Source organism: Mesorhizobium robiniae, assembly GCF_040545535.1.
GTDB classification, from domain to species: Bacteria; Pseudomonadota; Alphaproteobacteria; order Rhizobiales; family Rhizobiaceae; genus Mesorhizobium; species Mesorhizobium robiniae.
Window position 1 is genome coordinate 56069 of record NZ_JBEPMC010000011.1, and the last position, 57539, is coordinate 113607.

The window sequence follows — 57539 nt, forward strand, 5'->3', positions numbered from 1 at the left end:
TTCGACCAATGTCGACTACGTCCTGAAGAACCTAGGCGTGCGTTACCTCGTCGTAGTCGGCATCATGACCGACCAGTGCGTCGACATGACGGTGCGCGACGGCGCCGACCGTGGTTATCTCGTCACCTGCGTGTCGGACGCCTGCGCCGCGGCGACGCAGGAACGCCATGACATCGCGCTCAAGGCGTTCGGCGGATACTGCTGGGTCACAGACACGGACGAGGTCGTCGCCCGCTTCGAAGCCTTGGGAAAAGCTGCATGACTTCGACAGTCGAACCGCTCGTTGCCGTCGTCACCACCGATCTGTCCGCGATCACGCGCGGCCGCTCGGTCGTCGAAAGCAAGCTGCAGAAGATCGCCGCCACCGGCGTCGGCTGGCTGCAGGCCAATCTGTCGCTGACGCCGTTCAATTCCATCGTCGATCCCAACCCCTGGGGTTCGTCCGGCGATGTGCGGCTGGTGCCTGACCTCAACGCCCGTTTTCGGACGGTGTTGACCGGATCGGCGACGCCGTTCGACATGGTCGCCGGCAACATCGTCGAACTCGACGGCAGCCCGTGGGTCGGTTGCACGCGAACCATGCTCAGGGATGCGCTGGCGGAGTTGAAGGCGGCAACCGGACTTTCCGTCATCGCTACCTTCGAACATGAATTTCATATCGAGGGCGACTTTGTGCCGGGGCATTCGCTGTCGTTCCAGGCGCTGCGGCGGACCGATCCCTTCGCGCCCAATCTGATGGCGGCGCTGGAGGAAGCCGGCGTCGCGCCAGAAGTGGTGATCGCCGAGTTCGGCAACGAGCAGTTCGAGGTGACGCACGAGCCGGCCGATGCGCTCGCGGCGGCCGACCGCGCCGTCGCCATCCGCGAAATCACCCGCGAAGTCGCGCGCAATGCCGGCTGGCGCGCCAGCTTCACGCCGAAAGCCGCTCCCGACGCCGTCGGCAACGGCCTTCACATCCATTTCAGCTTCATCGATGCGGCCGGCAAGCCGGCGACCTACGATCCAGCACGACCGGGCGGTCTTTCCAGCCAGGCCGGCGCCTTCTGTGCCGGAGTGCTGCGCCATCTGCCTGGTATCACCGCCATGACGGCGGCGAGCGTGTCGTCCTATTACCGGCTGAAGCCGCATAGCTGGAGTTCTTCCTACACCTGGCTTGCCGATCGCGACCGCGAGGCGTCCTTGCGCATCTGCCCGACGGTCACGATCGGCGGGCGCGACCCGGCACGGCAATACAACATCGAATACCGGGCAGCCGACGCTACCGGCAATCCCTATCTGTCACTGGCGGCGATCATTCTGGCCGGCCTGGAAGGGCTGAAGGCCAAGCTGCCGACGCCGCCGCTGGTCACCGGCGACCCGACGCTGATGAGCGAGGCGGAGCGCAAGAAGCTCGGACTCGTACGCCTGCCTGAAACCCTCCCGGCGGCGCTCGACGCGCTCGCCGCCGACAGCACCGTTACCGGATGGTTCGCACCGGTGTTCGTCGAGACCTTTCTCGGGCTCAAGCGGCATGAGACCGAGCGCCTTGCCGGTCTCGATCCGGTGGCTGTCTGCGACCTCTACCGGACGCTTTATTGATGGCTACCCAGCCTGCACATGCCAACCAGCCTCGAAAAGAGTGGCCGGCCGCCGTCGACGTGCTCAACGAGAATGGCCGCTCCGATATCGTGCTGTTGTGCGAGCATGCGTCCAATCACATTCCGGCGGAGTATGGACAGCTGGGGCTCGATATCGGCCATCTGCAACGTCACATCGCCTGGGATATCGGCGCCGCCGAAGTGACGCGCCGTCTGTCGGTGCTGCTCGATGCGCCGGCCTTCCTCAGCGGCTATTCGCGGCTGCTGATCGACCTTAACCGGCCGCTGGGCACCAATGGCAGCATCCCGGTGCTCTCCGAAGACACCGATATTCCCGGCAATATCGGGCTCGATCCGTCCGAGCGGGCACGCCGCGCCGAAATCATGTTCGCGCCTTTCCATGATCGGGTGGCCGCCCATCTCGACCTTCGGGCGAAGGACGGCAGGCCGACGCGGATCGCGACGATCCACAGCTTCACGCCGGTCTTCCTCGGGGTTCCCAGGCCCTGGCATGCCGGCGTGCTTTACGATCGCGCCGGCGATTTCGGTGAAACCATACTCACCGGCCTGCGCAACGACACAGCTCTCAACGTCGCGGCGAATGTGCCTTACGTGATCAGCCGCGATGCCGACTACGCCGTGCCCATCCATGGCGACGATCGCGGCATTGCCGCCGTCCTCATCGAGATCCGGCAGGATCTGTTGGCGAGCCGCGCCGGCATCGAGGCATGGGCGAACCGCCTGGCCGCCGCCTTGCCCATGCAGAGGGAGAAGGCGTCATGAGCAATCTCAGCCTGCGCGAGCGCGACGCGGCAACCATCGCCCAAATCGGCAAGCTGCGTTTCTCGCCGCTGAGCGTCGTCGGCGGCCAAGGTAACCGGCTGATCGAGGAAGGCGGCCGCTCGCTGCTCGACCTGTCCGGGTCGGCCGGTCCGGCCATTCTCGGCTACGGCCACCCGGCGATCGTCGAGGCGGTCGAAGCCTCGATCCGCGACATGGCCGGCGCCAGTCTCTTGCTCTATCCGAACGAGCCGGCCGTGTCGTTGGCCGAGCGCTTGCTGGCGATCACGCCCGGCAATGGCGAGCGCCGCGTCTGGTTCGGCCATTCCGGCTCGGACGCCAATGACTGCGCCGTGCGCGTGCTGCAGGCCGCAACCGGCCGCTCCCGCTTCATCTCCTTCATCGGCTCCTATCACGGCAACCTCTCCGGCTCGATGGGCATCAGCGGCCATACCGCCATGACCCACACGCTGCCGCGGCCAGGAGTGCTGTTGCTCCCCTACCCCGATCCCTACCGGCCGCAATTCAGCGCCGAGGAGGTTCTGGCCCTCCTCGATTATCAGTTCGAGACCACCTGCCCGCCGCATCAGGTCGCGGCCGTGTTCATCGAGCCGCTGATGTCGGATGGCGGGCTGATCGTGCCGCCGCCCGGCTTCCTCAACGCGCTTGAAGAGCGCTGCCGCAGGCATGGCATCAGGATCGTCGTAGACGAAGTCAAGGTCGGGTTGGCCCGCACCGGCTTGATGCATTGCTTCCAGCATGAGGGCCTGACGCCTGATCTCGTCGTGTTCGGCAAGGGCATCGGCGGCGGCCTGCCGCTGTCGGCCGTCATCGGCCCAAAGGAGATCATGGATCACGCACCGGCCTTCGCGCTGCAGACCACAGCCGGCAACCCGGTGGCGACATCAGCTGGCAATGCGGTGCTTAAAACGATCGAACGCGAGGAGTTGGTCGAGCGTTCGGCGCGCGTCGGCGCGCTGTTCTCGGACACGCTCAAAACGCTCGCCGCAAAACACGAGATCATCGGCGACGTGCGCGGGCGCGGCCTTGCCGTCGGCGTCGACCTGGTCAAGGACCGCAAAACGCGCGAGCCCGTCACGGCGACGACGACGGCCAAGATCATCTATAGCGGCTACGAACTGGGCGCGGCCTTCACCTATGTCGGATTGAAGGCCAATGTGCTCGAATTCATGCCGCCGCTGACGCTGACTGAAGATGAGGTTGCCGAGGGTGTGGCGATCGTCGACCAGGCGATCGCCGATGTCAGCGCCGGCAAGGTCTCAGACACCGATGTCGCGTCCTTCATGATGTGGTAGCGGGGGCCGGATGGCGGGCGGCGCGCCCGCCATCGGGAAAAAGCTACCCTACCCAGTTCTCATAATCGGACACCAAGAGGTGCAGCGGCGCGACGTCTTCCTCGATGTCGGCGAAGCGCCCGATCGGTTCGCGAAAGACATTGTCGGTCAGATCATCATTGACGGTCGACACCTCGCCGATCAGCACATCCTTGCCCTCGGCCCAGAAGGCGTGCCAGACGCCGGGCAGCAGCGTGACGCTCTGGCCTGGGTCGAGCTTCAACAGCCCGCCCGCCGGCAGCCTGTGTATGGTCCCGTCGACAGGCACCGATACCTCGGCCTTGGGATCGATGCCGCCATCGCGATCGTGCATGAACAGTTCCAGCACCAGCTTGCCGCCACCACGGTTGATGATGTCTTCGGCCTTGATGTTGTGGCGGTGCATCGGCGACAGCTGATCCTTGCGCGAGATCATGATTTTTTCGGCATAGAGCATGCCCATGCCCTTCTTCATGTCCTCGTAGCGGCCATTGCGAACGGTGAACAGGAAGAGGCCGAGATCGTTGAATTTGCCCTGGCCGTAATCGGTGATGTCCCAGCCAAGCCGGGAGGAGAAGATGGCCGACGAATCCTGCCGGTGCGCCTTCATCTCTTCCGGCGACCAATAGGCGAAGGGCGGCATGATGTAGCCGAACGAGCGGATAAAGGCGTCGGCATCGCGGATGATGTCGTTGACTGTGGAACGTTTCATGGTCGTGATCCTCCTTCAGGCGGCGCCTACAGCGCATAACCGAACACCGCTCCGGTGTCGACGTAAAGCGCATGCTGGCCTCATGACATCCGGGCCGATCAAGGCCATAAGTCCAGGCAAATTCCCAAGGTGACAATTCATGCGCAGCATAGACGACCTCGATACGCCGGCAATCCTGATCGACGCCGCCCGCGCCGAAGCCAACATCGCGCGGGCGCAGGCCCATGCTGACCGCAATGGGCTGAAGCTCAGGCCGCACATCAAGACCCACAAATTGCCTTACTGGGCTAAGAAGCAGGTCGCTGCGGGCGCCGTTGGAATCACCTGCCAGAAGATCGGTGAGGCCGAGGTGATGGCCGATGCCGGCCTCACCGACATTTTTCTCCCTTACAACATTCTGGGCAAGGCCAAGCTGGAGCGCCTCAAGGCGCTGCACAGCCGCGTGACGCTGTCGGTGACATCAGACAGCATGGAAACGCTTGCGGGTCTCGCCGCCACCTTCACCGATCCAGGCCAGCCGCTACAGGTGCTGGTGGAATGCGATACCGGCATGGGCCGCTGCGGCGTGCAGTCGGCCAGCGAGGCGGTCGCATTGGCCAGAAAGATCGACAAGGCCAAGGGGCTCGCCTTCGGCGGGCTGATGACCTATCCGGCGGCAGGCCGCGCTGCCGAAGCCGAGACGTGGCTCGCCGAGGCGCGCCAGGCGCTCGCCGCATCAGGCCTTGCCTGCGAACGCATCTCCAGCGGCGGCACGCCTGACATGTGGCGCTCGGGTGAGGACAGCGTCGTCACCGAATACCGGCCGGGCACGTACATCTATCTCGATCGCTACCAGGTCGCCAAAGGCGTCGGAAGCCTCGACGATTGCGCGCTGACGGTGCTGTCGACGGTGGTCAGCCATCCGACACAGGAGCGCGCCATCCTCGACGCCGGCAGCAAGGCCTTGTCCAGCGACACGCTTGGGCTTGCCGATTTCGGCGAATTGCTGGGTATTCCCGGCGCCAGGGTGACCGGCCTCAGCGAAGAGCATGGCACTGTCACACTTTCAGGCGAAACAAAACTGCGCATCGGCGAGCGCGTGCGCGTTGTGCCAGACCATTGCTGCGTCGTCACCAACCTGTTCGACGAGGTGCATCTGATCGAAGGCGAAAAAGTGCTGGAGACGCTGCCGGTGGCAGCACGCGGCCGCATGGGGTAGCGCTTCAATTCTTGAACGCTGGCGGCAATGAGCTCGACGGAATTCAGTTAGCCTGTCTCGCCGCGACACGGCGCATGGAGATGACGCGACGACGCAGGATTTCCGTGCGCATCGCCATCAGATGCAGCGCGAAGAACAGCACGGTGAAGCCGAGAGCCATTACCAGCAACGGCCGCAACAGGCTGGGATCGATGGTCGGCCCGCCGAGCCGGAACACCGAAGCCGGCTGGTGCAGCGTGTTCCACCAGTCGACCGAGAATTTGATGATCGGGATGTTGATGAAACCGACCAGGGTGATTATCGCGGCGGCCCAGGCGGCTCGCGCCGCATCGTCGAGTGCCCGCGTCAGTGCGATGATGCCGAGATACATCAGAAACAGCACGAAGACCGAGGTCAGCCGCGCGTCCCACACCCACCAGGTGCCCCACATCGGCTTGCCCCAGATCGAACCGGTGATCAGCGCGAGTGCCGTGAAGACGGCGCCGATGGGTGCCGCCGATTTCAGCGCGACGTCGGCCAGCGGATGGCGCCAGACCAGCGTGCCCAACGCGGAAACCGCCATCAGCGTGAAACACATCATGGCCAGCCAGGCGAAGGGCACATGGATGTACATGATGCGCACGGTCACGCCCTGCTGGAAATCCTCCGGCGCAGTGAAGCTCATATAGAGGCCGGCGGCCAGGAGCAGTGTGGCGACGGTCGCCAGCCACGGCACCAGCCTGTCAGCCAGCCCGACAAACCGCGTCGGGTTGGCGAAATCCATCCAGCCGCTGAGGCGTGAAGTCAGGTCACTCATGCGGCTTTACATAAACCGGCGACGCGTTTGGGGCAATCGAGTGGTGGTGTCGCAGGCGAGGCTTTCCCTTCTCCTCACGGGAGAAGGGAAAGAACTCAGGCGGCCTCGCCCGTGATGGTGCGGCTGAGGCGGCGGACTTCCTCGTCGTTCAGCAGGCCGCCGGCGCGCAACAGGCTGGCGAAGCGGCCATTGCGCATCGACAGTTCGGCGAAGCCACCCATTTCGACCACCCTGCCCTTGTCCATGAACACGACCAGATCGGCATCGCGAACCGTGGTCAGGCGGTGGGCGATGATGAAGGTGGTGCGGCCGCGCCGCAATTCGTCGATCGCTTCCTTAACGCGGTCTTCCGTCTCGACATCGAGCGCGCTGGTCGCTTCGTCGAGCACCAGGATGGGAGCGTCCTTGAGTACGGCGCGCGCGATCGCGATACGCTGGCGCTCGCCGCCCGAAAGCTGTCCGCCGCGTTCGCCGACGACCGTGTCGTAGCCGTTGCTCTTCGACAGGATGAAATCCTGCGCGGCCGCGGCATTGGCGGCGGCGTGGACCTCATCATAGGTCGCCTCGGCGCGCCCGACACGGATATTGTCCTCGATCGAGCGGTTGAGCAGGCCCGCGTCCTGGAACACGGTGGCGATCGAATGGCGCAGCGACTTGCGGGTCACCGTGCGGGTATCGATCCCGTCGATCAGGATCCTGCCGCTGGATGGCGCAAAGACGCGCTGCAAAAGATTGATGAGTGTGGTCTTGCCTGCGCCCGTCGGACCGACGATGGCCACCGTCTGGCCGGCATGGACCTCGAACGACACGTCGTGCACGCCCTGGCCCGAATTGGCGAATTCGAAGCTGACGTTCTCAAAACGCACATGACCGGTGACATTGCCGAGGTCACGCAACCCATCCGGCTCGGCGGCGTCGGCCGCGGAGTCCTCAAGGCGATAGAATTCCTCGAGCTTGGCCCTGGCTTCCGAGATCTGGTTGGCAAAGGCCGACATCTGGTCGAGCCGGGCGATCAGCAGCGTGGCAAAGCCGGTAAAGGCGATGACGTCACCGATACGCAATTGGCCATGCATGACCAGATAGGAGCCGATCAACAACACGATCATCATCGAGATGGTCGAGGACAGGCGGTGCAGGGCGTTGGCCAATGCCCACCAATCGAGCACCGGATACTGGGCATCAAGCAGATTCTTGACATAGCGCTTTAAGGCGTCGGTCTCATGGCCGATGCGATTGTAGCTCTGCAGCACGGCGACATTGCTGACCGAGTCACTCACATGCGCGAACACCTTGTGGAAGTGCCGCTCGACGGATGCTTGGCCTTCCCTGGTACGACGCATCACCAGCCGCCCGATTCCGACGTACAGCGCGCCGAGCGCAAGCAGGACCATCGACATGCGAACATCCATGCTGAGCGCCGTCGGCACCAGCAGAACCAGCGCGACGACAGTGGACAGATGCTGCCTCATGAACTCGAGCCAGAGGCTGAACAAGGTCTCGACCGCGCGCAGAAGCGTATGCAGCGAATTGGAGGTGCCGCGCTGATGATGCCAAGCAAGCGGCATGGTGATCACGCGCTCGAACGACTGGCACAGGACCTCGCTGCGGCGTGCATGGGCAAAGCGGTCGGCGCCGCGTGCCACCAGAACAAAGGCGACGACGTTGAAGACGCCGATACCGGCCCACACGGCGAGCGTCGAAAAGACCGAGCCGCCGTCCGAAATAGCATCGATCACCCGTCCGAACATGATCGGCTCAAGGATGGCGATAATGGCAAGCGCGACATTCGCCCCGCAGATAAACGCCACGCGTTTCCTGTCGGCAGCGAGATAACCGAGCGCTCTCCAGTAGATTTGCAGAAGGGACACTTCAGCTACTCCGGCAAATTGTTATTGTGCACTGCATCATTTTCTGACTCGTACCTGTTGACGTGTCGCGAAACAATGCTCGTTTACCCCTTCAGTTCCCAATTCGCGAACAAAAGATGGCGACGCTGCGAAATCTGTCGTGATCACCTAACGGTTTGAGAAAAAAGGTAAAATGTCAGCGTTGCGGCAAAATCATGGCAGGCTCCAAGCACTGCCGCAATTTTAATCAGCAAATGGTTAGGTACGAGTTTCTACAGCCTGCATCGGCTTTTCGGAAAGCTGATGCGCGGTAGATTTGCTGGAACATCCTTAAACAACGCGCGTCCCTAAGGCGTGTAAAGACGCTCAAAATCCTTGAAACTAAGCCGGTATCCTGACGACCACCTCAGCCTTGTCGCCGGCTTTCGGTTCGAAAGACGACGCCTTGGTCTTTTTACCATCCACCTCAAGCCAGATGGTTTTGACCTTGGCGTCACGGACAATGCGAACCCTGAGTTCGGCCCCCAGCACCTTGAGCGTCGCCGCATAGCCGTCCCAATGGCTGGGGAGTTTCGGCTTGAACTGGATGCGCTGTCCCCTGCGCTCGATGCCGAGAATGCCTTCGACCGCCGCGCGATAAAGCCAGCCGGCCGATCCGGTATACCAGGTCCAGCCGCCGCGGCCGCCCTTGCCTTGTCCGGCGTAGACGTCGGCCGCAACGACATAAGGCTCGACGCGGTAGTGCTCGGCAGCCGCCTCATCGAGCGCATGATTGACCGGATTGAGCATCGAGAAACAGCGGTATGCGTCGTCGGTGCGCCCCATTTCGGCGAGCGCAATGACGAACCATGTCGCTGCGTGGGTGTACTGGCCGCCGTTTTCACGAACACCCGGCGGGTAGCTCTTGATGTAGCCCGGGTTCTGTTCCGTCTTGGAGAAGGGCGGGGTGAAAAGCTTGACGATCTTGAGCTCGTCGTCGACGAGCATTTTCATCGCCTGCTGCATCGCTGTCGTCGACCGGGCCGGATCGCCCTCCCCTGACAGCACGCTCCACGACTGGGCAATCGAGTCGATCTTGCACTCCTGCGAAGCACGCGACCCCAGCGGCGTGCCGTCGTCGAAGCTGCCGCGACGGTACCATTCACCATCCCAGGCCGTGCTTTCCAACGCCCGCTTCAGCACGTCGGCGTGTTTGGTCCAGGCTTGCGCGCGTTTGGCGTCGCCTTCCGCCTTGGCGATAGGTGCAAAGTCGCCCAGTGTCTTCAGCAGGAACCATCCCAGCCAGACGCTCTCGCCCTTGCCGTGCTCGCCGACACGGTTCATGCCGTCGTTCCAGTCGCCACCAAGGATCAGCGGCAGCCCGGCGGGGCTGCTGCGCTCGATGGCAAGGTCGAGTGCGCGCGCGCAGTGATCGTAGAGTGAAGCGGTCTTCTTCGATATCTCCGGGGTGAAGAAGGCGTCGTGCTCGCCTTCCTCCAGCGGCGGCCCGTCGATAAAGGGCAGTTGTTCCCTGAGGATCGCGGTGTCGCCGGTCACCAGCAAGTAGCGTGCCGTGGCGTGGGCGAGCCAGACCACGTCGTCGGAAATCATGGTGCGGACACCTGCGTCGGTGCGCGGCAGCCACCAGTGCTGCACGTCGCCTTCGGGGAATTGCCGCCGCGCCGCGTTGAGTATCTGGTCGCGCGCCAGTTTCGGATCATGGACCAGCAGGGCCAGCGTGTCCTGCAACTGATCGCGGAAGCCAAAGGCGCCGCTCGCCTGGTAAAAGGCGGAGCGGGCGCGGATGCGGCACGCGAGGCTCTGATAGGGCAGCCAGTGATTGACCAGGGCGTCGAGCGCCTTGTCCGGCGTCTCGACCTGGATCGTGTCGAGAAACCCGCGCCACGTGCGCTCGTTGTCGGCCAGCCGCTGATCGAAATCCTTGCTGCGATGCTGCTGCACCAGGGCGCTGGCTTCCTCGGCAGAGGCTGCATCGCCGAGCAGCCAGAGCAGCGTCACGTCGCCGCCGGCAGGGATGTCGATGTCGCGAGCGATTGCAGCACAAGGATCGTCGCCGGCCTCAACGCGGCCCGACAGGCTGGCGCCGCTGAGCACGGCATGCGGAAGTTCGCTGGTGCCGTGCCGGCCGATGAACTCGCCGCGGTCGGCCGTCACCGAATCCGCCGCGCTATCGGCAGCCAGGAAGGCGACCCGCTCGCTGAAGTCGAGCCCATAGGGATTTTGCGCCAGCAATGCACCCGTCGCGGCATCCCTGGACGGAACGATGGTCGCCGCGGTGCGCGAACGGTGGCTACCAAGAACCCACTCCGCATAGGCATAGACGCGCAGGCGCGCCGGCACCGAACCCGAGTTCTGGATACGCAATCGGGAGATTTTCACCGGATCGACAGGATCCACCACATGGGTAAGATCCATCGATAGCGGCCCGCGCTTCGAACGGAAGGTCGAGAAACCCTGCCCGTGCCATGTTTCATAGGTCATGGCTGGATCGCGCACCACGGCGGCCAGCGGCGAGAAGGCGCGGCCGCTGGCGTGATCGTAGATATAAATGCCCTCGCCGGGCCGGTTGGTGACCGGGTCGTTCGCCCACGGCGTCAGTTGATAGTCACGGCTGTTTCGGCTCCAGGTGAAGGCAGCGCCTTCAGCCGAAACGTGGAAACCGAACGACGCATTGGAGACGACGTTGATCCAGGGTTGCGGCGTCGTGCGCCGCCCGGCAAGACGCACGACATAGTGGCGTCCATCGCCGTCGAAGCCGCCAAAACCGTTCCACTGGTTGAGCCCGCTGCCGTCGGCACTGGCTTCGATCGAGGCTTGGGCAACCCACGCCTGTGGCTCCGGCGGAGACGGTTCACGAAGCGCTGGTGCAGCCGCCGGCTGCAAGGCGTCTCGCGCTTGCAGCGCCGCGGCCTCGGCGCGCTCGATCTGATCGAAGATGGTGCCGTTGCGCGTGTGCAGGACGACGCGGGCAACGGCGAGCAGCGTCTTGTAGGTCGTCTCGTCCATCAGGTCGCGGCGGACCGCGAAGATGTGCTGGCGGGGTCCGAGCTCCTTGCCGCGCAGGCGGCTGTTCTCGCACAGTGTCTCGACCGCCCGTTGCAGGTCCTGCACGTAGGATGAAGCCTGCTCGTTGACGACGACGAAGTCGATCATCATGCCGCGGGCGCGCATATATTCCTGGAAGCGGAGCGCCTGGGCGACGATTTCAAGGTCGGCGACGTCGCCGATCCTGACCAGGAAAATCGGAAAGTCGCCGGATATGCTGGTCGGCCACAGGCCCGACTGCTTACCGAGCCCGGAAGCGATCGATTCGGCCGGGAGGCGCAGGAACGGATCAGGATAGATCAGGTAGCGCGCCAGATTCTGCACATTGGCGGCATCGGCAAGGCTGAGGCCGAGATGACGGGTCTGCACCTGCGAGCGGGTCCAGGCGAGCATCGCCTGGCGAGCGAAGGCTTCCGGATGATCAAGCCGCGCAATGGCTTCTTCCAGCTCGGCGCGGTTGGCCCCGACAGCCGTCCAGAAGGTCAGCGATATCTTCTTGTTGGCCGGCACGCGCACCCGCCGGCGCAGTGCGGCGACCGGATCCAGCGTGAAGCCGGAATGGCCGCCGAGCTTGGCGCCGGGATTGAAGGCGGCGGCGTCGGCAATGGTGCGGCCGCGGCCGATGAAGGCACGCCGGTCGGTTTCGGCCTCGGCATCGCGCGTCGAGCCAGACGGGTCGGTGACGAAATGCACCAGGGTGATATCGGGCTCATCCGTTTCCCGCTTGCGTCTTGTGGCGAAGATCGCCGCATTATTCGCAGCGATTTCGGTTTCCACGAACATTTTCGAGAAGGCCGGATGCGCATTGTCGGACGCCTCGGAACCCAGCACCAGTTCGGCAAAGGAGGTTACCTCGATATGCCGGTCGACCGGGCCGTCATTATAGAGCGTCACCCGTCGGCCTTCGCCGTTTCCTTCGGAGATGACTATGCATTCGACTTCCGAACGCAGTGATCCTACCGATTTGACGAAGCTCGCCTTGTCATCGGAAAATAGCGTTTGCACCTGTTCGTCGGTGGCACGCTTCGGCTCTGATGTGGCCGACCACCAGTCGCCGGTGCCGGCGTCGCGCAGGAAGATATAGGAGCCAAGCCGATCCTCGGTCGGATCCGGCTGCCAGCGCGTGACGGCAAGCTCGCCCCAGCGGCTATAGCCGGAGCCGGTCGCAGTGACCATGACCGAGTAGCGGCCATTGGACATGACACTGGTCGAACGCAGCGCCTTGAGCGGGTTAAGCACGATGCGCGTATCCGGGCTCTCGATTTCCGTTTCGTCCTTCGACCGTTCGTCGGCCTCGGTCCTGACGGTAGCGGTCGGGATGTCGCGCGGCGCCCTTTCCTGCAGCAGCAATTCGGCCGATTCGATCACCGGATCGCTATGGAAGCGGTCGCGCAGGCGCCCTTCGAAGATGGCGTCGGCGACGGCGGCGATCGACATGCCGGAATGGTGGGCCATGTAGTTCAGCACGACGACATGGTCGGTGCCCTCCGGCACCCGCTGCGGGGTGAAATCGACCGCATCGTAGAAGCCGTGCCGGCCAAGGGCGCCGATCTGCCTCAGCCTGGCCAGGTTCTGCACCGATTCACGCGGGGTGAACTGCGCCGCCAGCACGGTCGCATAAGGCGCAATCACCGTGTTCTGGCCAAGGCCTCGCTTCAGGCCGAGCCCGGGCACGCCGAAATTGGTGTACTGGTAAGTCAGTTCGCGGTCGCGGGCATTATAGGCCGCTTCCGAAATCCCCCAGGGCACGTTCTTCGAGCGGCCGTACTGGATCTGGCGCTTGATGATGAGCTTGCTGGTCTGGTTGAGGATCGAGCCTTGCGGCTCCTTCATCACCAGCGGCGGCATCAGGTACTCGAACATCGAGCCGGACCAGGACATCAGCGCGCCCTTGAATCCGATCTCGACGATCGGCCGGCCGAGGTGGAACCAGTGCTCCGTCGGCAGATCGCCCTTGGCGATGGCGAACAGGCTGGTCAGCCGCGCCTCGGAAGCCAAGAGGTCGTAGCAGCTTTCGTCGAGCTGATGCTCCTCGACCCGGTAGCCGATCGACAGCAGCTTGCGCTCCTGCCGCATAAGGAAGGAAAAATCCATCTCGAAGGCGAAGCGGCGCGAGCGCTCGCGTAACGAAAGAAGCTTGGCCCGCAACGCTTCGACGGCATTGTCGTCGCTATGCGCATCATGGACATGCGCCTCGCAGGTGGCCTCCAGTCTCGCCGCCCAGTCGGCGATGATGTCGCTCTGTGTCGATGCGGCCTCGGTATGGATGGCGATGGCGAGTTTGCGAATCTCGCCTGCCAGAACGGCGAGATTGATGGTTCGGATCGACGCCATCTCGGGCTGTGCCTTGATCGATTCGACCGCTCGCCGCATGCCGTCAAGGCGATCAGCGAGCCGCTGGCGCAACGGCCGCAACTGGCGGCGGTCGTCAGGCAGTTCCGCCAGGCTTTCGTCGAGGATCGTCACCGTATCGAGGATACCTTCGAAGTCGCCTTGAAGGTGGACTGCAGGCGCTTCCGCCCATTCGGCGCAGGCTGCCGCCACCGCCACCAGATGGCCGGCGAGATTGCCGCTGTCGACGGCGGAAATGTAGAGCGGATAGAGCGGCTTCAGCGTCGTCGTGTCGTACCAGTTGAAGAGATGGCCCCGCTCGCGCGGCATGCTCTCGATGGTCGACATCGTGGCGTCGATGCGGGTGGCGGCGTCGGACAGGCTTATCCAGCCGAAATCGCGCGCCGAAACCACGGACAGGAGATAGACGCCGATATTGGTCGGCGAGGTGCGGGGCGCCACGACAGGCGCCGGACTTTCCTGGAAATTGTCGGGCGGCAGATTGTGGTGCTCGGCCGTCACGAAGGTCTCGAAATAATGCCATGTGCGCCGGGCGACCGTTCGCAAGGCATGAATGTCGGCCGCCGATATGCGCAAACGGTCCTCGGTTTCGGCCGAGCGGCTGATCCAGAAGGCGAAGGCCGGCGAGCCGATCCAGAACAGCGCGAAGAAGAAAGCGACGAAAGCTCCGGTGGAATCGGCCAGAACCGGGATTGCAAGACCGACTACACCGACAATCACCGCGCCATACATCATGCCGTAATAGGAGCCGAGATCGTTATCGCCGTTCTTGTGCGCCTGCGAGGCAGTGCGCCATTCGAGCAGGTTCTGCCGGCTGACGAACAGGCGGTAGAGCGTGCGGATGATAGCGTCGCCCATCATCCAGGCAAGATGCGCCATCAGCACGATCTTCAGAGCCACCAGGGCGGTGCCGAAGACAACGTCGCGCCCCAGTGCCGAGAAATGGCCGCGCGGCGTCTGGTCGCCGCTTTTCGGCAAGATGGCGTGAACGATGTCGAACGTCGGCGCCATGAACAGTGTGAGGATCAGCAGCGCCTGCCATTGCGCCGCCTGCGTGAAAGGCAGCAGCGTCCAGCCAGCGATCGCCGCCATCACCCAGAAGATCGGCGTCAGCGAGCGGCGCAGATTGTCGACCATCTTCCAGCGCGACAGCGCCGGCACGCCGGAGCGCGGATCGAGAAGGAAGCCCAGAAGCTGCCAGTCGCCGCGTGCCCAGCGATGATGGCGCGACGCGTCGACCGAATAGCGGGTCGGGTAGTCCTCGACCAATTCGACGTCCGTGACCAGCGCCGCGCGTGCCAAGGCGCCTTCGAGCAGATCGTGGCTAAGGATCGTGTTTTCTTCGATGCGGCCCTTCAGCGCCGCTTCGAAGGCGTCGACATGATAGAGGCCCTTGCCGGTGAAGGAGCCGTCGCCGAAGACGTCCTGGTAAATATCCGAGACGGCAAAGACGTAAGGGTCGAGGCCGCGATTGGCGGAAAAGACCCGCTGGAAGAAGGATGCGTCGTCGCCGCTGGTCAGTGAGGCGGTGATGCGCGGCTGCAGGATGGTGTAGCCGGCGGTGACGACGCGCTTTGCCGTATCGAAATGCGGGCGGTTGAGCGGATGACAAAGTTTGCCGGCCAAACTGGCGACGGCATCGCGCGTGGTGCGCGTATCGGCGTCCAGCGTCATCACATGGACGACGTTTTCCGGCAATGGCACGTCCAGCGGCAAAAAGGTGGTGTCGCTGTCGCCACGCAGCAGAAGGTTCAGTTCGTGCAGCTTGCCGCGCTTGCGTTCCCAGCCCATCCAGGCGCCTTGGGATTCATTGTAGAGCCGCCGGCGATGCAGGACATAGAAACGCGGCGCGCCTTCGCTGGGATAGCGGGCGTTCAGCCGCGCGATCTCGTCGCGAGCATATTGGAGGATCTCAATATCCGCCGCGTCGATTTCGGTTTTCGAGTCCGGCCAGTCCGAAAGCAGGGCGAAATGGATTTCGTCCGCCGTGTTGGCCAAGTGGTGCACTTCGATATTGCGGATGTTTTCCTCGACGTCGTCGCGCGAGCCGATCAGCGACGGCACAACCACCAGCGTGCGGGCCTCTGGCGGCATGCCGCGTCTGTAGTCGTAGCCGACGAGGCGCGTCGGCTTCAGGAACAACGACACGACGGTGTTGAAGAAGGCAAGCGCGCCTTCGCTGGCCGGCACGGCAAATAGCGCCAACATCAAGACGATCGACGGCACGGACAGGCCGAGATTGGCAAGGGCATTGCCGGAGAGGACCAGAAGCAGGACCGTCAGCGCGAACACCGGCACGACAATGCCTAGCCATCCGGTCTTGCGGAACGCCCGCTTGGTCGCGACGCTGACGGTCGGCCGATAACCGATCGCCTTTTCCAGTTCCAGCCGGCGCGGGCCGACCAGGAAGAACCCGACGTCGGTGTGAGCGGTCGGACCGGCATCGGCGGTATCGGCAACAGCGGCATGGCCGGCGAGTTCGATAGCCTTTTCGGCGACGCGGAATTCGGAACGATCGGAGCGGCGCGCCAATTCCTCGATCGCAGTCCGGTACTGGTCGCGCGAGAAGAAATCGAGCGCGGCGAAATCGGTGCGCTCGCGCAGCAAGGTGTCGATGCGGCTGACGCCTTCGAACCAGACGGTCCAGTCGATATCGTTGATGAGTCTGAGGCCGCGGATGATGTTGCCGGTGGTTACATTGCCTCCGGACAGCGTGCGGTGCTCGCTAATGATGATTTCCTCGGCATCGGAGCCGGACTTTTCAAGCTCGCCCTCCAGCCATTCCAGCGCCCTGCCGGCATTCTGCGATCCGTCGCGCAGGCGGTAGAGCAATTGGGTGGCAAAAGTGGTGTCCTGTGCATGGGGGACATAGTGCGACAGGATCGCCTGACGGTCGGCGCTGTCGTCGATCGCCAGCACGCGGTCGGCAACCTCGTTGGCAATCTGGCGCATCTGCCGGGTGCGATTGACCCGGACCGCGATCCGGCGAAGGTTTTCGATCAGAACGAAGCGCAGCAGCGACGGCAGCGCCCAAAGCTCGCCGATCTTCAGTGGCTCGACGGATTGAAAGCCTTCGACGATCGCCTTGAACATGGTGGCGGAGACGGAACTGTCCGAATGCGCGACATAGGTCCAGGCCAGCGCAAGCGCGCGCGGCACGCTGGCGCCGTCGGACAGCTTCAGGGTCGGCAACTGCCGATAGAAACGGCGCGGCAGGTCGCGCTTGACCTGGAAGATGGTTTCCTCGACCAAATAGTTGTTGTCGAGCAGCCATTGCGCCGCCGGCGTGATCGTCTCGCCCTTCGCCTGCGCGGCATTGGTCGAGCGATAGACTTCCAGGATCTTGGCGGCGCTGTCGCGGATGCGTGGCTGGAAATCGAAAGGCTCCAGGCCGAACAGATCCTTGACGTCCCCCTTGGCGAGACTTGTGCCCAGCGTGCGCAGGCGCTCTTCCGGCAGGAAATTGGAGCGTATCGGCTCTTCCGTGATGGTCGGGAAGCTCGCGCTCGTCTTTTCCATTTGGGTAGGGCTTGTCTGTATATTCATTGAAAATTCCGCATGGGGGGACGCATAGCGGCGTCACCGCCACGGCAATGTCCCTAAAACCGATTCAAATGCAATTGGTTGCATCGAAACACGGGCCGAAAGTTTGTTTTCGCACCACAACTTTCAGACGATCACCCCCTCGTTCCCGTCGGGACTCGATCGACGGAAGGATTCGGGCTTTTTCGTGATGTGGGCTTGAGCTTACGGCATATTTCGCCGGTGCTGCGATCATGTTTCGAAACAGGCGTTAATCGTTTGCAGCAACCCGTTCGATCCTGATCACGAACAGCGTTGCCTTTCGGGCAGGCTCCAGGCGCCATTTCACCGCGTCCGGCCCGAGCAATAATGTGTCGCGCGGCCCGATGCGGACAGATGCCGCGCCGGCCACTGTGATCTCGCCGTCAAAACACAGGATGAGGGTCGCGTCGGCCACTGAATGGACGTCGATCGGAGCTGAGATCACGACGCGCTCGACAGCGTGGGCCATCCGTCCACGCCGCGTCATGACGTTGAGATCGGTGATCGGACCGGCGATCAGCGCCGCTTGCGTCGGCACGTCGGCCGGAAAGGAAAGCGGGGCGGAAGCCCTGGTCATCGCAGCAGCCGGGCGGCCGGCGATATCGAGGATAATCCCCTCGCCTTCCAGCACGGCCAAGGTTCGGTCCACTCCGGAAAACCCGGAGAACGGCCCGCCACTTTCGACGCGCGCCATGGAGACGCGCCAGTCGAAATGGTCGAGCGCGGCACCCGCGGGCGAGACGGCGATCTCCGTCGTCATCCCGCCGCCGTTCTTCCACGGCATAGACCGGTATTCGGCTGCCCGGAGGATATGCAAGGCGCGGCTCAGCCGAGAATGCCCGGCAGGTTGAGCTGGTGCTCTCTGGCGCAGTCGATGGCGACATCGTAACCGGCATCGGCGTGGCGCATGACGCCGGTCGCCGGATCGTTCCACAGCACCCGCTCCAGGCGTTTGGCCGCTTTTGATGTGCCGTCCGCGACGATGACCATGCCGGCATGTTGCGAGAAGCCCATGCCGACGCCGCCGCCATGATGCAGCGAGACCCAGGTTGCGCCGGAGGCGGTGTTGAGCAGCGCATTAAGCAGCGGCCAGTCGGAGACGGCGTCCGAGCCATCCTTCATCGATTCCGTCTCGCGGTTCGGCGAAGCGACAGAGCCGGAATCGAGATGATCGCGGCCGATGACCACCGGCGCCTTGAGCTCGCCCTTAGCCACCATCTCATTGAAGGCGAGGCCGAGCCGGTGGCGGTCGCCGAGACCGACCCAGCAGATGCGCGCCGGCAGACCCTGGAAGGCGATGCGTTCGCGCGCCATGTCGAGCCAGTTGTGCAGGTGGGTGTTGCCGGGCGTCAGTTCGCGCACCTTGGCGTCGGTCTTGTAGATGTCCTCGGGGTCGCCGGAGAGGGCTGCCCAACGAAACGGGCCGATGCCGCGGCAAAACAGCGGTCGGATATAGGCCGGCACGAAACCCGGAAAGGCAAAGGCGTTCTCGAACCCTTCCTCCTTCGCTACCTGGCGGATATTGTTGCCGTAGTCGAGCGTCGGAACGCCGGCGTTCCAGAACGCCACCATGGCCTCGACATGTTCGCGCATCGATGCCCGCGCCGCCTTCTCGACCGCCTTCGGGTCGCTGGTGCGCTTCTCCAGCCATTCGGCGAGCGACCAGCCCTTGGGCAGATAGCCGTTGAGCGGATCATGCGCCGACGTCTGGTCGGTGACCATGTCGGGGCGCACGCCGCGCCGCACCAGTTCCGGGACGATGTCGGCGGTGTTGCCGACCAGGCCGACCGATTTCGCCTCGCCGGCCCTGGTCCAGCGCTCGATCTTTTCCAGCGCCTCGTCGAGCGTGTCGGCGCGCTCGTCGACATAGCGGGTGCGCAGCCGGAAATCGATGCGGTCGGGATCGCACTCGATCGCCAGACAGCAGGCACCAGCCATGACCGCGGCCAGCGGTTGGGCGCCGCCCATGCCGCCGAGGCCGCCGGTCAGGATCCATTTGCCTCTGAGATTGCCACCATAATGCTGGCGGCCGGCCTCGACGAAGGTCTCGTAGGTGCCCTGCACGATGCCTTGCGTGCCGATGTAGATCCACGAGCCGGCCGTCATCTGGCCGTACATCATCAGGCCCTTCTTATCGAGCTCGTTGAATTTCTCCCATGTCGCCCAGTGCGGCACCAGGTTGGAATTGGCGATCAGCACGCGCGGCGCATCGGTGTGCGTGCGAAACACGCCGACCGGCTTGCCGGACTGCACCAACAGCGTCTCGTCATCTCCAAGCGTCTTCAGCGAGGCGACGATGCGATCAAAGTCGTTCCAGGTGCGTGCCGCTCGACCGATGCCGCCATAGACGACCAGCTCATTTGGGTTTTCGGCGACATCGGGATCGAGGTTGTTCATCAGCATGCGCAACGGCGCTTCCGTCAGCCATGAGCGGGCGTTGAGCTCGCTGCCGCGCGGGCTGCGGACTTCGCGGATGTTGTGGCGAGGATCGGTCATGGCGTCAGTCCCTTTCGAATGAGCTGTGCGGAGGTGCGTCAGCGCCCGGCCCAGGCAATCGCGCCTTCCAGAATCCGCTTCAGCGTGGCGCGGATCGGCGCGGCGAATGCGGGGTCGTAAGGCACCGGCCAATTGTCGGGCGTCCCCTTGCCCTCGGGCTCACGCATATAGCCGCGGTTGGAGAGTTCCATCTGTAGCGCATGGACATTGTTTTGCGGCTGGCCGAAATTGCGCGTAATCCAGCCGCCCTTGAAGCGGCCATTCACAACGTATGTCTCGCCGGTTTCGGCGAGGATCTGACCGACCATCGCCTGCAAGGCCGGGTCGGCGCTCTTGCCGTCATTGGTGCCGAGATTGAACACCGGCAGCGTGCCATCGAACAGGCGCGGCAGCACCGAGCGGATCGAATGGCAGTCATAAAGGACGACCTTATCGTGCAAGGCGCGCAGTCTGTCGATCTCGGCCTGCAGGGCCGCATGATAAGGCATGAAGTATTTTTCGCGACGTTCGTCGACTTCCGACGGTCGGGGCTCTTCGCCCTTGCGGTAGAGCGGATCGCCATCGAAGGTCTCGGTCGGGCACAGGCCGGTGGTCGTCTGACCGGGATAGAGCGAGGCGCCGGACGGGTCGCGATTGACGTCGATGACGGTGCGCGAGATGGCGGTGTGGACGATGGTCGCGCCAAGGCCTTCGGCAAAGTCATAAAGCTTGTCGATCCACCAGTCGCAGTCGCGCTGGCCGAGCCAGGGCGAAACCAGCCGGTCGTCAAGGCCGGCGAGATCGATGCCGGTATGCGGGATCGAAACCAGCAGGGGTGCCGGGCCGCGGCTGACCGTGAGCCAGCTGTCCATCATGCTGCTCCAGAAATTGCCGGCAGCACCACCGCGCCTGCCGCCTTCACCGCCGCGCCGCTGCGCACCATGGCGATGGCCTTTTCCATGTCGGGATGGAAATGCCGGTCATTGTCAAGATGCGGCACCTCAGCCCTGACAAGCCTGCGCACTGCCTCGAGTGCTGCGCTCGACGCCAGCGGTGCATGGAAATCGCAACCTTGCGCGGCGGCCAGCAATTCTATGCCGATGACGGCCGTCGCATTCTCGACCATGCCGATCAGCCGGCGCGCGCCGTGCGCTGCCATCGAGACGTGGTCTTCCTGGTTGGCCGAGGTCGGGATCGAATCGACGCTGGCCGGATAGGCCTTCTGCTTGTTTTCCGAGACGAGTGCCGCCGCCGTCACCTGCGGGATCATGAAGCCGGAATTCAGGCCGGGCTTCGGCGTCAGGAAGGCCGGCATGCCCGACAGCGCCGGGTCGACCAGCATGGCGATGCGCCTTTCCGACAGCGAGCCGATCTCGCAGACGGCGAGCGCGATCATGTCGGCGGCGAAGGCCACCGGCTCGGCGTGGAAATTGCCGCCGGAAAGTGCGGTGTCGTCCTCGGCGAAGATCAGCGGATTGTCGGTGACGCCGTTAGCCTCGGTACCCAGCGTCTCGGCGGCCTGGCGCAGCACGCTAAGCGCCGCGCCCATCACCTGCGGTTGACACCGCAGGCAATATGGGTCCTGTACGCGTTCGTCGCCGACCCGGTGCGATTCACGAATGGCGCTGCCGGCCATCAAATTGCGCAACGCCTCTGCCGTCTCGATCTGGCCGCGATGCTTCCTCAAGAGATGGATGCGTGGATCGAATGGCGCGTCGGAGCCTTTCGCGGCATCGGTCGACAGCGCGCCGGCAACCAGCGCCGATTGATAGAGAACTTCGGCATCGAAAAGGGCGGCCAGCGCATAGGCAGTCGAGAACTGCGTGCCGTTGAGCAGCGCCAAGCCTTCCTTGGCGCCGAGCGTCACCGGCTCCAATCCGTGCGAGACGAAAGCGACCTTGGCCGGGAAGCGGCCATGCGGGGTGAAACACTCGCCAACGCCGATCATGACAGCCGTCATGTGCGACAGCGGCGCGAGGTCACCTGAGGCGCCGACCGAGCCTTGCGCCGGCACCACCGGAATGACGTCATTGGCGAGCATCGCCTCCAGCAATTCGATAGTCTGCGGCCGCACGCCGGAGGCGCCCTGCGCCAGGCTGGCCAGCTTCAGCGCCATCATCAGCCGGACGATCGCAACCGGCATCGGTTCGCCGACGCCGGCGGCATGTGACAGCACGATGTTGCGTTGAAGGGTCTCGAGGTCGGCGGCGGGAATGCGGACGCTGGCCAATTTGCCGAAGCCGGTGTTGATGCCATAGACCGGCTCGCCCTTGGCAACGATGCGCGCCACCGCCTCGGCGCTGGCCTTGATCTTGGGACGGCAGGCAGCGTCCAGCTTCGGCACAACGCCGCGATAGATTTCGCGCCAGTCGGCCAGCGTCGCATTTCCAGGCTTCAGCACGAGTTCGGTCATTGTCCCCTCCAGATGCGGGCATGCAGCGGGTTGAAGCCCATGCGGTAGACGAGCTCGGCCGGACGCTCGACGTTCCAGATCGCCAGGTCGGCGGATTTGCCAGCCTCCAGCGTGCCGGTCTGTCCGAGCAGCCCAAGCGCACGGGCCGCCTCGCGGGTCACGCCGGCCAGGCATTCGTCGACCGTCAGGCCAAATAAGGTCGCAGCCATGTTCATGGTCAGCAGCAGCGAGGTCAGCGGCGAGGTGCCGGGATTGTTGTCGGTGGCGACCGCCATCCTGACGCCATGCTGGCGGAACAGGCCGATCGGCGGTTTCTTGGTCTCACGAATGAAATAATAGGCACCGGGCAGGATCGTCGCCACGGTGCCAGCCGCGGCCATTGCCGCCGCACCGGCCTCGTCGGTATATTCGAGATGGTCTGCCGACAGCGCGCCATAGCGCGCGGCGAGTTCGGCGCCGTGCAGATTGGACAATTGATCGGCGTGGAGCTTGACCGGCAGGCCTGCTGCTTTCGCCGCATCGAACACCCGAGAAATCTGCTCGGGCGAAAAGGCGATGCCTTCGCAGAACCCATCGACGGCATCGGCCAAACCCTCGGCGGCGACCGCCGGAAGAATTTCGTTTGCGACCAGATCGACAAAAGCGTCCTTGTCGCCTTTCGCCTCGGGCGGCAGCGCGTGGGCGCCGAGGAAACTCGTGCTGACCGTCACCGGGCGCTCGTCGCCAAGCCGCCGCGCCGCGCGCAAAGATTTCTTCTCGTTTTCAAGGTTGAGACCGTAACCCGACTTGATCTCGACCGTGGTGACGCCTTCGGCGATCAGCGCATCGAGGCGCGGCAGCGACTGGGCGACCAGTTCGTGCTCGCTGGCAGCGCGCAGCGCCTTGACGGACGAGACGATACCGCCGCCGGCCTTGGCGACCTCTTCATAGGTGGCGCCGGCCAGCCGCATCTCGAATTCATTGGCGCGGTTGCCGGCATGGACCAGATGAGTGTGGCAGTCGATCAGGCCCGGTGTGATCCAGCGGCCTTCGCAATCGACAATCTCGGCGCCTTGTAAAAGCGCAGCCGGCATGTCGGCTTCCGGGCCGGCATAGACGATCACGCCATTGCGTGCGGCGATCGCGCCGTGTTCGACGATGCCCAGCCCGGCAGCACGTTCAGCCATGGTCGCTAGGCGCGCATTGCGCCAAAGGCGAACCTCCCCTGCCCGATCTTTGCTCTCTCCAGCCATCATCTTTTCCGTTTCAATCGGTGGCGATTATGTATATACATATTGAAACGCACTGCAAGTGGTATCATTGCACGGGACATAGGGAATCGGAGAGAAAAACGTGACGGCGATCTTTGCGGAACAGGCGCTTCTGCCCGACGGTTGGCATTCCAATGCCCGGATCGTCGTCAGTGATGGCCGTATCACCACGATCGAGCCGAACGCGTCTTCCCAGCCCGGCGACGAACGCCATGCCATTCTGCTGCCAGGCATGCCGAACCTGCACAGCCACGCGTTCCAGCGCGGCATGGCGGGCCTTGCCGAGCAGCGCGGCCCTTCAGCCGACAGTTTCTGGAGCTGGCGCGAGGTGATGTATCGTTTCGCACTGTCGATGACACCGGATCAGGTCGAGGCGGTCGCAGCCCAGCTCTATGTCGAGATGCTGGAGGCCGGATTTTCGCGCGTCGGCGAGTTTCACTACCTCCACCACGATCGCGATGGCCAACCCTATGCCAATATCGCCGAGATGGCGGAGCGCATCACTGCCGCCGCTGCCGACACCGGCATCGGACTGACGCTGCTGCCGGTCTTCTATGCGCATTCCTCCTTCGGCGGCGCTGCGCCGAACGAAGGCCAGCGGCGATTTATCAACGATGTGAATCGGTTCTCGCAGCTCGTTGAGAAATGCCAGGAATGCGTTCGCACCTTGAATCAAGGCGTCGTCGGCGTCGCCCCACACAGTCTGCGCGCCGTGACACCGGAGGAACTGGAGGATATCGCGGCAATGGTGCCGGGCGGACCGATCCACATCCATATTGCCGAGCAAGTGAAGGAAGTCGAGGACTGCCTTGCCTGGTCCGGGGCACGGCCGGTCGAATGGCTGCTCGCCAATGCCAAGGTCGATGAGCGCTGGTGCCTGATCCATGCCACCCACATGACCGATGCGGAAACGATTGGCATGGCGAAAAGCAGAGCAATCGCCGGCCTCTGCCCGATCACCGAGGCCAATCTCGGCGATGGCACCTTTGCCGCGCCCCTGTTCACGCACCATGGCGGCCGCTTCGGCGTCGGCTCCGATTCCAATGTGCTGATCGGCCTGCCCGACGAATTGCGGCAGCTCGAATATTCGCAGCGCCTCGCTCATCGCGCCCGCAATGTGCTTGCGGTCGCCGGCGGCTCGACCGGCCGCGCGCTGTTCGATGCAGCGCTCGACGGCGGCAGTGCCGCCCTTGGCGCGGGCCCCTCACAGATCACCAATGGTGCCTCAGCCGATTTCGTCTCGCTCGATGGCGCCCACCCTTCGCTGGCCGGCAAGACGGGCGATGCGGTGCTCGACGCCTGGATCTTCGCCAACGGCACCAAGGTCGATTGCGTCTGGGTGCATGGCAAGAAACTGGTCATCGGCGGCAGGCATGCAAGGCGCGATGCCATTGCCGAGCGTTTTCGCAAGGTGATGACGGCGCTTTCGGCATGAGCACAATCGAGACAATGGACGTCGGCGAGCCCCTCTCGCTGCACCAGCGCATCCTGTCCGACATCAGCGAGCGGATCCTGTCCGGCGCCTGGGCGCCCGGGCATCGCATCCCGTTCGAGCACGAGCTGACGGCCGAGTACAAATGTTCGCGCATGACGGTCAACAAGGCGCTGTCGCAGCTTGCCAAGGCCGGGCTGATCGAGCGCCGTCGCCGCTCCGGCAGCTTCGTCCGGCGGCCGCAGTCGCAAGCCGCGGTGCTGGAAATCCACGATATCAGGATCGAGGTCGAGGCGCTCGGTCTGCCCTATCGCTACGAGCGTGTGGCGCGACATAAAAGGCGCAGCAGCGCGGAGGACCGCGAGTTGCTGGAGCTCGCTGCCGCCGGACCAGTGCTGGCGCTGGAATGCCAGCATTTCGCCGGCAAGCGGCCGTTCGCCCACGAACAGCGGCTGATCAACCTGGCCGCCGTGGCCGAGGCCGCCGACGAGGAATTTCGTGCTATCGCGCCCGGGCCGTGGCTGATTGCCCGCGTGCCGTGGAGTGCCGCCGAGCACCGCATTCGCGCTGTCGCCGCCGACAGACACATTGCGACGGCACTCGATATCGAGGCCGGCGCACCGTGTTTGGTGGTCGAGCGGCGGACATGGAGCGCCGAGCACCCGGTCACCCATGTCCGTTTCACCTACCCGGCGGACAGCCACATGCTGGTGGCAAGGTTTACGCCTTCGCAGGGGTGATTACCCTCCCCCTCGAGGGGAGGGTCGCGGAGCAAATGCCGCATGGCGGCATTTTGTGACGCGGGGTGGGGTCGGTGCAACCCCACCGACCCCACCCCGTCTCGCAATCTCCGCTTCGCTCCGACTACTCGCCGACCCTCCCCTCAAGGGGGAGGGTAAAGCCCCGCTTCTCAGATGGCAGCGGTAACGATGATCTCGACCAGATATTCCGGTCCGGCAAGCTTGGCCTCGCCGGTGGCGCGGGCCGGGGTGTGGCCCTGCGGCGCCCACTTGTCCCATTCCGCGTTCATCTCGGCAAAGGTGCTCATGTCGGCCAGCCAGATGATCGCCTGCAGGATCTTGGTCTTGTCGGTGCCGGCCTTGGCCAGCAATTCGTCGATGGCCGCCAGAATGTCCCGTGTCTGGGCGCCGACGTTTCCGCCCGGCTGACCGACCTGACCGGCCAGATAGACGGTGTTGCCGTGGATGACGATCTGGCTCATGCGCGGGCCGACATCGATGCGACGAATGCTCATTGGACGTTCCTTCCTTTGTGGTTCGCGCTTCTTTAGAGTCGCGGTTCGCCGGGGGCAAGGTTGCACGAGCGAATCCTCTTGAGCCAACCGCCAAAGAGCACAGGGCAAATCTCCTCGGTCGCCGTAATTCCGCCCGATTGGCTTGTTGACTAATGTAATAACATCACATATCCAATCGCCGCCGACGTACCAGTCGTGCCGCCACGGATCGTATATGACCAAAACCTGCCTGACCTTCCGCGATCTGACGCTGGGCTACAACAGCCATCCGGCGATCCATCATCTCGACGGCACGATCCGCCGGGGATCGCTGACTGCCGTCGTCGGCGCCAATGGCTCGGGCAAGTCGACCCTGATGAAGGGTATCGTCGGCGTGTTGAAGCCGATGGCCGGCAAGGTTGTCCGCGCGCCCGGCGTGCGCGCCGCCTATCTGCCGCAGCAGTCGGAGCTCGACCGCTCCTTTCCGGCCAGGGTTGTCAATCTGGTTTCGCTCGGGCTGTGGCCACGGCGCGGGCTGCTCGGCCGCTACACCAAGGAAGATCGCGATTCGGTCAGCCAGGCGCTGTTGGCCGTCGGCCTCGGCGGCTTCGAGAAGCGCCCGATCGACACGCTGTCGGGCGGCCAGCTGCAGCGCACGCTGTTTGCCCGCGTTCTGTTGCAGGATGCCGACCTGATCCTGCTCGACGAGCCGTTCAACGCCGTCGACACCAAGACGGTCGGCGACCTGATCGCACTGATCAAGCGCTGGCATGGCGAGGAACGCACGATCATGGTGGTCGTGCACGATCTGGAGCTGGTGCGCCAGAATTTCCCCGAAACGCTGTTGCTGGCGCGCCAGCCAATCGCCTGGGGCGAGACCAAGGAAACGCTGCGGCCGGAAAACCTGTTGCGCGCGCGCCGCTTCCACGAAGCCTGGGAGGAGAACGCGCCCTGGTGCGAGCCCGTCAATCATGAGCACGGTGATCACGCTCACGACCCTGGGCACCACCATCATCACGGTTCTGGGCCGAGGGCGGCATGATGGAGACGCTCTACGGTCTTCTCATCGCTCCGTTCGCCGATTTCGCCTTCATGCAGCGGGCGCTTGCCGGGTCGCTGATGCTCTCGCTGGGCGCCTGCCCCGTCGGCGTCTTCCTGATGCTGCGGCGCATGAGCCTTTCCGGCGACGCCATGGCCCACGCCATCCTGCCGGGTGCTGCCGCCGGCTTCCTGTTCTATGGGCTGGAGATCCTGCCGATGACCATCGGCGGGTTGATTGCCGGCATCATCGTGGCGCTTGGCGCCGGTGCCGTCTCGCGTTTCACCATTCAGCGCGAGGACGCCTCGATGGCGGCCTTCTACCTGATTTCGCTGGCCATCGGCGTGCTGATGGTGTCGATCCGCGGCTCTAGCGTCGATCTCATGCATGTGCTGTTCGGCACCGTACTGGCACTCAATAACGAGGCGCTGACGCTGATCGGCGGCATCGTCCTGGTCACGCTGGTCAGCCTCGCCGTCTTCTGGCGGGCGCTGGTCGCCGAATGTCTCGACCCGCTGTTCCTGCGTTCGGTCAGCCGGCTGGGCAGCCCGGTGCATTTCATCTTCCTCGGCCTCGTCGTGCTCAACCTTGTCGGCGGCTTCCAGGCGCTCGGCACCTTACTGTCGGTCGGCTTGATGATGCTGCCGGCCGCCGCCGCCCGCTTCTGGACCATGCGCGTCGAGCCGATGTGCGTGCTGGCGGTGCTGATCGGCTTTGCCTCCTGCGTCGCGGGGCTGCTTCTGTCCTATCATGTTTCGCTGCCTTCCGGCCCGGCCATCATCCTGTCGGCGGGCGTCGTCTATTTTGCTTCGATCTTGTTCGGCACGCGCGGCATCCTGCGCGCCCGTATTATCCATCACCGCCACAGAACCGCCTGATGCCAAAAAGGAGACTTGTCCATGCTGAAGTCGATCCGCGCCGCCTTGGCAACGAGCGTTATAACATTAACTGCCTTTAGCGCGTCGTCGGCCTTCGCGGAGCCGTTGAAAGTGGTCGCCAGCTTCACGATCATTGCCGATTTCGCCAAAAATGTCGGCGGCGACCGCATCAATCTGACCACTATCGTCGGGCCGGATGGCGATGCCCATGTCTACGAGCCGAGCCCAGCGGACGCGGTGGCAATGGCGGGTGCGGATGTGGTGCTGGTCAACGGCCTGCATTTTGAAGGCTTTCTGCAGCGCCTGGTCGACGCCAGCGCCACCAAGGCGACAATCGCCGTTCTGACCAAGGACGTTACGCCGATCAACTTCAAACCCGAATTCGCCGACGCCGATGCCGCCGAAGGCGAAGACACCGATCCACATGCCTTCCAGTCGATCGCCAATGCCAAGATCTATGTGAAGAACATCGCCGACGCCTTCTGCACCGCCGACGCTGCGGGTTGCGACAGCTACAAGGCCAATGCCACGGCCTACACGGCGAAGCTCGATGCGGTCGAAGGCGAAGTGAAGGCGGCGATCCAGTCGATACCGGAAGAGAAACGCGTCGTCATCACCTCGCATGATGCCTTCGGCTATTTCGAAAAGGCCTATGGCCTCACCTTCCTTGCCCCCGAAGGGGTGTCGACCGAGTCGGAGCCGTCCGCTGCCGACGTCGCCAAGCTGGTCAGCCAGGTCCAGCAGGACAAGGCGGCGGCAGTCTTCATCGAGAACATCACCAACGCGCGGCTGATCGAGCAGATCGCCAGCGAGACCGGCATCAAGGTGGGCGGCACGCTCTATTCTGACGCGCTGTCGCAGCCCGACGGCCCGGCCTCGACCTATATCGACCTGATGCACAACAACATCGCCCAGATCAAAGGCGCGATCCTCGGAAGTTGAGTCGACGCGTCCATTCGACTGGGGCATTGTCGCCCCGGTTGGATTTTCCGGCTCGCAATAGCTATTTGGCAGAGAATTCCCCCGATGCGGATTGCCGGCTTCGTCGGGGAGTGGCAAGACTGCCGCCAACAAGATTGCGAGGACAAGACCATGGAATATCGTGAGATCAGCGAGGACTATTCGGTCTCGGGCCAGATCCAGCCCGCCGACGTCGCTGCCATCAAGGCCGCCGGCTTCAAGAGCGTCATCTGCAACAGGCCGGATGACGAGCAGCCCGGCCAGCCTTCGGCCGACACGGTCAAAGCGGCGGTTGAAGCCGCCGGGCTCGCCTTCCGTTACATCCCGGTCGTCAGCGGCCAGATCACCGCCGAGAATGTCGAGGACCAGGCCGAGGCGCTCGACGAACTCGAAGGCCCGATCTTCGCCTATTGCCGTTCCGGCGCCCGCTGCACCAATCTTTATGGACTGATCCAGCAGCAGAAGGGGTGAGAGGCGTTCCGATGGTTAGTGACGCCGCCGCCTGGCTATGACCCGCTGCAGGCAGAAGAAAGCGACAAACAAAGCGACATATAGCGCGAGATCGACGAGCGGAATCGTAGCAACCAAAAGTACGATGAAGCCCGCGAGACAAATCGGAAAGCCGATACCGCACCACCAGCGCGCCCTGGGATGAGTGAGTTTGACCCAGCCATAGGGCCACGAAGGCCAAGGATTGATGATGCGCAGCTCCCAGGCCTTCGGTTCATGCGCGACGTGGATCAGGCTACCAATCGTGAACGGCACAAGCCCCACTAGAAACAGGACGATGCCGGCGAGCTGAAAATTCGACATGGTTCACACTCAAATCGGCAGCGCGCCGGTTTCCTTCAGCGTTTCGAGCACGATCGCCGTCTTCACATGCTGCACGGATTCGTGCGGCAGCAGCACGCCGTTGACGAATTCCGACAGCGATTTCAGGTCGGGCGTCACCACTTTCAGGATGTAGTCCATCTCGCCGGTCAGCGCATGCGCCTCCTGCACTTCCGGTAGCCGAGCCACCAATTCGCCGAAGCGCTGCGCATTGTCGCGGTTGTGGGTGGCAAGCGTCACCGAGATGACGTTGACCAGCGAGAAGCCGAGCTTGTCGCGGTCGAGTACCGCCCTGTAGCCTCTGATATAGCCGTCCTCCTCCAGCCTCTGGCGGCGGCGCGAACATTGCGACGCCGACAGGTTCACCCGTTCCGATAGATCGTTGTTGGTCAGCCGTGCGTCACCCTGTAACAGAGCCATTATCTTGCGATCAAACTGATCAACGCGCGCGTCATCCATGGATTCTTCTCCGTTCATGCACAACCCACGCATAAACTGATCATTTCAAGCGTTTGAATGCAAGCACCGTGCAGCCACTCCGCGCTATCATTGCGTCGAGATGGCCTTTCCCGGCCAACAACGGCTTTGGAGGATTGCTATGGGTCCCTTCCCGCACGACGCACCGCCCGCGAAGATCAGCAAAGCCAACCCCGCCGGCACCGACGGCTTCGAATTCGTCGAGTTCGCGCATCCTGAACCGGAAAAGCTCGCCAAGCTTTTTAGCCGCATGGGCTATGTGCCGGTGGCCAAGCACCGCACCAAGGACATCACCGTCTGGCGGCAGGGCGACATCAACTATGTCGTCAATGCCGAACCCGACTCGCATGCAATGAAATTCGTCGACAAGCATGGGCCCTGCGCAGCGTCGATGGCTTGGCGGGTCGTCGATGCCAAGCATGCCTTCGATCACGCCGTCGCCAAAGGGGCCACGCCTTACGAAGGCGCCGACAAGGCGCTCGACGTGCCGGCAATCGTCGGCATCGGCGGCTCGCTGCTTTATTTCATCGAGGTCTACGGCGAAAAAGGCTCGGCCTATGATGCCGAGTTCGACTGGCTGGGGGCGCGCGACCCGAAGCCGGAAGGCGTCGGCTTCTATTATCTCGACCACCTCACCCACAATGTCTACCGCGGCCAGATGGACAAATGGTGGGACTTCTACCGCGACCTGTTCGGCTTCAAGCAGATCCATTTCTTCGACATCGACGGCAAGATCACCGGCCTGGTCAGCCGCGCCATCACCTCGCCCTGCGGCAAGATCCGCATTCCGCTCAACGAATCCAAGGACGAGACCAGCCAGATCGCCGAATATCTGAAGAAGTACAATGGCGAAGGCATCCAGCACATCGCCGTCGGCACGGACGAGATCTACGGCGCCACCGACAGGCTGGCCGCCAACGGGCTGAAGTTCATGCCAGGTCCGCCCGAGACCTATTACGACATGTCCCACGACAGGGTTAGCGGCCATGACGAGCCGATCGAGCGGATGAAAAAGCACGGTATCCTGATCGACGGCGAAGGCGTGGTCGACGGCGGCACGACCAAGATTCTGCTGCAGATCTTTTCCAAAACCGTGATCGGACCGATCTTCTTCGAATTCATTCAGAGGAAGGGCGATGAAGGCTTTGGCGAGGGCAATTTCCGCGCATTGTTCGAATCGATCGAGCAGGACCAGATCAAGCGCGGGGTGCTGAAGGTGGACGGCAAGGCGGCGTAGCCAGTTCGGCCCGAGGTGCCTTGTGGTTTGATCAGTTATGACCTTAATTCTGGTCATAAGAGGTCTGACCATGAATGTTCCGATGGCAAAAGCAAAGGCCCAACTCTCCGAGTTGGTGAAACGTGCCCAGGCCGGCGAAGAGATCCATCTGACGCGGCACGGAGAGGTGGTGGCGACCTTGAGCGCGCCCGCCCGGGCTGGCGGAAGCAAGGGCCTTTTTGGGGCCCTGAAAGGCCAAATTCGGATATCGGATGATTTTGATGAACTCGGTCCCGAATGGGACGAGTACACTAAATGAGCCACCAATATCTGGTGGATACTCATATTCTGCTTTGGGTACTCACGCCTTTCGGACCACCATCGCGACATCTTTCTTGCGGGCGAGGATGTGGTCGTCAGCGCCGTCTCGGTAGCAGAGATCGCCATCAAGAAATCGCTCGGCAAAGTCACGCTGACAGGCAACATAGTGGAAATCTTGCGATCGAACGGCATTCCGATCCTCAGTGTGAATGAACTACACGCGGCGAGGCTTGAGCATTTGCCGCTCCATCACCGCGATCCTTTCGACCGTCTGCTCATCGCACAGGCTCAAATTGAAGGCCTGACGTTGGTCACTGCGGATCGGCATTTTTCAGCCTATGACGTTACGTTGGTTTGATCATTCCAGATTCAGCCGCTCGACCTCCGCTTTCCGCAGCTTCAGATCATAGTCGAGGAAGAACTCGTCGAGCTGCGGGGGCTTCACCGACGTGCCGGACAGCATTGCGTGCACTTGGCCGCGATGATGGATGTCGTGGATGAAGAGATGGGCGAGCAGGTCGCCGATGCGCTCGGGGATCATGCCGTCCTCGCGCCGGTCGGTGATGACGCGGCGATCGAGATCATCGGCCGATAGACGGTCGCAAAAGGCGACCAGCCGCCGGTCGGCTGCCGCCCGCTTGCCAAAGAGCGCGTCCGCTTCGTCGAAGAGCAAGAACCCATCATAGGCTGCGGCGCCAACGCCGCCCTCTTCGAGAAAATCGAGATAGAGATGATCGACTGCCAGGATGTGGTTGAGCGTGGCCTTGATCGACGGGAAGAAGCTGGTTCGCTCGGCTTCGAATTCACCGGGCTGAAGCTGCAACACAGCGCGATAGAGCCGGTCGTTCGACCAGAGATTGTTGCGCGCCATGCGGCGGAGATGGTCTAGCAGGTCCATGGCTTCACTCCGCTGACTGGACCAAGGACACGCCCGCCCACAGAAGCGCAAATCCGGCGAGAACGACCAGCAGAAGCCGGTTCATGCGCCGCCGCATGGCTTGCGTCTCCTCGTCCCGCGCCACGTTCGTGTTGGTGACGGTATGGAACATCATCGCGTTGCGCGGAAAGCCGCTGCGGTTGGTCAGGTCGCGAGAGCGCGCCTCGATGCGATAGCTCAGCCGGATCGCCTGGACGAAGATCGCCAGCATGACAAGGGCCCAGACACCGCACAGAAGATAGAAAGACGTGCCCGTCATTGTCCTAGCTCTCGTATTTCTCGACCTTCTGCTCGATGGCGCCGAAGATCGAATGTCCGGCCTTGTCCTTCATCTCGATGCGCACAGTGTCGCCAAAGCGCAGGAATGGCGTTTTCGGCGCGCCAGCCTCGATCGTCTCGATCATCCGCAACTCGGCAATGCAGGAATAGCCGGCGCCGCCCGCTGAGACAGGCTTGCCCGGGCCACCGTCGAGCTTGTTGGAAATCGTGCCCGAACCGATGATCGTGCCGGCGGCCAGCGGCCGGGTTTTCGCGGCATGTGCAATCAGCGCCGAAAAATCGAAGGTCATATCCACGCCGGCGTTGGCCCGGCCGAACGGCTTGCCGTTGAGATCGACCAGCAGCGGCAGGCTGACCTTGCCGCCATCCCACGCGTCGCCCAACTCGTCCGGCGTCACCGCGACCGGCGAAAAGGCCGAGGACGGCTTTGACTGGAAAAAGCCAAAACCCTTGGCAAGCTCTGGGGCGGTCAGGGAGCGCAACGTGACGTCATTGACCAGCATGACCAGCCGGATCGCGGCCCGCGTCTCATCGAGGCTTGCTCCCACTGGAACATCATCGACAACGACAGCAATCTCCCCTTCCATATCGACGCCAAAAGCCTCGTCGGCCGCCCGGATCGGATCACGCGGCGCGATGAAACTGTCCGAACCGCCCTGATAAATCAGCGGATCGGTCCAGAAGCTTGCCGGCATCTCGGCACCGCGCGCCTTCCGCACCAGCTCGACATGGTTCACATAGGCCGAGCCGTCTGCCCATTGATAGGCGCGCGGCAGCGGCGAATGGGCGTCATGCTCGTGAAAGCGCGCTGACGGCACCGCATTGTTCTCCAGCGATTCCGCCATGGCAGCCAGATGCGGCGCTATCCGGCCCCAGTCGTCGAGCGCCGCCTGCAGCGTCGGCACCAGAAACGAGGCATCGGTAAAGCGCGTCAGGTCGCGCGAGACGACGACCAACTTTCCGTCACGCGTCCCGTCTTTCAATGTGGCAAGCTTCATGCGGTTTCCTCTCCTCGTACAGCTTTCCCGCTGCTTAGCCCACAACAAGGCCGTCGCGGGCGATCGTCAAGTCACCGGCCCATGTTTTCCTGACGGCGACGATCCAATCGGCCTCACCGATCTCGGGATCGTCGGCCGGAATGAGGTGGTTGAGCACCAGTCTCCCGACCCCGGCGTCGGTGGCGATGCGCCCCGCCTCGCCAGCAAAACTGTGGCTAGCGAGCAGATGTTCTCTCAGCCGCGCGCCGTTGCCGGTCTTCGCGACGAGCCGCTCGATGCCGTCTTCCAGCATGGCTTCATGGACGAGGACATCGGCGCCTTTGGCAAAATCGGCCAATGGCGGAAAGAATGCCGTATCGGCGGAGAACACGACGCTTTTCGCACCATGTTCGAAGCGCAGCGCAAAGCAGTCGGTCACCGGCGGGTGGTCGACGCGCAGCGCTGAAACCTTCAGGCCGCGCTCCTCCATCACCCGGCCTTCGCCGAATTCGACGATCGAAACCATGTCTGCGATATCGGGCCGGCCTTCGTCGGCGATGCGTATCTCGATATCGAATTCCATCGCCTGGCAAAAGCGCTGCCAGTGATGACCGGTGCCGGGCGGGCCGAACACGGTGACCGGTGTCGCCAGACCCGCCGTCCACGCGGTGTGGATAAGCGGACCAAGTTCCAGCACATGGTCGGAATGCAGATGCGTGACGAAGACCAGGTCGAGCGCCTTGAGGCTGATGCCGGCGTCGACCAGTCCGCGCGTCACGCCAAGTCCGCAATCGACGACGATCTTGCGGCCGCCGATCTCCAGCAGCGATGAACTCGGCCACGGGCCGCCCGGCCGGAGCGCCGGGCCACCCTTCGAGCCCAGCAGCACCAGCCGCGTTGGATCAGCGCTCAAGACCAGTCGCCCTCGGGCGTGCCGTTGAAGCGCTTCTTCAGATCGGCCCAGCAGTCGATGTAATTATCCTGCCGGGTTTCAACCTCGGCGGCGTAGCGGGTCAGCATCTGCGGGAATCGCGTCTCGAACATGAAGGCCATGGTGTTGTCGAGCTTGACCGGTTTCAGTTCGGCGCGCGAGGCCTTTTCGAAGCCAGACGCATCAGGCCCGTGGGCCAGCATCAGATTGTGCAGGCTGATGCCGCCGGGAACGAAGCCCTCTTCCTTGGCGTCGTACTGGCCGTGGATCAGGCCCATGAACTCGCTCATGATGTTGCGATGATACCAGGGCGGGCGGAAGGTGTTCTCGGCCACCAGCCAGCGCGGCGGGAAGATGACGAAGTCGATGTTGGCGGTGCCCTCCTCGCCGCTCGGCGCTGTCAGCACCGTGAAGATCGACGGATCGGGGTGGTCGAACAACAGTGCGCCGACCGGCGAAAAGGTCGCAAGATCATATTTGTAGGGCGAATAATTGCCGTGCCACGCCACCACATCCAGCGGCGAATGATCAAGCTCGGTGACGTAGAACTGCCCGCACCATTTGACGATCAGCCGGCAGGGCGTCTCCTTGTCCTCGAACCAGGCGCAAGGCGTCTTGAAATCGCGCGGATTGGCCAGGCAATTGGCGCCGATCGGGCCACGATCCGGCAGCGTCAGCTTGGCGCCGTAATTCTCGCAGACATAGCCGCGCACTGTTTCATCGACCAGCTCGACCTTGAACACGAGGCCGCGCGGCAGCACCGCGATCTCGCCCGGTCGCAATTCGATGACGCCCATCTCGGTGACGAGGCGCAAGCTGCCGACCTGCGGCACAACAAGCAACTCGCCATCGGCGTTGAAGAAATGGTCGTCGACCATCGAACGGTTGGCGACATAGACATGGGCCGCCATGCCGGTCTGGCCGAGCACGTCGCCGGCGGTGGTGATTGAGCGCATGCCGGCGATGAAGTCGGTCGACTCGCTCGGCATCGGCACCGGATTCCAGCGATACTGGCCGAGCGCCAGCTCGTGATCGCCAACATTCGGCGCGCTCTTCCACAGCGGATAGTTCGCTGGTTTGAAACGGCCAGTGTGCCTGACGCTCGGCCTGATGCGATAGAGCCAGGAGCGCTCATTGGTGCCGCGCGGCGCGGTGAAGGGCGAGCCTGAGAGCTGCTCGGCATAAAGGCCATAGGCTGGCCGCTGCGGCGAGTTACGCCCCTGCGGCAGCGAGCCGGGCAAGGTTTCGGTCTCGAAGTCGTTGCCGAACCCCGGCATGTAGGAAAAGGCCATGGCATCCTCCCCGGATTGACCAGATTGGTTTCATTTGTAACCATTGAAAATGTAACTATCAATCTTCCGATTTGCCTGGATGCGCACAATGGACATTCTCGAGCTCGAAAGCTTCCTGCCCTACCGGCTCTATCGTCTTGCCGATGCAGTCAGCCGCGAATTCTCGAGGGTCTACAAGGACCGTCACGGTCTCACGCGCCCGGAGTGGCGCACGCTGGCCGGGCTCGGGCAGCACGGCACGATGACCGCGACGGAACTTGGCGAACAGTCGGCCATGCACAAGACCAAGGTTTCGCGCGCCGTCGCCGAGCTCGAACGGCGACGCTGGCTGACTCGCACACCGGATGAAAAAGACCGCCGCATCGAACACCTGACGCTAACCGCGGCAGGCCTTGCCGCCTACCGCGAGATGGTGCCGTTGGCAAAAGCCTTCGAGCAGGAATTGCTGGCGAGGCTGAGCGCTGATGAACGCACAGCGGTCACAAACGGATTGATTGCGCTCAAGAGGGCTCTGGGCAAGGATTAGGCGCTCACCAATTCATCACCACCTTGCCGGAATTGCCGCTCTTCATCGCCTCGAAGCCGGAGATGTAGTCGTCGATGCCGATGCGGTGGGTGATGAGGCCGCTGACATCGAGCGGACCCTGCACCAGCGCAATCATCTTGTACCAGGTCTCGAACATCTCGCGGCCGTAGATGCCCTTGAGATGCAGCATCTTGAAAATGACCTTGTTCCAGTCGATCTCGAAGCCGGTCGGCGCGATCCCGAGAATAGCGATCTTGCCGCCATTGTTCATGGTGTCGATCATGTCGCGGAAGGCGGGTGCGGCGCCCGACATTTCGAGGCCGACGTCAAAACCCTCAGTCATGCCGAGCGCCGGCATGATATCGCGCAGCTTTTCCTTCGACGCGTCGACCACATGCTGAACGCCGAGTTTTTTCGCCAGCGCCAGCCGCACCGGGTTGATGTCGGTGATAACCACTTTTCGGGCGCCGACGCACTGCGCCACCAGCGCACCCATGATGCCGATCGGCCCGGCGCCGGTGACCAGCACGTCCTCGCCGACGAGATCGAAGGACAATGCGGTGTGCACCGCATTGCCTAAGGGATCGAAGATTGCCGCGATCTCGTCGGGCACATCGTCGGGGATCGGCACGACATTGTGCTGCGGGATCGCCAGATATTCGCCGAAGGCGCCCGGCCGGTTGACGCCGACGCCGAGCGTGTTGCGGCACAGATGCCCCCTGCCCGCCCGGCAGTTGCGGCAATGGCCGCAGACGATGTGGCCTTCGCCCGAGACGCGCTGGCCGACCTTATATTCGGTCACCGCCGCACCGAAATCGGCGACCGTGCCAACAAACTCGTGGCCGGTCACCATCGGCACCGGCACGGTCTTCTGCGCCCACTGGTCCCAATTGTAGATGTGGACGTCGGTACCGCAGATCGCGGTCTTCTTGATCTTGATCAGAACATCGTTCGGGCCGATTTCCGGCACCGGCACTTCTTCCATCCAGATGCCCGGCTCGGCCTTGGCCTTGACCAGCGCCTTCATCATGTTCGACATTCTTTTGTCCCCAGAACCTTAGTCGCTTGAATCTCTTGACCCGGAATCGCTTTTCGGTTCCGGCCGTTCAGGAAATCACACCGAGTTCGCGCCCGACCGCACCGAACGCCTCAACCGCACGGTCGATGTCGGCACTGGAATGGGCGGCCGACATTTGCGTGCGGATCCGCGCCTGGCCTTTCGGCACCACCGGGAAGGAAAAACCGATGACATAGATGCCGCGCTTCAGCATCCGTGTCGCCATCTCCTGCGCCAACGTCGCATCGCCTAGCATGACCGGGATGATCGGATGATCGGCGCCGGCCAGCGTGAAGCCGAGCTTACCCATCTCGGAGCGGAACCGCGCCGCATTGGCATATAGGCGCTGACGCAGAGCATCGCCATTACCGATCAGTTCGAAAACCCGGATCGAGGCGCCGGCGATGGCCGGCATCAGCGTGTTGGAAAACAGATAGGGCCGCGAGCGCTGGCGCAGCCAGCCGACCACCTGGCTCCTGCCCGACGTGTAGCCGCCCGACGCGCCGCCCAATGCCTTGCCGAGCGTGCCGGTGATGATATCCACCCTGCCCTCGACGCCGCAATGCTCGGCCGAGCCGCGGCCGTTCTTGCCGACGAAGCCGACGGCATGGCTGTCGTCGACCATAACCATCGCATCATACTTTTCGGCAAGATCGCAGACGCCCTTCAGATTGGCGATGATGCCATCCATGGAAAACACGCCATCGGTGGCGATCAGCCGGAAACGGCAATCCATTGCCTCCTTCAGCCGCGCCTCCAGATCGGCCATGTCGTTGTTGGCGTAGCGGAAGCGTTTTGCTTTCGACAGCCGTACGCCGTCGATGATCGAGGCGTGGTTCAGCGCGTCGGAGATGACCGCATCCTCCTCGCCGAGCAGTGTCTCGAACAGGCCGCCATTGGCATCGAAGCAGGAGCCATAGAGGATCGTGTCCTCCATGCCGAGAAAGCCAGAAATCGTTGCTTCGAGCTGCTTGTGCTCTTCCTGTGTGCCGCAGATGAAACGCACCGACGCCATGCCATAGCCATAGCGGTCGAGTGCCTGCTTGGCCGCGTCGCGCAATTCGGCGCTGTCGGCGAGGCCGAGATAGTTGTTGGCGCAGAAATTCAGCACCTTCTCGCCGCCCACCTCAATCTCGGCCGACTGCGTCGAGGTGATCACCCGCTCGGATTTGTAGAGGCCGGCCGATTTCAGCCCTTGAAGCTCGCTGTCGATGTGGGAGAGGAATGCCGCGCTCATGATCAGGCCCTGGTGAGATTGAATGGACTGTCGCCCCGCGCGGGCGAAAAATCCACCGCAAAAGCGACCGCTTTGGTGGCGCGAAGGCCAGTGCCCCGAAAGGCGCCAATGGCTGATGTTCAAATGCGGGCGCGCCGCGAAAGAACACAATAACCATTTCGCGAGCTTTTCCACCGCTGCCGCTGTCGCCGGTCCGTCGACTTCCAGAGCTGTTAACACTTTCAAGCCAATGGTTCTCGCACCTAACAATCTGTCGGCGAGAGGGACCGCCCCAGAAAATGTCGCAGCAGCCGGTGCAAACCATTTCGGGCAGGCTCGTACTGTTGATCAGGGCGGGCTATTGGCTGGCGCTGCTGATCATTGCAGCCATGGTGATTGCCTCTTTCGTCCTTCTCCAGCAGATGATGGCTGCCCAGCGGCACGACGATGCGCTGCTCGACGTCGTCGGCACGCAAAAGGCGCTGTCGCAACGCATTGTCTTCCTTGCCAACGCGGCAGGTGCTGCTTCGCGTGACCAGCAACCGGCTCTGGTCACCGCATTCAAACAGGCAACGGCGGAGTTCGAGAGGAACTACGATCTCCTGCTCGAGCGAGTCGTCGCCCACCCGGCGTCGCCGGCAAGGTTCGACCCAAAATCGATCGAGAGCGTACTTTTCGCCAAGCCGTTTCATCTCGATTACTTCTCGGTCGGGCTTATTGCCAACGGCGGACGCCTGGTTTCGGCGTTTGAATCGCAACTCGGCATGGCCGATAATGGCGGCTACAAGGGCGGCGGCGAACGCGTCAACCTCGACGCTTCCATCGCCAATGCTACGCTGTCGGGCTATGCGGCACTCGGCCAGCGCATCAGCGCCCATGCCGATGCACGATCGGAAACACTTCTCGATCTCCATCGAACGCTGTTCTACACCACCATCGGCGTCATCGTGCTGGTGGCGCTTTTCATCTTCAGGCCGATGTCGAACGCCATTCTGCGCAAAACGCATGAGTTGATCGATGCCCGCAATTCGATGGCCTTCATCGCCGTGCATGACGGCCTTACCGGCCTGCACAACCGCACTTTCCTGACCGACCATTTCGATAGGTTGATCAAGGGCGCGCAGCGTCGGCGAGAACGGCTTGCGGCGGTCCAGCTGGACCTCGACCGGTTCAAGCAGATCAACGACACACTCGGCCACGCCGCCGGCGACTATGTGCTGGTGGTGACGGCGCAGCGGATGCGCGATTCTTGCCGGACGTCGGATCTCTGCGTTCGTCTCGGCGGCGACGAATTCGTGATGATTCTCGATGGTGCCGGCGGGACCGAGGATATCAACATGGTTGCCAGGCGCACCCTGAGAAAGGTCAACGAGCCGATCGTCTTTCAGGGCACGACCATCCTTCCGGGCGCCAGTGCCGGCGTGGCCGTCTATCCGGTCGACGCCGACAATGCACGAGATCTGCTCGTCCACGCCGACCTCGCGCTCCACTGCGCCAAGAAGCAGAACGGCGGCAGTCTCTCATTCTTCTCCGAAGAGTTGCGGCAGGAACTCGATCACCGCAAACAGCTCGAGCATGACATCAGGATTGCCATCTCGGAGAAGGCGTTCCAGGTCTACTTCCAGCCGCAGGTTTCATTGTCGAGTGGCACGATCGGCGGCATCGAGGCGCTGGTTCGCTGGAAACACGCCGAGCGCGGCATGATCGCGCCGGGCGAGTTCATTCCCCTCGCCGAAAAATGCGGACTCATGGCAGAGATCGGCCGCATCGTCATCGCCAAGGCGATCAGCGCGGCGGCCGAGTGGAACCGCGCCGGCATTGCCTTCGGACGGCTCGCCGTCAACGTGTCCGGCTCCGAACTGCGTGAGCCTGATTTCGATGCTTTCCTCTTCGAGACGTTGGAAAGGGCTGGCCTGCCGCCACAAAGACTTTCGCTCGAAATCGTCGAATCCGTCATTCTTGATGATGAGAAAACCGGCATCGCAGCAAAGCTTCGGCATATCCGCGCCGCCGGCGTGCATCTCGAACTCGACGATTTCGGCACCGGCTACGCATCGCTCAGCCACGTCAACCCGAACGAGATCGACCGGCTGAAGATCGATCGTCGCTTCGTCCAGAAGATCAACGAGAACGGCGACAACACCAAGATCGTGCGAGCCATCACCGAACTCGCCCGCGGCCTTGGCATCTCGATCGTCGCCGAGGGCGCGGAAACCGAGGCCGAGCTCGATTCGCTGATGGTGATCGGCTGCGACCAGGTGCAGGGCTATTCCATCGCCTTCCCGATGCCGCAGGACAAGGCACGCGAATGGCTGGTCGCGCGGGCGCCGAGGAAGGCCAGGTTCAGAGTGCTACAGGGAAGCCTGGCGTAAGGCGCCAACCTTGACAAGCCTCCTCGGAAATTGCCGCCTGTCATGATCGGAAACGGATATTCCGGATGCTGATGCCGCTTCGCCTTGCCGTGCTGATCGTGCTGTTTTTTGCTTTCCCGGCAGGCGCCGCCGATCGCACCATCTATCTCACCTTCGACGACGGCCCGCTGACCGGCACCAGCAACATTCTCGATGTGCTCGAGGCCGAGCAAGTTCCGGCGACTCTCTTCATGGTTGGCATGCATGCCCAGGCGAACGGGCTCAACAAAGCGCTGGTGCAGCGCGCCAAGAGGATGCCGCTGGTGACGATCGGCAACCACAGCTACAGCCACGCATACAACCACTACCGGCACTTCTATGGCGACACCGAAGGGGTCGTCGCCGACATGCTGCGGGCCAACGCGGTGCTGGGGTTGAAACCATCGGTCCATGCACGGCTGCCGGGGCGCGACGTGTTCAGGCTGCTCTCGATGTCGAAGAACGACACTTCACTGGGACTGGCGGAAGAGGGCCGCGAGGACCCCGACTACGAGTTCGTCGCCGCGTCCGGCTTCTACCTCTACGGCTGGGATCATGAATGGGTCCACGAAAACAGCGGCAAGCCGGTGCAGACCGTCGATCATCTGGTCAGCGAAATCGATCATTTGTTCGGCTATGGCCGCTTCGTCAAACCGGGCAAGCTGATCCTGCTGATGCATGACGAGATGTTTCAGGACGTGTTCGACGGCAAGGCGAACCTGACGGCCCTGATCAAGGCGCTGAAGCTGCGCGGTTACACTTTCGGCGCGATCTCCGGCTATGACGGCTGAGCACGTCAGGTAGATTCGGACTGCGACACCTAGCCCTCGACATTCGCCCGCAGTACCGCCAGTACTTCCGCAAACTCCGCCAGCCTGTCGTCGGACAGCCCCTTCCGCAGCCGCTTGTCGAAGGCGAACGCGGCGGTGCGCAGTTTCAGGAACAGCGCCTCGCCGGCTTCGGTCAGCTCGACCTGGTGAACCCTGCGGTTGACGGGATCGCGGCGCCGGGTCAGCAAGCCCTGCGTTTCCATGGCGTTGAGATGGTGGGTCAGCGTTGCACCCCGAATGCCGATCATGCCGGCGAGTTCGCGCTGGTTGGCCAGTTCGCGCGACTTGACCGACAGCAGGGTGACCCAGACCGGCAACGTGCCGCCCGCCTCGACCAAGGCTGCGTCGAAGGCCTGTGCGACAAGCTTTGCGGTCCGGGCGAGATTCATCCCGATTGGCGGGCGGTCAAAGGGCGTCATGATCCGACACTAGAACAAGGCCAAGGCCTATGGAACTGGCTCGGCCTACACATTGACATCTAATCATTAGATATCTATCTATATGGCTAGCGGTGGGCAAGAGAGGAAATGCGGTCATGCAATATGTCTACATCATCATCCTCGGCCTTCACGTCATCGCGGGCGTGTTCTGGGCCGGCACGACTATCGCGGTTGCCCGCGACCCAGACATCCGGGCGGAACGGTTCTTCCGGCCGCAAATGGGCGCGGCCGGCATGGTGTTCCTCACCGGCATACTGCTCTGGTATTTTTTCCACGAGGGCGTTTTCGGCTCGGTGGAGAAAGTTCTGGCGCTGGGCATCGTGACGGCCTTGATCGCCGCCGGCGTGCAAGGCGCGCTGGTGGGCTCCGCCAGCAGGCAGCTTGCCGGCGCCGACGCCGCGACGCAGACCCAGTTGCGCGCGAAGATGACAAAAGGCGAACGCATCGCCGGCGGACTACTGGTCATCACCGTGTTCTGCATGGCCACCGCCAGGATGTTTTGAGCGGCGCTACCGCGATCCAATTCACGAGATCGTACGGTGCCCGGCTCCAGCCGGCGGCGTGCGCGGCGCGCACCGGGCCTAAGCGGAAGGTGGCTCTCCCTGCGAAGGGTTCGGCTGCGCGCCACCAATCAATCCAGCGATCGTCAGATCCGCAGGCCGAACCTGATGCCGTCATAGATGGCGGCGTGGATGTTGCGCGAGGCGACCGCGTCGCCAATGCGGAAGAGCACGAAACCGCCTTGCGGATTGCGCTGGGGAAAAATGTCGCCGCCACTGACCAGCCGCTCGTAATCGACTGCGCCGCCGTTCTTCGACAGCGGTTTGAGCGCCAGATAGAGATCGTCGAGCGGCAGCGTGCCGTGCTCGACCACCACCTGGTCGACCCGCCGCTCGCCACGCCAGCCATCGGCGAAGTCGGAGGCAAGCTCGGCGACCAGCTGATTGCCCTCGCGCCGCACCGAGCGCAGCCGCGTGTTGATGGTGATGGTGACGCCTTTCTCCTGGAAGGCGCGCATATAGGGCACGTGGTTCATGCCGCCCATTTCCGGGGCAAAGAAGCGTTCTGGCGAAACCAGCTCCAGCTTCGAACCACTATTGGCGATCAGTTCGGCGGCGCCCATGCCCTGATGGCCGCCATTGTCGTCATAGAGCAGCACGTTTTCGGCAGGCTTGACGCTGCCGGCCATGATGTCCCAACTGGAAGTGACGAGGTTATCGCCTGCAACTAGCGGCGGGTTCTGCGGCAGGCCGCCGGTGGCGACCACCACCACGTCTGGCGACAGCGCCAGAACATCGTCCTTCTCCGCCCAGGTGTCGTAGCGGATCTCGACGCCGAGCCGGTCGAGCTCGGCAAGCCGCCAGTCGATAATGCCGATCAGCTCCTTGCGGCGCGGATTCTGCGTTGCCAGCCGTACCTGGCCGCCGGCCTGGCTGGAGGCTTCGAGCACCGTCACCTGATGCCCACGCTCAGCGGCGACGCGCGCCGCTTCCAGCCCACCGGCACCGGCGCCGACGATCACCACCTTGCGCTTTGGACCCGCGGTCTTAACGATGATGTGCGGGATCTCGGCCTCGCGGCCGGTCGCCGCATTGTGGACGCACAGCGCCTCGCCGCCCTCATAGATGCGGTCGAGGCAATAGGTGGCGCCGACGCAAGGGCGGATTTCATGCTCGCGACCCTCCATCACTTTCCTCACGATATGCGGGTCGGCGATATGGGCGCGGGTCATGCCGACCATATCGAGTTTTCCCGTGGCGATGGCATGACGTGCGGTGGCGACGTCGGAAATGCGCGCCGCATGGAAGGTCGGGAATTTCGTCGCCGCCCTCACCTCGCCGGCAAAATCAAGATGCGGCGAGGAGCGCATGCCAGTCACCGGGATGACCTTGGTCAGCGCCGCGTCGCTCTCGATCGAGCCGCGGATGATGTTGAGGAAATCGACCTTGCCGGAACCGGCCAGCCGCCTGGCGATCTCGACACCCTCCTGTTTCGAAAGGCCCTTCTCGAAATCCTCGTCGGCGACCATGCGGATGCCGACGACGAACTTTTGGCCGACCGCAGCCCGCACCGCTTCGAGCACCATATTGGTGAAGCGCAAGCGGTTGTCGAGCGTACCGCCGAACTCGTCGTCGCGCTGGTTGGTGGCCGGCGACCAGAAGCCATCCATCAAATGGCCGTAAGCCTCGAACTCAATGCCGTCGAGTCCGGCGGCTTGGCAGCGCTGGGCGGCCGCGGCGTAGTCAGTAACGATGCGCTCGATGTCCCAATCCTCGATGGTCTTGGGGAAGGCGCGATGCGCCGGCTCGCGCACCGGCGACGCGGACAGCACCGGCAGCCAGTCGGCCTTGTTCCATCCGGTGCGGCGGCCGAGATGGGTGATCTGGATCATCACCTTGCAGTCATGCTCATGGCAGGCATCGGTGAGGTCTTTGAGCCATGGCACGATGCGGTCGTCATAGAGGTGCAGATTGCCGAAGGCGGCTGGGCTGTCGCGCGAGACGATCGCCGAGCCTGCCGTCATGGTCAGCGCCATGCCGCCTTTGGCTTTTTCGGCATGGTAGAGTCGGTATCGCTCTTTCGGCATGCCGTCTTCGGAATAGGCCGGCTCGTGACTGGTCGACATGACCCGGTTCTTCAGCGCCAGATGTTTGAGTTGATAGGGCTGGAGAAGCGGATCGTTGCTGGTCATCGTCTTCCTGCTGTTTCAAATTGTGCTAATGAGCGGCAAATTTTGATTTTACGCCTGTCGTTATCCCAAAACCGCTGCGTAGTTTTGGGCGACATGCAGTAAGGAACCCGCCCATGACCGATACGAAAAACCTTACCCAACTCGGCACCAACGTCGAGGCACCACAGAGCCCTGAAGCGGCAGTCCTGGAAACCGTGCCGTTTGCGCGCGGCGACGGGCCGCCGGCTATCGTGCGCTTCACCTGCCCGGAATTCACCTCGCTCTGCCCCGTAACCGGCCAGCCCGATTTTGCTCATATCGTCATCGACTATGCACCCGACACGCTGCTGGTGGAATCGAAGTCGCTCAAGCTGTTCATGACCTCGTTTCGCAACCATGGCGCCTTCCATGAAGAGTGCACCGTCATGATCGGCCGCCGCATTATCGCCGCGACCAAGCCGTTGTGGTTGCGCATTGGCGGCTATTGGTATCCGCGCGGCGGCATTCCCATCGACGTGTACTGGCAGACCGGCGCGCCGCCGGAAGGCGCATGGCTCCCCGACACCGGCGTCGCGCCCTATCGCGGAAGGGGTTGAGCGGTCTGATGCGATCGTAGTCATTCGCACTGATACTGGCTCAGCGCCCATTCGCCAGTCACCGACAGAAGATCCGATATCTTCCAGCCGCCATCCACCTTCCTGAGCTTCCACTCCAGCCGGTGCGCATTGCCCTCGACGGCGAAGGCGACGACCACCTTGGCCTCATCGCCATTGACCGCTTCGATGGTCTTCAGGCTCTTGTCGATCGCAAGCTTATCGTAATCGGCATTGTCGAGCGCCATGTTGGGATCGAGGCATTCGCCCTGCCCCGATTTTCTGAGCGCATCGCTCTTGTCGAGCACGGTCTTGGCCGGGTCGATGAAATTCTTGCGCTCGGCCAGGTCGAGCTCCAGCCCGAGATGCTCGTAGAACGGTTTCACCACCGCCGTCGGCGACCCCGGCAGTACCGGTGCGGCCGGTGCCGGCGCCGGCGGGTTCGCGGAAGATGTGTCGGCGGGCGGGTTGCCGGCGCCGCCGGAAGGCGCGTTCTGCGGCGGCGCGCGAAACAGATCTTGCGCCAAGGCGCCGCCGTTCAGCCCGGCAGCCGGCATCGAGACCAACGAGAGTGCCAGGACAAGGCGACGAAGCACGACATCACTCCGCCGAACCGGGCATGCACTCCAGCGCGCTGAGCGTCCAGCCGCTGGATTTGGAAGCGATGTCGGCGACCTTCCATTTGCCGTCGACCTTCCTGAGAGACCAGACCATTTCGCGTTTGGAATCGTCGCCTTCCGGGAAGAGATTGAAGGTCACCGTCACCTCGGCGCGTTCGCCATCCACCGCCTCAGACAGCTTGAGCGTCTTGGCGACGGTCTTCTCGTCGTAGTCCTGCGCGTCAAGTCCGGGGGCGAAGTCGATGCAGGGCACTTCATCCGGTCTGTTCTTCTGCGCCTGGTCGTTGAGATCGAACAGCCTGGTCACCGGCTCGGTGAAGCGGTCGCGGTACTTCGCGTCGGCCTCGAACTTCACTTCGGGCACGTAGAAGAACTTCACGGCATTTGAAGCCGGGCCCGCCAGGGCGGCGGCCGGCACGGCAAGAGAAAAGGCAACGGCCAGCACTATCGGTTTCATCGGGGCTCTCCGGGCGATCGGCGGCGAACTGGCAAGGTCCAGTACCACGCACCCTGCATATCGGCTTTTTTGCGGCTCCTGAAGTCCTGGAGCGCCAGCCCCCGACGCTCAGCCAGAAGTTCTGAAGGTCTCTGCAGTTCCGCAGTGCGACCGCTCCGGCGGTCGTGGCGATGCGGGCCGAGGGCTCGATCAAGCCGTCGCAAAAGAGTCGGCAACTGCGATTCAGAAATCGGTGAGACGGGAACAGATCCCTGACGAGCACAATCAATCAAGGCCAAGTGCCACCTTGCGCCCGTCATGAATGGCAAATGCCGCCTGCCTGGAGGCGGTACAATCGCCGATAGAGGTATGCCCGATACCGCGCCTTTCGAGTTCGATGGACAGGCTGTCCTCCGCCATATTGGTGGCGGCGAAGACCAAAGCGTCGGCCTCTAACTCTTGCTCGGTCCCGTCGAGCAGCGAAGCAATTCTGGCCGTCTTGCCATCCCAGTGCACGACGGCGCTCTCGGTGACAAACTTGACCTTCAGCCCGGCGAGCGCTCGACGCAGCGGCGCGTCCACGGCCATTCGCTGGAGTTCTTTGCCAACCAGGGCGTCGGGTGTCACGATTGTCACGGCGTGACCGTCCTCGGCGAGTTTCCAGGCGGTGCCACATCCTTTCCAGTTGCCGCCGTCGTCCAGGATAATCACACGTTTTCCCGGCCTTGCCTCCCTGGCCATCACAGCTTCGGCAGAGAGAGCCGGGCCGCCACCCGGAATGCTATCCCATTGCGGCAGTGCCCTTTGGAAAGCCCCGGCTTGCGGCAAGGAGCCGGTGGCGACAATGACATGATCCGCACCCTCGCGCTCTACATCCTCAGCTTCGACATACTGACCGTACCGCACGTCCACCTGAAGCTGGCTAAGCTGGCGCTGATACCAACCGATGAGATCCAGGATTTGCGCCCGGCGCGGCTGTAGACCGGCAAGTCGGAATTGCCCCCCGAGGCGGTCCGATGCCTCGGCCAGCGTGACACGGTGACCCCGCTCGGCTGCCACACGCGCAGCTTCGAGACCGGCCGGACCCCCGCCAACGACAAACACATATTTCGGCCGAACGGCCGGGGAGAAGCGGTCGCCTCCCCATTCCCATTCTCGTCCCGCCGACGGATTGATCACGCAGCTGATCCAGTAGTCGCGGCTGCGTCGGCCCCAGCACATCTGGTTGCAGGACAGGCACCCGCGGATGTCCTCGTGCCGTCCGGCGGCAGCCTTTGCGGCAAGGTGCGGATCGGCGATCTGACCGCGGACGATGGAAACGAGGTCGGCGCGGCCTTCACTCAGCACGCTCTCGGCGTTTTCAGGAGTACGAATGTGGCTCTCGGCGGTGATCAGCGCGTGGTTCACGGTCGATTTGAGTACCGCCGCGAGGTCCGCACCGAGCTTTTCCGGATAAAAGAAGGTTGGCATGATCTTGTAGAAATCGAAGTAGGAACCCGATCCACAGGTGACATAATCCATCAAGGCGTCGCGGTCGTGCACGTCGATTATCTCGGCCAACGCTTCTCGCTTCAGCGCCACCTCGACTTCGGGTTCGTCGTTGATCGCCAGACCAATGATGAAGTCCTCGCCGCATTCCCTGCGGATGCGGGTCATCACCTCGCGGCTCATGCGCGTCCGATTTTGAAGGCTGCCGCCCCATTGGTCGTCTCGGCGGTTCGACCAAGGCGTCCAGAACTGGTCCAGCATCGAATGGTACGCGGCCCAGACCTCGACGCCGTCGAATCCGGCCTCGCGGCAGCGGCGTGCTGCCTGTACGAAGCCGTCGATCGTCTCTTCGATCTGGCGCTCGGACATTCGATGCGAACCGTCGGAGTCGTGATAACTCGGCAAGCCTGAAGGCGACCAGCCAGCATGGAACGAGTTATCCGCGTCCGCGTGTTGACCGACATGGTAGAGCTGCTGGATGGCGATGGCGCCATTGCTGCGGATCGCCTCGGTTACTTTGCGAAAATGAGGAACGACGCTGTCGTCACAAGGGCGAAAGTTACCGCGCGTCAGCACCGCAGCCTGATGTACAGGCATCGGCTCGACCACGATCATGCCGGCACCGCCGATCGCCCGTTCGGCATAGTAGCCGACATGGCGCTCGGTCGACAGCCCATTCTCGGCCATGTTCGCGGTATGCGCTCCAAACACGATCCTGTTGCGCAGCGTTTTGCCACGCAACGTTGCTGGCTCGAATAGACGCTTGAAGGCCCGCTCAGACATATGCCCTCTCTCGTTCAACGCGCGACAGCATGGCGAATACTGGCCCGATGCCGATCAGATCGGACTGCTGTGCTCAAGCGTGGTCAACGTCGTGCCTGCACTTCATCGCTATGCTCTGATTGTTGATCGAGCCGCGCCGTCGCCCCATCGAGTGCCAGCGCGGCTTGTTGCCAAGCTTTGGAAATTACGCGTCCAGCCAGACGTTCTGGAGATCCATTTCGAAGGTCTGGTGGACAGCGTAATTCTTCACCTTCTTGTCCATATGGCTGAACAGCTTCTGCCAGAACGGCTGAACGATAACGCCCGAATCCTGCAGGATCTGCTCGACGTCCTTCATAACCTCGCGCCGCTTCTCCACATCGATGAGTGAAAGAGCCTGCTTGAGCTTGGCGTCGAAATCGGGATTCGAATATGCCGATTCATTCCAGGCCTCGCCGGTGCGATAGCCGAGCGCCAGCACCTGAACGCCAAGCGCGCGCATGTACCAGATCGTCATGGAATAGGGATATTTCGTCCAGTCGTTCCAGAAGGTCGACCCTGGAAGCACCGTGCGCTTCACCTTGATCCCGGCATCGCGCAACTGGCCGGCAATCGCGTCGCCGGTGTTCTTTTGCCAATCGTCCTCAACGGTGATCAGTTCATGCTCGAAATCGGCCTGTCCGGCCTCAGCCATCAGCTTCTTGGCGCCCGCCGCGTCGCGCGTCTTTTTCGGCAGCGGGTAGTATTCCGGATGGATTGGACTGACATGGTGATTTTCACCTGGGGTGCCTCGCCCGGCGTAGCCAAGTTGGAGCACGGCATTGTTGTCGACGGCCATCTGCAGGGCGTTGCGCACCCGTTGGTCGTCATAGGGCTTGTGCGTGATGTTGGTCCGGGCAACGAGCGTCGTCGCGGTCGCGACCTCGGTCTTCTCCAACCCCATCTTGTCGAGGATGTCGATGAAGTCGGCGGGCGTCTCGAAATTGAGGTCGATCTCGCCGGACTCGAACGCGTTCACCGAGGCGTTGAAGTCGGTGCCGTAGTCGATGAATTCGACGCTATCGAGCGGCGCTTCACCACCCCACCACTTGCCGTTCTCGCGGCGCTTGACGACGGCTTTCTGGCCGACATCGTAAGAGACGAGCTCGAAGGGGCCAGTGCCGATCGGCTTCTTGATAGGATCCGCACCGTCGGCGTCGAAATTGCGGTGGACCACCAGCGCCGGATAGTCGGTGAAGTTGGGGATCAGCGAGATGTCAGGCTCGTTCAGCTTCAGCTTGACCGTGCTGTCGTCGACCTTGCTGATCGCGCCATCCTTGGCCTTGCCGGTCTTCTCGTCGATCAGCGCACCGACGCGGGCGGCCATGGAATTGCCGGCCGCACCCTTCTCGCACCAGCGCGTCAGGTTGTAGACCACGTCATCGGCGTTGAAAGCATCGCCGTTGTTCCAGGTGATGCCCTTGCGCACATGCAGCACGTATTCGGTGGCGTCGTCGTTGACATCCCAGCTTTCGAGCAGGACCGGCTCGAATGTGAATTCGCGCGTATAACGGACAAGCGGCTCCAGCCAGCAGCGCGAGATGTTCGCAAGCTCCACCCAGTCGTAAGTGCGCGGATCCTTCTGTGCCTTCACCGACATCGAAACGTGCAGCGTTCCGCCTTTCTTCGGTTCTTCGGCCAAGGCCCGTTCCGGCACGGCAAGGCCGATCATGCCATAGGCAAGCGCTGTCGATGCCCCAAAGGCGCTCGCCAGTGCCAGAAACTCGCGCCGGTCCATACGACCTGAGCGGGCTTCGTGCGCCATCGCCTCGATAGCATCCGGCACGCGATCACCGTTGCTTCTGAAGAGTGCCATTTTTTCCTCCCTGTGGTTCCCGTTGGGTCTTCGCCCGTTGCATCAACTAACGCTGTCCGGCAGCCGCTCCTCGCGCTGCGCGATGAAATCTCTCAGGCCATCGGCGACGCCTTGATCGAGCTTCGGCTCCTCGTAGTCCGCAAGCATGTTGCGCGCTTTCTCGCGGCCGCGGGTGTCGTGGTCCTTTGCCCCTTCGGCCTTCCACTGTTCGAACGAATTGAAGTCCATGATGCTCGGTATGAAGAAGGCGGACTGGAAATGGTCGAGCGTGTGCTGGGTGCCGAGGAAATGGCCCTGCGGCCCCACCTCGCGGATTGCCGCCATGGCCTCCTTGAAATCGTCGAACGGGAGCCCGCCGGCGTATTTGTACCAGCCGACAAGCTGTTCGCAGTCCGTCGCGAATTTCGAATAGCCGCAGGTCAGGCCGGCCTCGAGCCATCCGGCCGAGTGCCAGATGTAGTTGGCGCCGGCGAGAATGGCGGCATGCATCAGCATGTTCGCCTCGTAGCCCGCCTGCGCATCGTTCAGCTTCGACCCGACATGGAAGCCCGACGTTCGCCATGGCAGCCGGTATTTGCGCGCCAATGCTCCCATCAGATACATCATCTGGGCCGCCTCCGGCGTGCCGCCCATGGGCGCGCCGGTCTTCATGTCGACCGTCACCATGAACTGTCCGTAGATCTGCGGCGAACCCGGACGCAGCAGCTGGGTGAAAGCGATGCCTGCCAGCGCTTCGGCGTTGACCTGCGCGACCGCTCCCACGGCGGAAGCCGAAGTCGAGGCGCCGCACAGCGCGAAAGGCGCCAGGATCAGCGGCTGGTTGTGGCGCGCATAGACCTTCATCGCGTCGAGCATGGTGGCATCCCAAACCAGCGGCGAGTTGCAGTTGGTGATCGCCACCAGGACCGGGTTGTCGCGGACAAAATCCGCGCCGAAGACGATGCCTGCCATCGCCATCGTATCTTCGGCCCGATCCTTTGATGTCACGATGCCCATGAACGGCTTGTCGGAGTGCTTTAGCGCCGAATGGATGATGTGGAGGTGGCGCTTCGGCACCGCAATTTCCATCGGCTCGCAGATGATCGAGCTCGACGAGTGCAGCGCTGGCGCCATATAGGCGAGCTTGTGGAAATTGTTGAGATCGGCGAGCGTGCCATAGCGTCTGTTGTTGTCGAGGTCGCGCACGTAAGGCGCGCCATACATCGGCACGAAGATCGAGTTGTTTCCGCCCACCTGCACGGTGCGCTCAGGGTTGCGCGCATTGAGCGTGAATTCCGACGGCACCTTCGAGACGAGTTCCATCAGAAGGGCGCGGTCGATTCGCACTCTCGTTTCCGAAACGTCGGCCCCCGCCGCCTTCCACATCGCGATCGCCTCGTCGTCGCGGAACTCGCATCCTACCTCTTCGAGGATGGAGAGCGACTCCTCGTGGATCAGTTCGACCGCCTCGTCCGGGACCATCTGATAGACCGGAATTTTGCGGACCAGGGTTGGGAACGACGTGACCGGAGCGCCTCGCAGCGCCTTGCGTCCCAGGCGGCCGCCGCTGCGACGGTTGGTGTGTTCGGTCACTTCAACGGCCGGTGCGCTCATGGCAACTCCATCCTCCCAGGGTCAGTCAACTTAGCGAGACGTAATATCGCTGTGACGCTGGAAAATCCTGATCTCTTGTATAAACTCAGCTTATGCGAAGCCTACGCCATCTGCTGCCGTCGGCCGGCAGCCTGATCGTCTTCGAGGCCGCCGGGCGGCTGTCGAGCTTTACCGCCGCTGGCAGGGAGCTCGGCATGACGCAGGCTGCCGTGTCCTATGCGATCCGCGGCCTTGAAGAGCAGCTCGGCGCCAAGCTCTTTCAGCGCCGCCATCGGCAAGTCAGTCTTACCGAAGCCGGCGACCGCTTTCATGCCGATGTCTCGCTCGGCCTGTCGCACATCCGCAAGTCGGCAGAGGATCTGCGCCTGCAGGCGACCGGCGGCCATGTGACGCTTGCCGCGTCGACCGCTTTCGGTTCTTTCTGGATGATGCCACGCCTGCAGCAGTTCCGCGACGAACTGCCAGGCATTGATCTGCGCATCCAGACCGCCGACCGCGATCTCGACATCATCGCGGAGGGTATCCCGCTCGGCGTGCGCGGCGGCGAGCCCAGGGAATGGGCCGACTATCACTCGCTGCCGCTGGCCGACGAGGAGATCTTCCCGGTCGCGGGCGCCAGCTATGTGGCGCGGTTCGGGCTTCCCGATACCGTCAAGGCTCTTGCCGTCCACCGCCTCATTCATCTCGAAGAGCCGTTTCGCGAGGCGGCGAGCTGGGAGGAGTGGTTCGCGTCAGCCGGCACCAGTCTCAGCGAGGCCGATGCCGGGCGCGGCCTGCGCATCAACGACTATGCCCTGGTGATCCAAGCGGTGATGGAGGGGCAAGGCATTGCGCTCGGCTGGCGGCACCTCGCCGAGCGGCTGCTGGCGTCAGGGCTGCTAGTGCGGGCAACGGATCACGTCATGACCACTGGCAAGGCGTTCTATGTCATCTGGCCGAAGAACCGCGAACTCAGCGACAATGCCCGCAAGGTGCGGGACTGGCTGGCTGCGCAAGCATGAGGCTATGCCAATCGTGCTTGGTCAAACCGTCACGACGATCTTGCCGAACTGCTCGTTCGACTCGAGAAAGCGATGCGCCTCGACGATCCGGTCGAAGGGAAAGGTTTTGGCGATCGCTGGCCGCAGCGACCCCGACATCAGGCCGTCGAGGATGAACGCCTTGGCGGCCTCCAGCTTCGCTGGATTGCCAGTGATTTCGTGGACGAGATAGCCGCGCAGCGTCAGCGTCTTGGCCAGCACGGCGAACAGCGGAAACGGCGTCGGCTCGGGGCTCAAGCCGCCATATTCGATGAGAATGCCACCCCGGGCCATCGCCGCCGTCAGAGGCGCGAAAATCGGGCCGCCGACCGCGTCGACCACCACTCGGATGTTGTCCGGGCCGGCGATTTCCTTCAGCCGGGCTTCCAGATCTTCGCCCGCTGAAGCGATGACGTGAGCCGCGCCGAACTCAAGCAAGGCCTGCTTCTTGGCAGATGTCCGCGTGACTGCGATCGGTGTCGCACCAACGATGTTGGCAATCTGGATCGCTGCAAGTCCAACACTGCTCGATGCCGCGGTGATGACGACAAAATCCTCCCTGCCGAGCTTGGCGATGTCGATCAGTGCGCCATAGGCGGTGAGATATTGCATCCAGACGGCTGCCGCCTCTTCCCAGCTGAGCGACGGCGGGTGTTTGACCACGAGATGCGCGGGATATGTGGCGATCTCGCCATAGGCGGGCCAGCAGGCCATCGATAGTGGCGGCACGACGCTGACGGCGTCACCTGGCGCAAAACCGTCCACGCCTTCGCCGACCGCTTCGACGACACCCGCTGCCTCAAGGCCAAGACCGGATGGCAACGGCGGCGTCTGGATATAAGTGCCCGAACGCAGCAGCGCCTCGGCCCGGTTAAGGCCCAACGCCTTGACCCGGATCCGGATCTCGCCTCGACCTAGCGCGGGAATGTCGAGATTCTCGATGCGCAGAACCTCGGGACCACCATGCTCATGAAAACGAACAACACGTGCCATCCGGCCACCACTCCAAAATGCTTGAACCGAATACGCTATGCCAGCGGCCATCTGGCAGATAAATAGCTGCTTGGGCAGGACAGTAGAAACTGAGAGTTTTGAATATGGATCGCCTTACGAGCATGGCCGTATTCGTCAAAACCGTCGACCTAGGCTCGTTCGCGGCGGCTGCTGCCACTCTCGATCTGTCCGGGCCGATGGTCGGCAAGCATGTCCGGTTTCTCGAAGAGCGTCTGGGCGTGCGCCTCATCAACCGGACCACACGCCGCCAGAGCCTGACGGACTTCGGGCGCGCCTATTATGAGCGCTGCCGGACGGTACTGGCTGAAGCCGAGGCTGCGGATGCATTGGCGGCCGATCAACTTTCAGAACCACGCGGAAAGCTGCGCGTCATCATGCCGGTGCATTTCGGCCGGCGCTGCGTTGCTCCGATCCTGCTGGAGTTGGCGCAGCAATATCCCGCGCTCGAACTCGACCTGTCGTTCAGCGATCCCCTCGCCGATCTTGCAGAGGATGGCTGCGACCTTGCCATCCGGACCGGCAATCTGGAGGATCAGGCAGGAGTGATGGCGCGGCGCATCGCGCGCCAGCGCATGGTCGTCTGCGCGTCGCCATCCTATCTCGATATGCATGGATGGCCACGGCAGATAGAGGATCTCGGCAGGCACCAGGCCATCATCTACCGCCGTTCGGGCCGTGTCGTTCAACCATGGCTGTTTCCGCGCAACGGCCAGCCCGCGCTGGAAGTCATGCCCGTCAGCCGGCTGCGGCTCGACGACCTCGATGCGATCGCCGATGTCGCGGCCGCCGGCATGGGACTTGCCTGGCTGCCATACTGGCTGGTTCGTGAGCGTATTCAGGCCGGCGCACTGGTCGTGCTGCTGCCAGACCAGCCGGGATTTCTTTACGACGCCTATGCGCTATGGCTGCAGACACCCCACTTGCCGCTGAAGGTTCGTCTTGCCGTGGACGCGCTGGCGACAGCACTGCCCAGGCTCATGACGTGAAGAGTGCGGTCAGCCGCCCGGATTCCTTAATTCTACCCCTCCCGCATGGGCCGCGAATCCGCCTATAGTGCTCCTATGCCCATTCGCCAGCTCTCCGAAACGATGATCAACCAGATCGCCGCCGGCGAAGTCATCGAGCGTCCGGCAAGCGTGGTCAAGGAGCTGGTCGAGAACGCACTCGACGCCGGCGCCACCAGAGTCGAGATCGTCACCGCCGGCGGCGGGCTGAACCTGATCCGCGTCACCGATGACGGCTCGGGCATTCCCGAGCAGGAACTGGCGCTGGCGATCGCGCGTCATTGTACCTCCAAGCTCGCCGACAACATTCACGACATCCGCTCGCTCGGCTTTCGCGGCGAGGCGCTGCCGTCGATCGGCTCGGTGGCGCGGCTGTCGATCCGCTCGCGCACGGCCAACGGCGACAGCGCCGCCGAGATCGGCATGGAGGGCGGACGCGTGTCCGCCGTCAAGCCGGCGGCCGCCAATCGCGGCACCACGGTCGAGGTGCGCGACCTGTTTTTCGCCACGCCGGCGCGGCTCAAATTCATGAAAGGCGAGCGCGCCGAAAGCTCGGCGACCAGCGATGTGATCAAACGCATCGCTATCGCCTTTCCCGCCGTACGCTTCACGCTGGCCGGTTCCGATCGCTCGACACTGGAGCTGCAGGCGACCGACGGCAGCCAGGAAGGCCGGCTGCGCCGCGTCGCGCAAGTGATGGGCGCCGACTTTCCGGAGAATGCCATCGCCATCGACGCCGTGCGTGACGGCGTGCATCTCGCCGGGCACGTCTCGATCCCGTCCTTCAGCCGTGCCAACGCGCTGCAGCAATATGCCTATGTCAACGGCAGGCCGGTGCGCGACAAGCTGATCGCCGGCGCCATCCGTGGCGCCTTCGCCGACGTGCTGCCGCGCGACCGCCATGCGGTGACGGTGCTGTTCCTGACGCTCGATCCGGCAATCGTCGACGTCAATGTCCATCCGGCCAAGGCCGATGTCCGCTTCCGCGATCCGGGGCTGGTGCGCGGGCTGATCGTCGGCGCCATTCGCGAAGCGTTGGCCAATGCCGGCATCCGTGCTGCCACATCAGGAGCCGCCGGCATGATGGCGGCATTCCGGCCGGGCGCGGCGTCCTATGCGCATGCCGGCCCGGCCAATGGCCACCGTAGCTACGAGGCGGCCTACCGGGCCTCCGGCTCCACCGGTTTCGATCCGGCCCGCTCGTCGCAGCGGCCCCTGGACATGGGATTTGAAGAGACCGCACCAGGAAATGGCGGCTTCGGCGAAACCGATCAAGCGGCGTTCGACGCCGGACCGCTTCACAGCGCCGACGCGCGGGCCGGGCAAGACGAAGCGGTGGAGACGCTGCTTGGCATGGCGCTGGGCGCCGCACGCGCCCAGGTGCATGAGAACTACATCGTCGCGCAGACCAGGGATTCCCTCGTCATCGTCGATCAGCATGCAGCGCATGAGCGGCTGGTCTACGAGGCACTGAAGAACGCGCTGCATTCGCGCGCCGTGCCTTCGCAGATGCTGCTGCTGCCCGAGATCGTCGATCTGCCGGAAGAGGATGCCGAGCGGCTTGCCACGCACTCCGAAACGCTGGCCCGCTTCGGCCTCGCCGTCGAGCGCTTCGGCCCGGGTGCGGTCGCGGTACGCGAGACGCCGTCGATGCTCGGCGAAACCAATGTCCAGCAGCTGGTGCGCGACCTTGCCGACGAGATCGCCGACAACGACACGGTCGACACGCTGAAAGAGCGACTGGACAGGATAGCCGCGACCATGGCCTGCCACGGCTCGGTGCGTTCCGGTCGCCTGCTGAAGCCCGAAGAGATGAACGCGCTGCTGCGCCAGATGGAGGCGACGCCGGGCTCCGGCACCTGCAACCACGGCCGCCCG

General features: G+C 63.1%; 49 protein-coding genes (2 of these 49 running past the window's edge). 22 read left to right on the forward strand and 27 right to left on the reverse strand.

Translation table 11 applies throughout. The features are described from left to right. The 4 genes in view from ABID19_RS26230 to ABID19_RS26245 are tightly spaced (each overlapping or abutting the next) and all read left to right on the forward strand, a layout consistent with a single transcriptional unit that may run on beyond the window. On the forward strand, positions 1-262 hold the final stretch of the coding sequence (locus ABID19_RS26230; RefSeq protein ID WP_354493818.1) for a cysteine hydrolase family protein. The gene continues 386 nt to the left of window position 1, outside the view; only the last 262 of its 648 coding nucleotides appear in the window; its start codon lies off the left edge, out of view; its stop codon occupies positions 260-262. Next, a complete protein-coding gene (locus tag ABID19_RS26235) occupies positions 259-1578 on the forward strand; it encodes a type I glutamate--ammonia ligase (RefSeq protein ID WP_354493819.1) in 1320 nt (439 codons plus the stop codon). The genes ABID19_RS26230 and ABID19_RS26235 overlap by 4 nt, the downstream gene beginning before the upstream one ends. Then, entirely contained in the window at positions 1578-2360 is a 783-nt protein-coding gene (locus ABID19_RS26240) for an N-formylglutamate amidohydrolase (RefSeq protein WP_354493820.1), read from the forward strand. Before ABID19_RS26235 ends, ABID19_RS26240 begins: the two co-directional genes overlap by 1 nt. Next, a complete protein-coding gene (locus tag ABID19_RS26245) occupies positions 2357-3673 on the forward strand; it encodes an aspartate aminotransferase family protein (protein WP_354493821.1) in 1317 nt (438 codons plus the stop codon). The genes ABID19_RS26240 and ABID19_RS26245 overlap by 4 nt, the downstream gene beginning before the upstream one ends. Positions 3674-3716: 43 nt before the next feature. Here ABID19_RS26245 and ABID19_RS26250 read toward each other — a convergent pair whose 3' ends face one another. Next, positions 3717-4403, reverse strand: a complete 687-nt coding sequence (locus ABID19_RS26250) for a D-lyxose/D-mannose family sugar isomerase (RefSeq protein WP_354493822.1) — start codon at positions 4401-4403, stop codon at positions 3717-3719. A 139-nt stretch (positions 4404-4542) separates the two neighbouring features. Between ABID19_RS26250 and ABID19_RS26255 the strand changes: the two genes are divergently transcribed. Beyond that, positions 4543-5601, forward strand: a complete 1059-nt coding sequence (locus ABID19_RS26255; protein ID WP_354493823.1) for a D-TA family PLP-dependent enzyme — start codon at positions 4543-4545, stop codon at positions 5599-5601. Between the two features lie 43 nt (positions 5602-5644). Here the strand turns inward: ABID19_RS26255 and ABID19_RS26260 are convergent, their stop codons facing one another. The 8 genes from ABID19_RS26260 to hutI form a co-directional block, all read right to left on the reverse strand. Then, a complete protein-coding gene (locus tag ABID19_RS26260; protein ID WP_354493824.1) occupies positions 5645-6397 on the reverse strand; it encodes a heme ABC transporter permease in 753 nt (250 codons plus the stop codon). Positions 6398-6492: 95 nt separating this feature from the next. Then, a complete protein-coding gene (locus tag ABID19_RS26265; protein WP_354493825.1) occupies positions 6493-8265 on the reverse strand; it encodes a glucan ABC transporter ATP-binding protein/ permease in 1773 nt (590 codons plus the stop codon). Positions 8266-8625: 360 nt separating this feature from the next. Beyond that, positions 8626-17187, reverse strand: a complete 8562-nt coding sequence (locus ABID19_RS26270; protein WP_354493826.1) for a GH36-type glycosyl hydrolase domain-containing protein — start codon at positions 17185-17187, stop codon at positions 8626-8628. Positions 17188-17434: 247 nt separating this feature from the next. Next, the gene (locus ABID19_RS26275; RefSeq protein WP_354493827.1) at positions 17435-18022 is read right to left on the reverse strand and encodes a HutD/Ves family protein; all 588 of its coding nucleotides are present in this window, start codon (positions 18020-18022) and stop codon (positions 17435-17437) included. An 8-nt stretch (positions 18023-18030) separates the two neighbouring features. After that, positions 18031-19701, reverse strand: coding sequence for a urocanate hydratase (hutU, locus tag ABID19_RS26280; RefSeq protein WP_354493828.1), 1671 nt, complete (start codon positions 19699-19701; stop codon positions 18031-18033). 38 nt (positions 19702-19739) lie between these two features. Beyond that, complete coding sequence (gene hutG, locus ABID19_RS26285) at positions 19740-20555, reverse strand: N-formylglutamate deformylase (RefSeq protein ID WP_354493829.1); 816 nt, start codon at positions 20553-20555, stop codon at positions 19740-19742. Further along, positions 20552-22093, reverse strand: coding sequence for a histidine ammonia-lyase (gene hutH, locus ABID19_RS26290; protein WP_354493830.1), 1542 nt, complete (start codon positions 22091-22093; stop codon positions 20552-20554). Before hutH ends, hutG begins: the two co-directional genes overlap by 4 nt. Next, positions 22090-23325, reverse strand: a complete 1236-nt coding sequence (gene hutI, locus ABID19_RS26295) for an imidazolonepropionase (protein WP_354493831.1) — start codon at positions 23323-23325, stop codon at positions 22090-22092. Before hutI ends, hutH begins: the two co-directional genes overlap by 4 nt. Positions 23326-23425: 100 nt before the next feature. On the opposite strand from hutI, the gene ABID19_RS26300 reads away from it, so the two are divergent. Both ABID19_RS26300 and hutC read left to right on the forward strand, forming a co-directional pair. Further along, positions 23426-24778, forward strand: a complete 1353-nt coding sequence (locus ABID19_RS26300) for a formimidoylglutamate deiminase (protein ID WP_354493832.1) — start codon at positions 23426-23428, stop codon at positions 24776-24778. Continuing rightward, a complete protein-coding gene (hutC, locus tag ABID19_RS26305; protein WP_354493833.1) occupies positions 24775-25515 on the forward strand; it encodes a histidine utilization repressor in 741 nt (246 codons plus the stop codon). The genes ABID19_RS26300 and hutC overlap by 4 nt, the downstream gene beginning before the upstream one ends. 170 nt (positions 25516-25685) lie before the next feature. Here hutC and ABID19_RS26310 read toward each other — a convergent pair whose 3' ends face one another. After that, positions 25686-26030, reverse strand: coding sequence for a RidA family protein (locus tag ABID19_RS26310; RefSeq protein WP_126106962.1), 345 nt, complete (start codon positions 26028-26030; stop codon positions 25686-25688). Between the two features lie 214 nt (positions 26031-26244). On the opposite strand from ABID19_RS26310, the gene aztA reads away from it, so the two are divergent. From aztA to ABID19_RS26330, 4 genes are all read left to right on the forward strand, one after another. Then, on the forward strand, positions 26245-27051 hold the full coding sequence (aztA, locus tag ABID19_RS26315; RefSeq protein WP_354493834.1) for a zinc ABC transporter ATP-binding protein AztA: 807 nt from the start codon (positions 26245-26247) through the stop codon (positions 27049-27051). After that, complete coding sequence (gene aztB / locus ABID19_RS26320; protein ID WP_354493968.1) at positions 27051-27926, forward strand: zinc ABC transporter permease AztB; 876 nt, start codon at positions 27051-27053, stop codon at positions 27924-27926. The genes aztA and aztB overlap by 1 nt, the downstream gene beginning before the upstream one ends. Before the next feature lie 21 nt (positions 27927-27947). Further along, complete coding sequence (gene aztC / locus ABID19_RS26325; RefSeq protein ID WP_354493835.1) at positions 27948-28868, forward strand: zinc ABC transporter substrate-binding protein AztC; 921 nt, start codon at positions 27948-27950, stop codon at positions 28866-28868. 150 nt (positions 28869-29018) lie between these two features. Then, positions 29019-29357: a protein tyrosine phosphatase family protein gene (locus tag ABID19_RS26330; protein ID WP_354493836.1), complete on the forward strand. Its 339-nt coding sequence runs from the start codon at positions 29019-29021 to the stop codon at positions 29355-29357. A gap of 15 nt (positions 29358-29372) precedes the next feature. On the opposite strand, the gene ABID19_RS26335 is transcribed toward ABID19_RS26330, so the two are convergent. Both ABID19_RS26335 and ABID19_RS26340 read right to left on the reverse strand, forming a co-directional pair. After that, a complete protein-coding gene (locus ABID19_RS26335; protein ID WP_354493837.1) occupies positions 29373-29699 on the reverse strand; it encodes a hypothetical protein in 327 nt (108 codons plus the stop codon). A 9-nt stretch (positions 29700-29708) separates the two neighbouring features. Then, positions 29709-30176 carry an Lrp/AsnC family transcriptional regulator gene (locus ABID19_RS26340; protein ID WP_077372472.1) on the reverse strand — a complete coding sequence of 156 codons (468 nt, stop codon included), beginning with the start codon at positions 30174-30176 and terminating at the stop codon, positions 29709-29711. Positions 30177-30315: 139 nt separating this feature from the next. Between ABID19_RS26340 and hppD the strand changes: the two genes are divergently transcribed. From hppD to ABID19_RS26355, 3 genes are all read left to right on the forward strand, one after another. Continuing rightward, the gene (gene hppD / locus ABID19_RS26345; RefSeq protein ID WP_354493838.1) at positions 30316-31431 is read left to right on the forward strand and encodes a 4-hydroxyphenylpyruvate dioxygenase; all 1116 of its coding nucleotides are present in this window, start codon (positions 30316-30318) and stop codon (positions 31429-31431) included. A gap of 70 nt (positions 31432-31501) precedes the next feature. Beyond that, complete coding sequence (locus ABID19_RS26350) at positions 31502-31729, forward strand: type II toxin-antitoxin system Phd/YefM family antitoxin (RefSeq protein WP_095485689.1); 228 nt, start codon at positions 31502-31504, stop codon at positions 31727-31729. 90 nt (positions 31730-31819) lie between these two features. Beyond that, on the forward strand, positions 31820-32089 hold the full coding sequence (locus ABID19_RS26355) for a type II toxin-antitoxin system VapC family toxin (protein WP_352932727.1): 270 nt from the start codon (positions 31820-31822) through the stop codon (positions 32087-32089). Here ABID19_RS26355 and ABID19_RS26360 read toward each other — a convergent pair whose 3' ends face one another. Genes ABID19_RS26360 through hmgA form a run of 5 tightly spaced genes read right to left on the reverse strand, consistent with a single transcriptional unit; the run spans position 32090 to position 36147 of the window. Then, a complete protein-coding gene (locus ABID19_RS26360) occupies positions 32090-32629 on the reverse strand; it encodes a DinB family protein (protein ID WP_354493839.1) in 540 nt (179 codons plus the stop codon). A 4-nt stretch (positions 32630-32633) separates the two neighbouring features. Beyond that, positions 32634-32927, reverse strand: a complete 294-nt coding sequence (locus ABID19_RS26365) for a hypothetical protein (protein WP_354493840.1) — start codon at positions 32925-32927, stop codon at positions 32634-32636. Between the two features lie 4 nt (positions 32928-32931). Beyond that, on the reverse strand, positions 32932-33945 hold the full coding sequence (locus ABID19_RS26370) for a fumarylacetoacetate hydrolase family protein (RefSeq protein ID WP_354493841.1): 1014 nt from the start codon (positions 33943-33945) through the stop codon (positions 32932-32934). Between the two features lie 34 nt (positions 33946-33979). Continuing rightward, complete coding sequence (locus ABID19_RS26375) at positions 33980-34837, reverse strand: MBL fold metallo-hydrolase (protein ID WP_354493842.1); 858 nt, start codon at positions 34835-34837, stop codon at positions 33980-33982. After that, the gene (hmgA, locus tag ABID19_RS26380; RefSeq protein ID WP_354493843.1) at positions 34834-36147 is read right to left on the reverse strand and encodes a homogentisate 1,2-dioxygenase; all 1314 of its coding nucleotides are present in this window, start codon (positions 36145-36147) and stop codon (positions 34834-34836) included. Before hmgA ends, ABID19_RS26375 begins: the two co-directional genes overlap by 4 nt. Before the next feature lie 88 nt (positions 36148-36235). On the opposite strand from hmgA, the gene ABID19_RS26385 reads away from it, so the two are divergent. Next, on the forward strand, positions 36236-36673 hold the full coding sequence (locus tag ABID19_RS26385) for a MarR family winged helix-turn-helix transcriptional regulator (RefSeq protein ID WP_354493844.1): 438 nt from the start codon (positions 36236-36238) through the stop codon (positions 36671-36673). Positions 36674-36677: 4 nt separating this feature from the next. On the opposite strand, the gene tdh is transcribed toward ABID19_RS26385, so the two are convergent. Both tdh and ABID19_RS26395 read right to left on the reverse strand, forming a co-directional pair. After that, a complete protein-coding gene (gene tdh / locus ABID19_RS26390; RefSeq protein ID WP_354493845.1) occupies positions 36678-37712 on the reverse strand; it encodes an L-threonine 3-dehydrogenase in 1035 nt (344 codons plus the stop codon). A 67-nt stretch (positions 37713-37779) separates the two neighbouring features. Then, positions 37780-38967 carry a glycine C-acetyltransferase gene (locus ABID19_RS26395; protein ID WP_354493846.1) on the reverse strand — a complete coding sequence of 396 codons (1188 nt, stop codon included), beginning with the start codon at positions 38965-38967 and terminating at the stop codon, positions 37780-37782. A 278-nt stretch (positions 38968-39245) separates the two neighbouring features. Here ABID19_RS26395 and ABID19_RS26400 point away from each other — a divergent pair, with 278 nt between their 5' ends. Then, a complete protein-coding gene (locus ABID19_RS26400) occupies positions 39246-41318 on the forward strand; it encodes a putative bifunctional diguanylate cyclase/phosphodiesterase (protein ID WP_354493847.1) in 2073 nt (690 codons plus the stop codon). 65 nt (positions 41319-41383) lie between these two features. Continuing rightward, positions 41384-42127 carry a polysaccharide deacetylase family protein gene (locus ABID19_RS26405; RefSeq protein WP_354493848.1) on the forward strand — a complete coding sequence of 248 codons (744 nt, stop codon included), beginning with the start codon at positions 41384-41386 and terminating at the stop codon, positions 42125-42127. Between the two features lie 29 nt (positions 42128-42156). On the opposite strand, the gene ABID19_RS26410 is transcribed toward ABID19_RS26405, so the two are convergent. Then, positions 42157-42585, reverse strand: a complete 429-nt coding sequence (locus ABID19_RS26410) for a MarR family winged helix-turn-helix transcriptional regulator (protein ID WP_354493849.1) — start codon at positions 42583-42585, stop codon at positions 42157-42159. A gap of 116 nt (positions 42586-42701) precedes the next feature. Here ABID19_RS26410 and ABID19_RS26415 point away from each other — a divergent pair, with 116 nt between their 5' ends. Then, complete coding sequence (locus ABID19_RS26415; RefSeq protein WP_354493850.1) at positions 42702-43109, forward strand: hypothetical protein; 408 nt, start codon at positions 42702-42704, stop codon at positions 43107-43109. 143 nt (positions 43110-43252) lie between these two features. Here ABID19_RS26415 and ABID19_RS26420 read toward each other — a convergent pair whose 3' ends face one another. After that, positions 43253-45298 (reverse strand): NADH:flavin oxidoreductase, encoded by a 2046-nt coding sequence (locus ABID19_RS26420; protein ID WP_354493851.1) that lies wholly within the window; start codon positions 45296-45298, stop codon positions 43253-43255. A gap of 113 nt (positions 45299-45411) precedes the next feature. Here ABID19_RS26420 and queF point away from each other — a divergent pair, with 113 nt between their 5' ends. Continuing rightward, positions 45412-45873, forward strand: coding sequence for a preQ(1) synthase (gene queF, locus ABID19_RS26425; protein WP_354493852.1), 462 nt, complete (start codon positions 45412-45414; stop codon positions 45871-45873). A 20-nt stretch (positions 45874-45893) separates the two neighbouring features. Here the strand turns inward: queF and ABID19_RS26430 are convergent, their stop codons facing one another. The 5 genes from ABID19_RS26430 to ABID19_RS26450 all read right to left on the reverse strand — a co-directional run bounded on the left by ABID19_RS26430 (position 45894) and on the right by ABID19_RS26450 (position 52624). Continuing rightward, complete coding sequence (locus ABID19_RS26430; protein WP_354493853.1) at positions 45894-46466, reverse strand: hypothetical protein; 573 nt, start codon at positions 46464-46466, stop codon at positions 45894-45896. A gap of 4 nt (positions 46467-46470) precedes the next feature. After that, the gene (locus tag ABID19_RS26435; RefSeq protein ID WP_354493854.1) at positions 46471-46947 is read right to left on the reverse strand and encodes a DUF3828 domain-containing protein; all 477 of its coding nucleotides are present in this window, start codon (positions 46945-46947) and stop codon (positions 46471-46473) included. A 264-nt stretch (positions 46948-47211) separates the two neighbouring features. After that, a complete protein-coding gene (locus tag ABID19_RS26440) occupies positions 47212-49197 on the reverse strand; it encodes an oxidoreductase (protein WP_354493855.1) in 1986 nt (661 codons plus the stop codon). Between the two features lie 184 nt (positions 49198-49381). Next, positions 49382-51031: an ABC transporter substrate-binding protein gene (locus tag ABID19_RS26445; protein WP_354493856.1), complete on the reverse strand. Its 1650-nt coding sequence runs from the start codon at positions 51029-51031 to the stop codon at positions 49382-49384. Between the two features lie 42 nt (positions 51032-51073). Continuing rightward, positions 51074-52624 (reverse strand): trimethylamine methyltransferase family protein, encoded by a 1551-nt coding sequence (locus ABID19_RS26450; protein ID WP_354493857.1) that lies wholly within the window; start codon positions 52622-52624, stop codon positions 51074-51076. Positions 52625-52716: 92 nt separating this feature from the next. Between ABID19_RS26450 and ABID19_RS26455 the strand changes: the two genes are divergently transcribed. Further along, positions 52717-53625 (forward strand): LysR substrate-binding domain-containing protein, encoded by a 909-nt coding sequence (locus ABID19_RS26455; protein ID WP_354493858.1) that lies wholly within the window; start codon positions 52717-52719, stop codon positions 53623-53625. Positions 53626-53646: 21 nt separating this feature from the next. Here the strand turns inward: ABID19_RS26455 and ABID19_RS26460 are convergent, their stop codons facing one another. Then, positions 53647-54636, reverse strand: coding sequence for a zinc-dependent alcohol dehydrogenase family protein (locus tag ABID19_RS26460; protein ID WP_354493859.1), 990 nt, complete (start codon positions 54634-54636; stop codon positions 53647-53649). Positions 54637-54740: 104 nt separating this feature from the next. On the opposite strand from ABID19_RS26460, the gene ABID19_RS26465 reads away from it, so the two are divergent. Next, positions 54741-55643 carry a LysR family transcriptional regulator gene (locus ABID19_RS26465; protein ID WP_354493860.1) on the forward strand — a complete coding sequence of 301 codons (903 nt, stop codon included), beginning with the start codon at positions 54741-54743 and terminating at the stop codon, positions 55641-55643. Positions 55644-55718: 75 nt separating this feature from the next. Beyond that, on the forward strand, positions 55719-57539 hold the 5' portion of the coding sequence (gene mutL / locus ABID19_RS26470; RefSeq protein ID WP_354493861.1) for a DNA mismatch repair endonuclease MutL. 54 nt of this gene lie beyond the right edge of the window; 1821 of the gene's 1875 nt are visible here — the first part of the coding sequence; its start codon is at positions 55719-55721; its stop codon lies beyond the right edge, outside the window.

Bases quoted from the DNA above. Each gene is read 5' to 3' on its own strand.
- ABID19_RS26400 (WP_354493847.1), top strand. From the start codon at position 39,246: ATGTCGCAGCAGCCGGTGCAAACCATTTCGGGCAGGCTCGTACTGTTG.
- ABID19_RS26370 (WP_354493841.1), bottom strand. From the start codon at position 33,945: ATGAAGCTTGCCACATTGAAAGACGGGACGCGTGACGGAAAGTTGGTC.
- hppD (WP_354493838.1), top strand. From the start codon at position 30,316: ATGGGTCCCTTCCCGCACGACGCACCGCCCGCGAAGATCAGCAAAGCC.
- hutI (WP_354493831.1), bottom strand. From the start codon at position 23,325: ATGGCTGGAGAGAGCAAAGATCGGGCAGGGGAGGTTCGCCTTTGGCGC.
- tdh (WP_354493845.1), bottom strand. From the start codon at position 37,712: ATGTCGAACATGATGAAGGCGCTGGTCAAGGCCAAGGCCGAGCCGGGC.
- ABID19_RS26240 (WP_354493820.1), top strand. From the start codon at position 1,578: ATGGCTACCCAGCCTGCACATGCCAACCAGCCTCGAAAAGAGTGGCCG.
- ABID19_RS26365 (WP_354493840.1), bottom strand. From the start codon at position 32,927: ATGACGGGCACGTCTTTCTATCTTCTGTGCGGTGTCTGGGCCCTTGTC.
- ABID19_RS26310 (WP_126106962.1), bottom strand. From the start codon at position 26,030: ATGAGCATTCGTCGCATCGATGTCGGCCCGCGCATGAGCCAGATCGTC.
- ABID19_RS26330 (WP_354493836.1), top strand. From the start codon at position 29,019: ATGGAATATCGTGAGATCAGCGAGGACTATTCGGTCTCGGGCCAGATC.
- ABID19_RS26460 (WP_354493859.1), bottom strand. From the start codon at position 54,636: ATGGCACGTGTTGTTCGTTTTCATGAGCATGGTGGTCCCGAGGTTCTG.
- aztC (WP_354493835.1), top strand. From the start codon at position 27,948: ATGCTGAAGTCGATCCGCGCCGCCTTGGCAACGAGCGTTATAACATTA.
- ABID19_RS26465 (WP_354493860.1), top strand. From the start codon at position 54,741: ATGGATCGCCTTACGAGCATGGCCGTATTCGTCAAAACCGTCGACCTA.
- ABID19_RS26340 (WP_077372472.1), bottom strand. From the start codon at position 30,176: ATGGATGACGCGCGCGTTGATCAGTTTGATCGCAAGATAATGGCTCTG.
- ABID19_RS26445 (WP_354493856.1), bottom strand. From the start codon at position 51,031: ATGGCACTCTTCAGAAGCAACGGTGATCGCGTGCCGGATGCTATCGAG.
- ABID19_RS26435 (WP_354493854.1), bottom strand. From the start codon at position 46,947: ATGAAACCGATAGTGCTGGCCGTTGCCTTTTCTCTTGCCGTGCCGGCC.
- ABID19_RS26385 (WP_354493844.1), top strand. From the start codon at position 36,236: ATGGACATTCTCGAGCTCGAAAGCTTCCTGCCCTACCGGCTCTATCGT.
- ABID19_RS26415 (WP_354493850.1), top strand. From the start codon at position 42,702: ATGCAATATGTCTACATCATCATCCTCGGCCTTCACGTCATCGCGGGC.
- ABID19_RS26420 (WP_354493851.1), bottom strand. From the start codon at position 45,298: ATGACCAGCAACGATCCGCTTCTCCAGCCCTATCAACTCAAACATCTG.
- hutH (WP_354493830.1), bottom strand. From the start codon at position 22,093: ATGACCGAACTCGTGCTGAAGCCTGGAAATGCGACGCTGGCCGACTGG.
- ABID19_RS26450 (WP_354493857.1), bottom strand. From the start codon at position 52,624: ATGAGCGCACCGGCCGTTGAAGTGACCGAACACACCAACCGTCGCAGC.
- ABID19_RS26405 (WP_354493848.1), top strand. From the start codon at position 41,384: ATGCTGATGCCGCTTCGCCTTGCCGTGCTGATCGTGCTGTTTTTTGCT.
- ABID19_RS26235 (WP_354493819.1), top strand. From the start codon at position 259: ATGACTTCGACAGTCGAACCGCTCGTTGCCGTCGTCACCACCGATCTG.
- hutG (WP_354493829.1), bottom strand. From the start codon at position 20,555: ATGATGGACAGCTGGCTCACGGTCAGCCGCGGCCCGGCACCCCTGCTG.
- ABID19_RS26455 (WP_354493858.1), top strand. From the start codon at position 52,717: ATGCGAAGCCTACGCCATCTGCTGCCGTCGGCCGGCAGCCTGATCGTC.
- queF (WP_354493852.1), top strand. From the start codon at position 45,412: ATGACCGATACGAAAAACCTTACCCAACTCGGCACCAACGTCGAGGCA.
- ABID19_RS26395 (WP_354493846.1), bottom strand. From the start codon at position 38,967: ATGAGCGCGGCATTCCTCTCCCACATCGACAGCGAGCTTCAAGGGCTG.
- ABID19_RS26350 (WP_095485689.1), top strand. From the start codon at position 31,502: ATGAATGTTCCGATGGCAAAAGCAAAGGCCCAACTCTCCGAGTTGGTG.
- ABID19_RS26260 (WP_354493824.1), bottom strand. From the start codon at position 6,397: ATGAGTGACCTGACTTCACGCCTCAGCGGCTGGATGGATTTCGCCAAC.
- ABID19_RS26360 (WP_354493839.1), bottom strand. From the start codon at position 32,629: ATGGACCTGCTAGACCATCTCCGCCGCATGGCGCGCAACAATCTCTGG.
- ABID19_RS26335 (WP_354493837.1), bottom strand. From the start codon at position 29,699: ATGTCGAATTTTCAGCTCGCCGGCATCGTCCTGTTTCTAGTGGGGCTT.
- ABID19_RS26440 (WP_354493855.1), bottom strand. From the start codon at position 49,197: ATGTCTGAGCGGGCCTTCAAGCGTCTATTCGAGCCAGCAACGTTGCGT.
- ABID19_RS26410 (WP_354493849.1), bottom strand. From the start codon at position 42,585: ATGACGCCCTTTGACCGCCCGCCAATCGGGATGAATCTCGCCCGGACC.
- aztB (WP_354493968.1), top strand. From the start codon at position 27,051: ATGGAGACGCTCTACGGTCTTCTCATCGCTCCGTTCGCCGATTTCGCC.
- ABID19_RS26270 (WP_354493826.1), bottom strand. From the start codon at position 17,187: ATGAATATACAGACAAGCCCTACCCAAATGGAAAAGACGAGCGCGAGC.
- ABID19_RS26250 (WP_354493822.1), bottom strand. From the start codon at position 4,403: ATGAAACGTTCCACAGTCAACGACATCATCCGCGATGCCGACGCCTTT.
- ABID19_RS26255 (WP_354493823.1), top strand. From the start codon at position 4,543: ATGCGCAGCATAGACGACCTCGATACGCCGGCAATCCTGATCGACGCC.
- hmgA (WP_354493843.1), bottom strand. From the start codon at position 36,147: ATGGCCTTTTCCTACATGCCGGGGTTCGGCAACGACTTCGAGACCGAA.
- ABID19_RS26245 (WP_354493821.1), top strand. From the start codon at position 2,357: ATGAGCAATCTCAGCCTGCGCGAGCGCGACGCGGCAACCATCGCCCAA.
- aztA (WP_354493834.1), top strand. From the start codon at position 26,245: ATGACCAAAACCTGCCTGACCTTCCGCGATCTGACGCTGGGCTACAAC.
- hutU (WP_354493828.1), bottom strand. From the start codon at position 19,701: ATGACCGATCCTCGCCACAACATCCGCGAAGTCCGCAGCCCGCGCGGC.
- hutC (WP_354493833.1), top strand. From the start codon at position 24,775: ATGAGCACAATCGAGACAATGGACGTCGGCGAGCCCCTCTCGCTGCAC.